Below are 57,671 nucleotides of genomic sequence, written 5' to 3'. Positions count from 1 at the left end.
GGCTCGAGGGCGGCGAACCGTTCGACGATCGCCGCCGCCGCGCCGGCCGGATCGTCGTGATCGCGCGCGGCCAGGCGCACCTGGAGCGACGCGTCGGCGATCTCGAGGAACGATGGGCACTGCCCGAGCACGGTGAGCGCGAAGGCGTCACGCAGCACGCCGGCGAACCACGGCTCCACCGCCGCGGCGTCGAGGCCGGCCGCGGTGAAGGCGTCGGCCATGGGGGAGAGGTCGGACAACGTCTCGTTGACGTCGAGCACGATCAGCTCAGGTCGCCGCACGCCGTCGCCGTTGCTGCTCACTGCCGTTGCCTCCGAGGTGGCGATCGGCATCAGCTCACCAACGTGACGACTCGTGCAAGCTCGTCGGCCTTCTGGTCGCGTTCGACCTCCAGGTCGTAATCGATCTGGAGATTGATCCAGAAGCGGTCATCGACTCCGAGTGCCTTCGAGAGTCGAAGGGCGCTGTCGATCGTGATCGACCGCTGGCCCCGCACGATCTCGCCGATCCGGGTCTGCGGCATCCCGGTGGCCTGAGCGAGGCGGTACTGCGAGATGCCCAGCGGCTCCAGGAACTCCGTCAGCAGGATCTCGCCCGGAGTGATCGGGTCGTGCGCCTTGGTGCTGCGTGCCATTGCTATGCCTCCACCATCAGTGGTAGTCGGTGATCTCAACGTTCTCGGGGCCGCTCGCTGTTCCAGACTCGCTCCGTCTCCGTGTTCTGGAAGGAGCGAATCACCCGGCAATACTAACGCCGCTCGATACTATCGACGAGCGTCACCTCTGCCGCGCTCACGCGTGGACGACGTCAGCCCGCACCGCGCGCGGTTCGGTCTGCGACCGCGACTCGGCGTGAGCGCCCGGTCGTGCGTCACCGCAGGGCAACCGCCCCCGCCCGCTCCATCATCACCTCGGCCACGATCGCCTGCGCCGCCCGCGCCCCCTGTGCGATCGCCTGACTCACCTGCGCCATCAGGTCGCTGACGTTGCCCGCCGCGAAGACGCCCGGCACCGCCGTGCGTCCCATCTCGTCGGCCACCACGAACGTGCCGACGCCCATCGGGTGCTCGCGCACCTCCACCCCGAGGCCGGTGAACGCATCAGCGCGCGGCGTGAGGCGGGTGGTGATCGCCACCGCGTCCACCTCGACGACCCTCGCGTCCGCTCCCTCGCCGATCCGGACCCCCTCCACCTGGCCGCCCATGCTCACCAGCTCGGCGATCGCTCCCTCGACGATCTCGACCCCGAGCGCCACCAGCTGCGCTCGCTCCTCCTCGGCCATCGCGGCCGCGCCCGCGAAGAGCACCACCCGATCGCTCCACTGCCGCCACAGCATCGCCCGATGGACGCCGTTCGGCCCGCCGCCGAGGATCCCGATGCGCTGGTCGCGCACCTCCCAGCCGTGGCAGAAGGGGCAGTGCAGCGCGCCGTGCCCCCACTGCTCGCGCACGCCGGGGATGTCCGGCAGCACGTCGACCAGTCCGGTCGCCATCACCAGGCGCCGTCCGCGCAGGGTGGAGCTGTCAGCGAGGCGGGCCTCGAAGCCGTCGTCGACGCGGACGACCTCGACCACGCGCCCGTCGACGATCTCGCCGCCGTAGCCGCGCACCTCGTCACGCCCGCGTGCCAGCAGGTCCGCCGGCGCCACGCCGTCATGCCCCAACAGCCCGTGGACGCCGTCCGCGGGCGCGTTGCGTGGCTCGCCGGCGTCGACCACGGCGGTCGTGAGGCGCGCTCGGGTGAGGGTCAGCGCTGCGCTCAAGCCCGCCGCTCCGCCGCCGACCACGATCACGTCGTACTGCTCCTGTGCTGACGCCTGGCTCACGGCTGTTCCCTCTCGACGGTCGACGCGGCTGCCTGCCGCATGCATCGAGCCTGGGGGAGTAGTGTCTGAAAGGCAAACATCTTTGCCGAATGGAAAACGCTGATGGACGACGCCACCGACCGCACCCTCGACGCCGTGGGCCCCCGCCTCAAGCACCTGCGCCAGCAACGCGGCGTCACGCTGAGCGACCTGGCCGCCAGCACAGGCATCTCGATCAGCACGCTCTCGCGACTCGAGTCCGGCGCGCGTCGTCCGACGCTCGAGCAGCTGCTGCCGCTGGCCCGCAACTACGGCGTGACGCTCGACGAGCTGGTGGACGCTCCACCCACCGGCGACCCCCGCGTCAACATGCGCCCGCTGGCCGGCACCGGCAAAGCCACCGTCATCCCGCTGTCGCGCCGCCCCGGCGGCATCCAGGCCTACAAGTTCATCCTCCCCGCCGGCCGCGACGACGTGACCCCCGAGCTGCGCACCCACGAGGGCTTCGACTGGGCCTTCGTGCTGAGCGGATGTCTACGCCTCGTGCTCGGCGAGCACGATCTCCTCCTCAGCCCCGGCGAGGCCGTCGAGTTCGACACCCGCACCCCGCACTGGTTCGGCGCCACCAGCGCCGGCCCCGTGGAGTACCTCAGCCTCTTCGGCACCCAGGGCGAACGCGCCCACGTGAGGACGACGCGCACCCGCGCGACGTGATCGCGCTCGGGCACGGTCGGCTACCGTGACCGCGACCTGACGTTCTCGAGGAAGTAGGCACCCCATGAAGCTCTCCACCCGCAACCAGCTCGCCGGCACCGTCGTCGAGATCACCACCGGCGAGGCGATGGCGGTGGTCAAGGTGAAGCTCAACGGCGGCGACATCCTCACCTCCTCGATCACCAAGGACGCCGTCGACGACCTCGGGCTCGAGGTCGGTTCGTCGGTCGTAGCGTTGGTGAAGTCGACGGAGGTTGCGCTCGGCGTGGAGTGAGCGGAAGCGTCAGATCGGCCTGGCCTCGACGCTGAAAGTCCTCCAACACGAAAAGGGCCTCCGCCTGCTCATGCAGGCGAGGGGCCCGCGGGCCCGTCAGAGGCGGCGTCGTGCTACCAAGCCCGCTGCAACCTGTGCGGCGCAGCGGGACGGCGCCGATCCTCTCGCCGCCTCATGTGAATATGACGGCAACCCCTGCGAGGGCAGCGACGAGCGCGAGTCCTCGCAAAAGATGTCCCGCTCGGGTGAACCGCCGGGGCTCCTGATCTCGCTCCACGAAGGTGAAGGACAGGACTTGCAGAAGTGCGCTGAGCAGCACGAAGTACGGCACCCATCGCTCTGACATGAACGCAGCCTATGGGGCCGGGCCACACCGCGAGGCGCAGGACCGCGCGCTTGCCCCTCCCGCCTCGAACCGGTGTCTGCGGGCGCCCCGTTGACCTCAGTCATCAAAGATGAAGCTCGCTGCCTCGGCCCGCGCAATGACGTCGAGAACTGCATTGCCGTTAGTCAGCAGGGGCTCAAGCAGAGACTGCATCGCAGTGAGGTCGGCCTGCTCGCCCACCGCGCAGAACATTCCTCCCTCGGAGTCCAGTTCCATTTGCTTCACTAAGTCGCCGCCGATGAACTCTGCAACGCCTTCCCAGAAGTAGCCGTTCGGCTCGTGGCCAGCCGCAGCAATGGCTGCGTCAGCAGGTAATTCGCCGCAATAGAAGGTGAGTGAGAACTCCCCTTCAATCTCCCGCACCTCTGAAAGAGTCATGGGCCAACAGTAGAGGCCAGAGACCCTCTCAAACTTGCACCTTTAACTACAGACCGTACGAGGTTCTAGATCGCGATGAGATACATGGGACACCCTTGGACGCACGGCACTTACTCGGTGCGTCCGCAGCGCAGCCATTCCCCTGATCGGTGCAGCAGTCCCTTCATCATGAAGTGTGGGCCCGGCCCGGCAAGATCACCGCATGACTGCTGACGACCAACACACTGAACTCGTGGCGGCATGGGAACTGCTGCGAGAGCTGATGGACGGGCTCCCCGGGCTAATCCGCTGGGACGGCGTGCAGCACATGGACGTGACTGACATGGCAGATCGTGTCCGAGGCCTCGCGTCCCATCTCAGTGGCGCAGTCGACCTGAGCATGGATCTCCGCTACGACTCCGCCCTGTCCTTAATCCGGACCTGCCTGGAGCAGGTCCTTGTCGACTGGCTCCTCTTCAGCGGGAGGACCTTCGTGCAGCGATTCCGCGGCATCGACGACGAGCGATGGGCCGCGTGGCAGGCCGCGAAGGACGCGGGCGAGGAGTGGACGAAGGACATCCGCAGTTGGAGTCGGACACGCAAGGGCGACGTCCGGATCGTGCGCGAGGGACTGAAGTCCGAGTCTGATGACGGCGGGCCGGGCCGCCAGATCAGCATCTACTACTTCCTGCTTGAGCAGTACTGGCCGAGCCTCGGTCCGCCGAGCGTCCAGAAGAACGACTGGGCGATCAGTGCGGATGAGCTGCGCCGCATGGCGCGCGAGAACCAAGACCTCTGGCACGTCTACCTAACATGGTCGTCCCTGCTGACCAACCTGCAGGAGAACGACCTCATCGACGACGTTGATGCCGGCCGACTCGCTGCTCACTACCGCTTCCTGAGCGGATACGCGCATCCGGTGGTTGATCACCGTCGCGAGGTCTACGGGAAGGATGCGCTGCTCGGCTGGCCGAGGTACGACCACTACAGCAGCGAGCTCGTGTTGCTTTACGCGATCACCCTGGGCATGTTGGAGGTGCGGAACTTTATCCGGACGCTCGACCAGCCTCCGACTCCCACCCTCGCGAACGCTGACGAGGTTGAGCAGATCCTGACGGCGGCCGAGTCGGCCACGTCGTACTTCTGGTTCCTTGGCGCGAACCCGCATGCCTACGACACGTGGAAGGCGCGCAATGAAGTCGCGTTCGGACTGATGAAGGACGGAGTCAAGGGCGTGCTGCCTGCCGAGCCGGCGCCGGACGAAGTCGCCTATCCGGCGGACCCGCTGCGACGACTCGTCGCACTCCACGGGAGCGCTCGGGAGATGATGACGGGACTGGCGTATGTCAGCCCGTGGCCGCGCCACGATGCTCGCTGGAGATGACTCTCGCGTACTAGGAACGGATCTCCTGCGGTCTCCTTGCGGTATTTGAGCCGGATCGGGCCCAACGGAAAGGGCCCCCGACGTTGCGTTTCCGCAGGTCAAGGGCCCTTTCGGCGCTACGACGTCTGTCAGATGTCGTAATACAGCTCGAACTCGTGCGGGTGCGGACGCAGCTGCACCGGCGCGATCTCGTTGGTGCGCTTGTAGTCGACCCAGGTCTCGATGAGGTCGGGGGTGAACACGTCGCCCACAGTGAGGAAGTCGTGGTCGGCCTCGAGGGCGTCGAGCACGGCACCGAGGCTGGTGGGCACCTGGGCGATCTCGGCCATCTCGTCCGGCGGGAGCTCGTAGATGTCCTTGTCGATCGGGGCGGCGGGCTCGATCTTGTTCTGGATGCCGTCGAGGCCGGCGAGCATCAGGGCCGAGAACGCGAGGTAGGGGTTCGCCGACGGGTCGGGGAAGCGGGTCTCGATGCGCTTGGCCTTGGGGTTGGTGCCCGTGATCGGGATGCGCACCGAGGCGGAGCGGTTGCGCGAGGAGTAGACCAGCGAGATCGGGGCCTCGTAGCCGGGCACCAGGCGGTGGTAGGAGTTCACGGTCGGGTTGGTGAACGCCAGCACGGCCGGGGCGTGCTTGAGGATGCCGCCGATGTACCAGCGGGCGAGGTCCGAGAGGCCGCCGTAGCCGGTCTCGTCGTAGAACAGCGGCGAGCCGTCCTTCCACAGCGACTGGTGCACGTGCATGCCCGAGCCGTTGTCGCCGAAGATCGGCTTCGGCATGAAGGTCACCGACTTGCCCTGCTGCCAGGCGGTGTTCTTGATGAGGTACTTGAACTTCATCACGTCGTCCGCGGCGCGCAGCAGCGTGTCGAAGCGGTAGTTGATCTCGGCCTGGCCGGCGGTGCCGACCTCGTGGTGCGCACGCTCGACCGAGAGGCCGCAGGCCTCGAGGTTCTTGACCATGTCGGCGCGCAGGTCCGAGTAGTGGTCGTAGGGCTCGACGGGGAAGTAGCCGCCCTTGAGGCGGGTCTTGTAGCCCAGGTTGTCCTCACCCTCCTTGCCCGAGTTCCACCAGCCCTCGACGGAGTCGATGTGGTAGAAGCCCTCGTTCACGCCGGTGGAGTAGCGGACGTTGTCGAAGATGTAGAACTCGGCCTCGGGCGCGAAGAACGCGGTGTCGGCGATGCCGGTGCTCGAGAGGTAGGCCAGCGCCTTCTTGGCGATGTTGCGCGGGTCGCGCGAGTAGGCCTCGCCCGTGATCGGGTCGTGGATGAAGAAGTTGACGTTCAGCGTCTTCGACTTGCGGAAGGGGTCGATGTACGCGGTCGTCGGGTCGGGGAACAGCGACATGTCCGACTCGTTGATGGCCTGGAAGCCACGGATCGAGGAGCCGTCGAAGCCCAGACCGTCGTCGAACACCGACTGGTCGAACGCGCCGGCCGGGACGGTGAAGTGCTGCATCACGCCGGGCAGATCGCAGAACCGGACGTCGACCATCTCGACGCCCTCGTCCTTGATGAACTTGAGCAGCTCTTCGCTGTTGTTGAACATTCGTCCTCCTCGGCTGCCCTCGCGGCCAGCCTGCTGTCATCCACTGACGTATCGGCGGGTCGACGACGCGACGGTGCGTCGTCCTCGCTGTGGCAACCTACCGAACAGGCAGTTTCTCGACCATCACCGGATTGTTTCGGCGATGTAACAAGATCCTGAGAGTTCGGCAGCCAGGCCCAGCGTGGACGACGCACCGCGGCGTCAGCAGGCGGCTCCCGGAGGCGTCCGGGGGAGCGGATCAGAGGATGTAGAGCATCTCCTGGTAGGTCGGCAGCGGCCACAGGTCGTCGGCCACGACGCCCTCGAGAGCGTCGGCGGCACCGCGCACGTCGGTCATCGCAGTGAGCACCGTGTCGCGCACGTAGAGCGCCTCCTCGATGCCCTCGTGGCTGTGAGCGCCCTCGATCGCCGCCTTCAGCGATGCGATCCCGCTCTTGAGTGCACCCAGCGGCGCCGACACGGCCTCGAGGGCGGAGGTGTCGGCGTCCACACCGGCGGCCTTGAGGGCGGCGACGTTCTGGGCGAGCTCGGTCTGGTAGCGGATCGCTGCCGGCAGCACGATGGTGGTGGCGATCTCCATCGTCAGGTTCGCCTCGACGCCCACGGTCATCAGGTACTGCTCGATCGCCACCTCGTAGCGGCTGTCGAGCTCGCGCTCGTTGAACACGCCGTAGGTGGTGAACAGCTCGACGGCCTCGGGCGTCGTCCACTCGGGGATGGCGTCGACCGTGGTGCGCAGGTTCTTCAGACCGCGCTGCTCGGCCTCGATCTGCCACTCCTCGGAGTAGCCGTTGCCGTTGAAGATCACCGCGCCGTGGTCGGCCACGATCGTCGAGAGCAGGTCCTGCACGGCGATGTTGAACTCCTCGCCGGCGGCCAGCTTGTCGTCGAGGTAGGTGGCGCAGAAGTCGAGCGCCTCGGCCACGATCGTGTTGATGATGACCATCGGCGCGGCCACGGTCTGCAGCGAGCCCGGCGCGCGGAACTCGAAGCGGTTGCCGGTGAACGCGAACGGGCTGGTGCGGTTGCGGTCGCCCGGGTCCTTGGTGAGGTCGGGCAGCGTGTCGACGCCGATGGTCAGCGTGCCCTTCTCCTTCGAGCGCGTCGCCCCACCCTTGGCGATCTGGTCGAAGACGTCGGCCAGCTGGTCGCCGAGGAAGATCGAGATGATCGCCGGCGGCGCCTCGTTCGCCCCCAGGCGGTGATCGTTGGACGCCGACGCGACCGACAGGCGCAGCAGACCGCCGTACTTGTGCACCGCGCGGATGATCGCGCCGCAGAACACCAGGAACTGCGCGTTGTCGTGCGGGGTGTCGCCCGGCAGCAGCAGGTTGCCCTGCGGGCCGTTGCCGAAGGAGAAGTTCACGTGCTTGCCCGAGCCGTTGACGCCGGCGAACGGCTTCTCGTGGAACAGGCACTCCATGCCGTGCTTCTTGGCGATGGTGCGGAAGGTCGACATCAGCAGCTGCTGGTGGTCGGAGGCCAGGTTCGCCCGCTCGAACATCGGCGCCACCTCGAACTGCGCCGGCGCGACCTCGTTGTGGCGCGTCTTCGCCGGGATGCCGAGCTTGAACAGCGCGCGCTCGGTGTCGTGCATGAAGCCCAGCACGCGCTCGGGGATCGCACCGAAGTAGTGGTCGTCGAACTCCTGGCCCTTCGGCGGCTTCGCGCCGAACAGCGTGCGACCAGCGTTGAGCAGGTCGGGGCGGGTCAGGAAGAAGTGGTTGTCGACCAGGAAGTACTCCTGCTCGGGGCCGCAGTAGGAGACCACGTTCTCGGGCTCGGCGTGCCCGAAGTGCTTGAGCACGCGGATCGCCTGCGTCGACATCGCCTGCTGGCTGCGCAGCAGCGGCGTCTTGTGGTCGAGCGCCTCGCCGGTCATCGACACGAACACCGTGGGGATGCACAGCGTGTTGCCGTTCGGGTTCTCCAGCACGTAGGCCGGCGACTGGATGTCCCAGCCGGTGTAGCCGCGCGCCTCGAAGGTGGCGCGCAGGCCGCCGTTCGGGAAGGAGGAGGCGTCCGGCTCGCCCTGGATCAGCGTCTTGCCCGCGAACTCCGCGATCGCCGTGCCGTCGCCCACCGGCTCCAGGAAGCTGTCGTGCTTCTCGGCGGTCAGGCCGGTCAGCGGGTAGAACACGTGCGCGTAGTGCGTCGCGCCCTTCTCCAGCGCCCAGTCCTTCATCGCCGACGCCACGGCGTCGGCCACGATCGGGTCGAGCGCGGTGCCCTTCTCGATGGTCGCCGCCACCGACTTGAACACCGACTTCGGCAGCCGGCGCTGCATCACCGAGAGGCTGAAGACGTTCTCGCCGAAGACCTCGCCCGGGGTCTCGGCGGGGTCGAAGGACGCCGCCGGCGGGACGTAGGCCTCGACATCCTGGATGGCGCCGAGTCGGACGATGTTCGCTGTCATAGGGGGAGCTCCTGACGAGAGGGTGGGTCGGGCCGCCCGAGCGACACCGCTGACGCTAGGGCCCGCGTGTTGCGGGGGAGGCCCCGCGCGTTTCGGGGGCGTTACGGGTTGCTGTGAGCCGCGCCTCCTCCCGGCCGAGGGGCGTCATCCACAGGCGGCGTCGGGTTAATTGACTCGAACAGGTGTTCGATGCATCATCTTCGTATGAGCTCCTCCGCAGTCGTCAACCAGGCATCGGCCGTGGTCGCCTGCGTGCGTGAGCTCGTCGGGCTGCCCAAGATCGAGATGTCGGGCGATGAGGCCCTCCAAGCGGCCTCGCTCATCACCTCGAGCCGGGCCCTCCTCGATGCCACCCTGCTCCAGATCGCCGAGCAGCTGGAGTACACCGACGCCGCCGTCGCGCACGGCTGGGCCTCCACGAAGGACCTCCTCACCCACCTCACCGGCGGCCACCGCGGCGAGGGCGGTGGCCTGCTCCGCGCGGTCGGGCAGCTCAACCACGTGCCGCAGGTCCGCGAAGCGCTCGAGCAGGGCCACATCACGCTGCCGCAGGCGCGCGCCATCGCCGGCAGCGTCGTCACCCTCCCGCGCGACCCCGAGCTCCGCGAGGCCGTGGCCGACGGCCTGCTCGGCCTGGCAGTGGACGACGCGCTCGACGCCACCGGCCTCACCAACGCGCTGGACGACGTCGTCCGCGCGGTCGACCCCGACGGCCACCTCGTCGACCTCGAGCGCGGCCGCGCCCGCGCCGAGCAGGGTGCGCACATCCAGCGCTACTTCTCCGTGCGCCCCGACGGTCGCGGCGGAGCCTGGTTCCGCGGCTTTGGCAGCTTCGAGGACGCCGAGCTCGTGCGCTCGGTGCTGCTCGCCCGCTCCGCGCCCATGCCCAGCGAGCCGGGCGCGTGCGTGCGTGGAGCCGGCCCGTTCGGCACCGCCACCATGCCGTGCGACGTGCCGGGCTGCGCCCACGACGGCCGCGACCCGCGCGATTCCGGCATGCGCATGTGGGACGCCCTCGTCGACGTCGCCCGCGCGGTCGCCGACCACCCCGGCACGCCCACCGACCACGGCACCCGCCCCACCGTCGTGGTCGTCATCGACGAGGCCGACCTCCGCCGCCGCGTCGCCGACGCCGAGCTGCGCACCCACTTCGAGTTCGGCACCGGCGCCCTCCCGCCCGAGGCCCGCACCCCCGACGCCCACTACCTCGACGGCACCCCGATCTCGGTGCACTCGGTACGCCGGCTGGCGTGCGACGCCGGGGTGCTGCCCGTCGTCCTCGGCAGCGAGGGGCAGCTCCTGGACGTCGGCCGCCGCCACCGGCTCGTCACGCCGGCGATCTGGTCGGCGCTCGTCGTCCGCGATCGGCACTGCGCCTTCACCGGCTGCACGAGGCCACCGTCGATGACCGAGGCCCACCACATCGAGCACTGGGCCGACGGAGGAGCCACCAGCCTCGACAACCTGGTGCTGCTGTGCCGCGTCCACCACCGCTTCGTCCATGCGAGCCCGTGGACGATCCGGATGGATCACGACACCGGGAAGCCCGTCGTCATCCCGCCGCCACAGCGCACGACGCTCTACCCGGGGCAGCATCCACCGCGCCGGGCCAGCGATCCACCATCGCGCGCCGCCTGACGCGGCGGCGCCCGGTGCCGACCCCTTCGCTAGCGTGGAGGGGTGATCGAGAACGTGTCGTGGGCACGGCGCATGGGTGCGCTGCTGGTCGACTGGATCCTGTGCACCCTGGCCGTGATCATCGTCGTCGGCTTCGACAGCTACACCGACCCCGGCTCACCGACGTCCTACGCCGTGCTGGTGCTCTTCGTCGTCGAGTCCGCGCTGCTCACCTGGCTGGCCGGTGGGTCGGCCGGCAAGCTGCTCACCGGCCTGTGCGTGGTGCCCGCCGACGGACACCTGCGCCGCCTGCCGTGGTGGAAGGCGTTCGGGCGTCAGATCCTCATCGCGCTGATCATCCCGCCGCTCGTCTTCCGCGCCGACGGCCGCGGCCTGCACGACATCTTCGCCGGCACCTCGACCGTCACCTTCAAGACGCTGCGCACGCTGATCAAGTAGCGGGCGGAGCGGCGACGGCGATCAGCGGCCGCGCAGCTGGCCGCGGTTGCCCTTCATCGACGTCGGCACCGGGCCGCGGGGGAGGGGGACCTTGGGGCGGGCGGCGTCGAGGGCGCGCAGGCGCTGACGGATCTCGGTGATCTCGGCCGGCTTCACCGCGCGCTTCATCTTGGTGAGGCTCTTGGTGAGCTTGTCGAGCGGCACCTGGCCCTCGTCGGTGCCGACCATGATCGTCGAGACCGGGTAGTCGCCGAGCACGCGCTCGTGCTTCTTGGTCTCGCTCACGAGCAGCGGCTTCACACGGTTGGCGTTGCCCTCGCCCACGAGCACGATGCCCGGAGGGCCGACGACGCGGTGGACCATGTCCTGCTGCTTGGTGAAGCCGACGACCTCCTCCACGATCCAGCCGCGGCGCAGCATCGTCAGCGCGCGGGCGCCGGCGCCGAGCTGGCCGTCGAGACGATTGAAGGCGGCCTTCTGAGCGCGTCGTCCGAAGACGATCATCAGGCCGAGCAGCGCGAGCAGGAAGGTGCCGATGCCGGTGAGGATGTTCTTGAAGATGCCCTCGCCCGGCAGCACGAAGTAGAACAGCGCGAAGCCGAGGCCGCCCGAGATCAGCGCGGCGCCGAGCATCCACCAGGTGATGGCCGGGTCGACCTCGCGAGACATCTTGTAGGTCTCGAGGATCTGACGACGACGGCTCATCGTGCGGGGATCGATCGGGGTGGTCGACATCGGTCGGCTCTCTCCTCAGGCGCGCAGGTGGTGCGGGTCGTGGCTCAGGCGGTGACGCCCGCGCGCTCCTCGCGCGCGGCCATCGCCTGACGATACAGACGCCCGGCGCGGTACGACGAACGCACGAGCGGGCCCGAGAGGACGCCGGCGAACCCGATCTCCTCGGCCTCGGCGGCGAGCTCGACGAACTCCTCGGGCTTCACCCAGCGCTCGACGGGGTGGTGACGCACCGACGGGCGCAGGTACTGGGTGATCGTGATGAGCTCGCAGCCGGCCTCGTGCAGGTCGCGCAGCGCCTGCGAGACCTCCTCGCGGGTCTCGCCCATGCCGAGGATGAGGTTCGACTTGGTGACCAGGCCGAAGGCCCGCGCCTGGGTGAGGACGTCGAGGGAGCGCTCGTAGCGGAACGCCGGACGGATGCGCTTGAAGATGCGCGGCACGGTCTCGACGTTGTGCGCGAGCACCTCGGGGCGCGACTCGAAGACCTCGCGCAGCAGGTCGGGGTCGCCGTTGAAGTCGGGGATGAGGTTCTCGACGCCGGTGCCGGGGTTGAGCTCGTGGATGGCGCGCACGGTCTCGGCGTAGAGCCAGGCGCCGCCGTCGGGCAGGTCGTCGCGGGCGACGCCGGTGATGGTGGCGTAGCGCAGCTCCATCTGCTGCACCGACTCGGCCACGCGGCGCGGCTCGTCACGGTCGAGCGGCTGCGGCTTGCCGGTGTCGATCTGGCAGAAGTCGCAGCGCCGGGTGCACTGATCGCCTCCGATGAGGAAGGTGGCCTCGCGGTCCTCCCAGCACTCGAAGATGTTGGGGCAGCCGGCCTCCTGACACACGGTGTGGAGGCCCTCGGACTTCACCAGCTTCTGCAGGGCGGTGTACTCAGGGCCCATCTTGGCCCGGGTCTTGATCCAGGACGGCTTCCGCTCGATCGGGGTCTCCGCGTTGCGGACCTCCAGACGGAGGAGTTTGCGTCCTTCGGGGGCGGGTGCGCTCACCCGATCAGCCTACTCCCGCCCGGTCATGGCCCCCGCACTCGCGCACGCCCCTCACCGCACGTCGCGGCGCCGGAACGACCAGGCGGCCGATGCGGCGAGCACGAGCAGGATGACACCGACCGTCAGCAGGCCCTCGACGTAGGTGATGGTCGAGAGTTGCCCGCACTCGCCGACGGTGAAGCAGTCCTCGTAGCGATAGGTCTCTGCGCTTCCGGACGCCAGGGCGTCGACGCTGAGGAGCGGGTTCCACGTGTCGTCACTGCCCAGTGTCGAGGGCACGATCGCGAGCAGCAGCGTCGTCCCCACGAGTACGCCGAGCGTGCCGACGGTCGAGCGCAGCAGCGCGGTGAGTGCGAACCCGAGAAGTGCTGCGAGCGAGGCGAACACCATGCCGCGCCCCACGGCCTGCAGCGTGCTCGACAGCGACGCGGTGGCGGCCGGCTCGCCCCGGCCTGCCGCCACGCCGTTGAGCACGGCCCAGTAGAGCCCGAGGACCACGCCCGCCGCGACCGCGGCGACCAGCACCAGCGCCGCGAGCTTGCCCGCCAGAAGCCGCAGGCGCCGCGGCTCCACCAGCAGCTGGTTGGCGATCGACCCGGTGGCGAAGTCGTGCCCGATCGAGGTGGCGGCCGCCAGCAGCGCGGTCAGGCCCAGCACGAGGACGACGAACAGCCCGCTGCCGTCGTCCTGCTCGTCGTCGACCGTCAGCGGCGAGCGCTCGTAGACGAAGTCGCCCGGGTCGAGCGAGTCCCGGCACAGCTCGACGAAGCTGGGAGCGTCGTCGACATCCGGATCGCCTTCGATGGCGAAATCGGCGGGCTGCTTCGTGCAGTCCTCCACGCTCTGCGCGAACTCGTCGCTCGCGAGGTACTCCGCGCGCTGTTGCTCCGCCTGCGCCCGTTCGGCCGCCGTGATCGGCCGTGTCTCGACCACGAGCACGGCGCAGGTGATCGCCGGCACCAGCACCGCCACCAGGAGCAGCCCCAGCACAGCGCGACGTCGACCGAGGCGCAGCAGCTCGACGCGCACCAGTCGCCCGAAGGTCGCGCGCTGATCGGGGTGGCCAGCACCGTCGCGGCGGGCCCGGTACGCCTGCTCGAGCGGGGCGCTCACTTCGCCGCCCCCAGCTCGGCGCCGCGGGTGAGCTCGAGGAACACCGACTCCAGGTCGCGGGCCAGCGGATCGAGGCGCCGCAGCCACACGCCGTCCTTGCCGAGGGTGCGGGTGATGCGGGCGGGGTCGGCCGCGCTCACCCGCAGCACCCCGCCGCCCTCGTGGACGACGCCCAGCCCCGCCGCGCTCAGAGCGGCGAGTGCGTGGTCGGCGTCCTCGGGCGCCACCTCGACGAGGTGGGCGTCGCTGTCGCCCAGCAGGTCGGCGACCGTGCCGGAGGCGAGCACCCGCCCGCGGCCCACGATCGTGGCCGCGGTGCAGACCTGCTCGATCTCGGCGAGCAGGTGCGAGCTGAGCAGCACGGTGACGCCGTTGGCGCCGAGGCCGCGGATCGTGTCGCGCACCTCGCGGATGCCCAACGGGTCGAGGCCGTTGGTGGGCTCGTCGAGGATAAGCAGGTCGGGCCGCTTGAGCAGGGTCGCGGCGATGGCGAGGCGCTGGCGCATGCCGAGGGAGTAGGTGCCGTAGCGGTCGTCGGCGCGCGAGTCGATCTGCACGGTCTCGAGGGCGGCGTCGACCTCGCTGCGCGGCACACCGAGCACGTCGCCGAGCAGGCGAAGGTTGAGCCGTCCGCTGAAGCCGGGCGTGAAGCGCGGCGACTCGACCACGGCGCCGACGCGGCCGATCACCGCGGGCAGCTCGTCGGGCACCGGGCGGCCGAACAGCCGCATCGTGCCACCGGTCGGCCGGCTCAGACCGAGCAGCAGGCGGATCGTGGTGGTCTTGCCCGATCCGTTCGGGCCGATGAGGCCGTGGACGCCGCCGCCGGCCGCCACGCGGAGGTCGAGGCCGTCGACGGCCACGTGGTGGCGGCGCCGGCTGCGGTACTCCTTGCGCAGGCCCGACGTCTCGATGGCGAGGTCCATGGGGGAGCCCTCTTTCTGCCGAAGGGGGCTGCCACTATGGCGCGCTACCGCGACCGCCCGCAGCACGATGGGCGGAGTGTCGGGTAAAGCCTCAGCGCGCGGGGTAGCTGAGCACCGCGATGCCGGGAGCCCCGACGGGCGCGGGGTTCTTGGCCGGGTCGGGGCGCGGTTCGTAGTCGGGCGTGGCCTCGTAGGGCTCCCACGCCAGCAGTCGCGCGAGGTGGCGGCGCACGGGGTCGAGCACCTCCGTCACGGGCACGTCGCGGCCGAGCTCGCGGCTCAGCGAGGTGACGCCGGCGTCCGCGATGCCGCACGGCACGAAGCGCTCGTACCAGCCGAGGTCGACGTCGCAGTTGAGCGAGAAGCCGTGCATCGTGACGCCGCGGCTGACACGGATGCCGATCGCGGCGATCTTGCGCTCGGGGCCGCGCTCGTCGGCGCGCAGCCACACGCCGCTGCGGCCCGGCACGCGGGCCGTCTCGACGCCGAGCTCGGCGCACACCGCGATCAGCGCCTCCTCGACCCGGCGCACGTAGTCGACGACCTTCACGTGGTCGGGCAGGCGCACGATCGGGTAGCCGACCAGCTGGCCGGCCCCGTGGAAGGTGATCTTGCCGCCGCGGTCGACGTCGACCACCGCCGCGCCGCCGGTGTCGGCCGGGCGCTCGTGCGGCAGCGTGCGCTTGCCGGCGGTGAACACCGGCGGGTGCTCGAGCAGCAGCACCGTGTCGGCCGGCGCGGCCGGGTCGGCGTCCGCCACCTCCGCGTGCACCTCGCGCTGCAGCTCCCAGGCCGCCAGGTAGTCGAGGGCCTGTGCTCCGAGGCCCACCTCGCGGAAGGACACGCTCCTGCTCATGTCTCGACCCTACTCCCGCCGACTGCCCGCGGCCCCGGCCCAGCCCTTGCACAGCCCTGTGGACGACGCCCGGCGCCCGCGGCCGATCGGTGCCACCGTGGACGCATGGCACTCGGACGGTCATCGGTCGCTCACCGAGCACGCGGCGGACGACGCCGCGCACGCCGGTCCCCGGCCCGCGCTCTGCTCGCGGTCGCGGTGGCGATCGGTGCGACCGGCATCGGTGCGGCGGGCGCGGCGGTGGTGGGCGGACGGCTGGCGGGGGAGCACGACGGTGGGCGGGCGTCGTCCACGAGGGCGGAGGCGGCGGCGCTCGACGTCCTCGCCGCCTGGGATGCGCAACGCGCCGGCTGCTGGGCACGCGGCGACCGCGCCTGCCTGCGCGGCCTCTACGTGGAGGGCTCGCCTGCCGGCCTCGCGGACGACGCAGCCCTCGCCGCGTGGCGCGCCCGTGGGCTGCGGGTGGAGGGGATGGGCTCGCAGGTGCTGGCGCTCGACGTGTGGCACCGGTCGCCCGAGCGGCTGCTCCTCGACGTCACCGACCGCACGGTCGGGGCGATGGCGGTGGACGCCGCCGGTCGCGCACGCGCGCTGCCCGCCGACCAGCCCTCGCGGCGCACGGTCGACCTGCGCCGCACCGACGGGCGCTGGCGCGTGCTCGCCGTGCGCGAGGCCCGGCCTTGATCGCTCGACTAGCCCTTGAGGCCGGTGGTGAGCACGGCGCGGACGTCGGGGTCGGCGAAGGTGAAGCCGAGGTCGAGCAGCGCGGCGGGGCGCAGGTTGAGCGAGTTGAGCAGCTCGGGTGAGAACTCGCCGGCCGCCACCTTGAGCACCGCCTTGGGGGCGCGGAAGAAGGCCGGCCGCTTCACCAGGCTGGCCAGGGTTTCGGTGAACTCGGCGTTCGTGGGCGTCTGCGGCGCGCAGAGGTTGAACGGGCCGGACGCCGTGGGGTGCTCGATGAGGAAGACGGTCGCCGAGATCCAGTCGCGCAGCGAGATGAGCGGGGCGTACTGCTTGCCGTCGCCCAGCTTGCCGCCGAGGCCGGCGAGGAACTGCAGACGCTGCTGCTTGAGCGGCGGGTTGGAGCGGTCCTGCACGGGCGCGGTGCGCAGCAGTGCCACCCGTGCGCCGGCCTCGCGGGCCGGCGCCGTGGCGGCCTCCCAGTCGCGCGAGACGGAGGTGAGCAGCGCGTCGCCGCGGGAGTCGGAGGCCTCGGTGAGCACCTCCGAGCCGTGGTCGCCGTAGTAGGCGACGCCCGAGGCGTTCACCAGTGCGGGCGCCTTGCCGGCAGCGGCTGCCGCGGCGATCGCCTTCGACACCGTCCCGCTGGTGGCCACGCGGCTGGCGCGCACGTCGTGGGCCCACTTCGAGGAGTGCACGTTGCCCACCAGCGGCGAGCCCCCGAGGTTCACCACCACGTCGGACGCCGCCACCGCGGCCTCGTCGATCTCACCCGCGTCGGGGTTCCACTGCAGCTCGCCCGCACCCGAGGGCGCGCGCCGCACCAGGCGCGTGACCGAGTGGCCGCGCTGGGCCAGGTCGGCGGTGAGGTGGGTGCCCAGGAAGCCGGAGGCGCCGGCGACGATCACGTTGAGGCTCACGCGATCAGCCTGCCAGCACGCTGGTGGCGGCGGCGAGCCTCAGCGGCCATCCACAGCCGAGACGCAGGTGGTGGTGCACCGGCGGGCTCGCGCGTTACCTTGCCGCTGACGTCCTGGTCCTGGGCGTCGTGATTCTCTCGGGAGGACCTCATGCATCTCATCACCCGCGCGCTGGCCGTGCTGGTCGCTCTGTCGCTCTCGGCGTCGCTCGGCGCCTGCGGCGGTGGCGAGGACGACGACGCCTCCGCCCCGATGTCGCCCGGTGCGCCGTCGGTCTCGGCGTCCTCTGCGGCGTCGGAGGCGACGGCTGCCGATGACCTCACCGTCGCGCCGCCGGGGGAGACGGCGGAGCAGTTCATCCGGCGGTGGTTCGCCCTGGTGAATCACGCCCAGCGAACTGGCGATGTCGAGGGCATGCTCGAGGTCAGCGGACCAGATTGCGACTCATGCCGCGGATTCGCCCGGGAGATGAAGTCGATCTACGCCGCAGGTGGAGAGGTCCGAGGAGGGGACGACGAGGTCATCTCGCTTAAATCCGAGAGCAAGACCCAGTGGGTCGTTCAACTGCGGGCGGAGCCTTCGGAGTTCGAACGTCGACGAGGCGCAGCAACTGAGTCCTTCCCTGGCGGCCCACATCGCTCCCGCATGTACCTGGTCGATCTCGACGGTCGCTGGATCGTCGGTGCCACAGAGAGCCTGACCTGATGCGTTCGGTCGTGGTTGGCGTGGTTTTCGCGCTAGCACTACCCCTGCTGGGTGGCGTCCTCGTTCCGCCCCCAGCGTCTGCCGCATGCGGGGCATCGGCCAATTTCTGGAGCGCGAAGGAGACCTGCACCTCGCGACCGGCTCAGGGCGGCGCCAAGAGTGCCGCGAATCGCTCTCCCCGAAAGAAGCGCGCGTTCGCTGGTAAGCCGGTGTGTGCGCTGCGTGTCGGCGGTGCCTGTGTACGGGGCGTTCCATGCACGGATGCAAGTGGTCAATCGGGCTCGTATGTCGTCATCGCCAGCGAGGGCGTGAAGCGTCCGGGCCGTGCCTGCGTCCCGGCACCCAGTCGTCCTGGCCAACCCGTCGCACCCGCGCCGCCCGCGGTGTCGGACGCGCTCGTGGCGCGAGTGATGCGCACGCTCGACTGGCAGGTGCCCGGCTTGGCCGTGCAGCCGCCCGGCGGCGCGACGCTCGTCAACCTCGCCACCAACGTCTTCGCGCGCGGCGAGCGGGTGCAGACCCTCACGACCCAGCTGCTCACGCGCCGGGTGACGATCGAGGCGCGAGCGGTGCGCTACGAGTGGTCCTTCGGTGACGGCGCCCGCCTGACCACGGCACAGCCCGGCCGTCCCTATCCGGCCCTCGACGTCACCCACCGCTATCCGGCGCCCGGTCGCTTCCGTCTGACGCTGGCGACCTCGTTCACCGGTCGCTTCCGCGTCGATGACGGCCCGTGGCGCCCGGTGCCGGGCGAGCTGCGCCTGGTGGCGCCGGCCCAGCCGCTGCGGGTGGTGGAGGCGCGGCCCCAGCTGCGCGGCGAGTAGCGGACGCGAAGAAGCACGCGACCCCCGACCGGAACCGGTCGGGGGTCGTCGTGTGAGCGGGTGAGGGTCAGACCTCGAACTGGCCCGCCTCGAGGCGCTTCTTCAGGTCGCGCAGGAAGCGGCCGGCGTCCGCGCCGTCCACGACACGGTGGTCGTAGGTGAGCGCGAAGTAGACCATGTGGCGCACGGCGATGGTCTCGCCGAGGTCGGCGTCGTCGATCACGACGGGACGCTTGACCACCGCACCGGGGCCGAGGATGGCGACCTGCGGCTGGTTGATGATCGGGGTGTCCCACAGGGCGCCGAAGCTGCCGAGGTTGGTGATCGTGAAGGTGCCGCCCGACAGCTCGTCGGGGCCGATCTTGTTGGTGCGGGTGCGCTCGGCGACGTCGGAGATCTTCTTGGCCAGACCCGAGATCGACAGATCGCCGGCGTCCTTGACGACCGGGGTCAGCAGACCCTTCTCGGTGTCGACGGCGAAGGCGACGTTCTCGCGGTCGTAGTAGGTGATCTCGCCCTTGTCGAGGTCCAGCGTGGCGTTGAGCGCCGGGTGGGCCTTGAGGGTGTCGATCGCGGCCTTGGTGAAGAACGGCAGGTAGGTGAGCTTCACGCCCTCGCGGGCCTGGAACTCCGCCTTCTTCGCCTCGCGCAGGCGGGCGATGTTGGTGACGTCGATCTCGACGACCTGGGTGAGCTGCGCGGAGACGTGCAGCGACTCCACCATGCGCTCGGCGATGATCTTGCGCAGGCGGGTGACCTTGACGGTCTGACCACGCAGCGGCGACGGCGCCACCGAGGTCGGCGCAGCAGCGGAGGACGACGCGGCCGGCGCGGCAGCCGGGGCGGCGGGAGCGCTCGCGGCGGACTCCTTGGCCTTGGCGGCGTCGAGGACGTCCTGCTTGCGGATGCGACCGCCCACGCCGGAGCCGTTGACGGTGGCGAGGTCGACGCCGTGCTGCGCGGCGAGCTTGCGCACGAGCGGCGTCACGTAGCCCGGGCCGTCGGCGTCGGACGACGTGCTCGCCGCGGGGGTGGGCGTCGCAGCCGGCGCGGCGGGAGCGGCCGGCGCAGGTGCGGGGGCGGCGGGGGCAGGAGCGGGCTCCGGCTCCGGCTGGGGCTCAGGAGCGGGCTCGGGCTCCGGGGCGGCTTCGGGCTCGGCGGGGGCGGCCGGAGCAGCCGGGGCGGCGGGCGCGGCGGCCGGGGTGCCGGAGCCGACGATGGCGAGCTCGGCGCCGACCTCGACGGTCTCGTCCTCGGCGGCCTTGATCTCGAGCAGCGTGCCGGCGACCGGCGAGGGGATCTCGGTGTCGACCTTGTCGGTGCTGACCTCGAGCAGGGGCTCGTCGACGGCGACCTCGTCGCCGACCTGCTTGAGCCAGCGGGTCACGGTGCCCTCGGTGACCGACTCGCCCAGGGCCGGCAGCGTGACGGCGGTGCCGCTCGCAGCGCCGCCGGAGGCGGCGGGAGCCTCGGCAGCAGGCGCCTCCTGAGCGGGCGCCGGCTCGGGCTCGGGCTCGGGCGCAGCCTCGGCGGCCGGGGCCTCGGCGGGGGCCTCCTCAGCGGGGGCCGCCGCGGCGGGAGCCTCACCACCGGCGGGGGCCTCGTCGGCCCCGCCGACGACGGCGAGCACAGCGCCGACCTCGACGGTGTCGTCCTCGTTGGCACGGATCTCGATGAGGGTGCCGGCCACGGGGGAGGGGATCTCGGTGTCGACCTTGTCGGTGCTGACCTCGAGCAGGGGCTCGTCGATCGCGATCTGGTCGCCGACCTGCTTCAGCCAACGGGTGACAGTGCCCTCGGTGACGGACTCACCGAGGGCGGGGAGAGTGACTTCGGTCGCCATGGGGTTCATCCTTGCACCCCGCCCACGCCGCATGGCAACGGCCCACCCGTGGTTAGGGCAAGATAAGTCCATGGCCTGGTGGGACCGGTTCCGTGGTGGCGGCAAGGTACGCATGAGTAACCCCGCGAAGGACGGCGCGCGCACCGGCTCGACGCGCGTGCGCGCCTCCGACAAGGCCGACGAGCAGCACCTGCACGCCTGGCTCGAGGGGCGCCACGGCGTCGAGGGTTTCGTCGAGCCGCGCACGGCGGTCAGCGAGGTCACTCTGCTGCTCGTCGCCCACGACGGCGCGTGGACACGTCGCCGCGTCCCGTCGGTGCAGTGGGCGCACGGCTTCTGCAACCGCCTGCAGATCCCGAGCTACGACGCCGCGGTCGTCGGCATCCCGCAGCGAATGCGCGACTACAACTCCCGCGTCAGGCAGGAGCAGAAGAAGCAGCGGCCGCCCGGCCTCTGACGACCTCCACGAGGGTGGCCACGCTGTAGCCGGTGGCGCCCGGCACGAGGTGGCCCTGCGCGCCGCCCTTGATGAACGTCGGGCCGGCGATGTCCATGTGGGCCCATGAGCGGCCGCCGGTGAAGGCCCGCAAGAACGCCGCGGCGAAGAGACCGCCGCCCCAGCGCACGCCGTCGTACTGGGCGATGTCGGCGATCTTGGACGAGCGGATCCGCTCCTCCATCGCCTCGGGGATCGGCATGGGCCAGGCGTCCTCGCCCGCGGCGGCAGCGGCGGCCAGCACCTCGGCCACCGCCTCGTCGCCGCCCATGACACCCGCCATGCGCTCGCCGAGGGCCATGACCATGGCGCCGGTGAGGGTGGCGACGTCGACGATGAGGTCGGGTTCGCGCTCGACGGCGCGACCGAGCGCGTCGGCCAGCACCAGTCGGCCCTCGGCGTCGGTGTTGATGATCTCGACCGTCTGCCCGTCGTAGGCGCGCATCACGTCGCCGGAGCGCATCGAGGCCTCGCCCACCATGTTCTCGGCGAGCGCCGCGAAGGTCGACACCTGCACGGGCAGGCCGAGGCGGGCGATCGCGAGGGTGGCCTGGACGACGCTGGCGGCGCCGGCCATGTCCTCCTTCATCGTGGCCATGCTCGACGACGGCTTGATCCACAGGCCGCCGGAGTCGAAGGTGATGCCCTTGCCCACGAGCGCCACGTGCGCCACCGGGTTCTTCGGCTTGTAGGTGAGCTCGACCAGGCGCGGGGGAGCAGCGGACCCGGAGCCCACGGCGAGCAGGCCGCCGCAGCCGAGCTCGGCGAGCTGCTGCTCGTCGAAGACCTCGACCTTGATCTTCGCCCCGCCCGACACCTGCTTGTTGGTGGCCTTCACGGCCGCCGCGATCGCGTCGGCGAACACCGGCGGGGTGAGGTCGCCCGGAGGGGTGTTGACCCAGTCGCGCGCGCCGATCACGGCGTCGACCACCGCGTTGGCGGGCTCGACCGCACCCGACACCTCCGCGCGGCGAGCCGCCGGCGTGAGGACGACGACCTCCGCGGGGTCGGTCGGCGTGCCCGGGCGCGACTTGTAGGTGGTGAATGTGTAGCCGCCGAGGCGCCACCCCTCCACGACCGCGCGCACCAGCTCGCCGGAGTCGGCCGGCAGGGCGATCGCCACGGACGCGGCGTTCGTGACCGCGCGTGCCGCCGCGCCGGCGGCCTTGCGCACCGAGGCCGGGCTCGCCTCGGCCCCGAGGCCCACGAGCACGAGGAGGGGCGAGGTGATGGTGCCGGCGGTGGGCACCTTGACGACCTCGCCGGCCGCCCCCGTGGCGCCGACCGTGCTGAGCAGCGGTCCGAGCTTGCGGCCGTAGGCCTTCACGACGTCCTCGGCGCCGGGTGCGAGGCGACCCTCGGAGAGCACTCCCACGACGACCGCCTCCGCCCGGGTCTTGGCGGGGCTGGCCGAGCGCAGGGTGAAGGTCGTCACCGGCGCAGGATAGCGACCGATACATTGGCCGCCATGGCCCCCACGCTCACCTCGCCCCTGCACGAGCGCCACGTCGCGCTCGGCGCCAAGTTCTCCGAGTTCGGCGGCTGGTCGATGCCGCTCGAGTACGCCACCGGCGTGGTCAAGGAGCACACGGCCGTGCGCGAGGGCGTCGGCATCTTCGACGTCAGCCACCTCGGCAAGACCGTCGTGCGCGGGCCCGGGGCCGCCGACCTGGTGAACGCCACGCTGAGCAACGACCTCGGCCGCATCGCTCCGGGCGGCGCGCAGTACAGCCTCGTCCTCGACGAGGCCACCGGCGGCATCGTGGACGACGTCTTCGTCTACCTCCACAGCCCCGAGCACGTGCTGCTGGTGCCGAACGCGGCCAACAACGCCGAGGTCGCCCGACGCCTCGCCGAGGCTGCCGCCGTGCAGCAGCCGGGCGTCCAGGTCACCGATGAGCACGCCGACCACGTCGTCCTCGCGGTGCAGGGCACGCTGAGCGACGAGGTGCTCACCGCCGCCGGATTCGGCATCGACCACGACTACCTCACCTTCGTCGAGGCGCCCTTCGAGGGCGAGCAGGTCGTCGTGTGCCGCACCGGCTACACCGGCGAGCGCGGCTACGAGCTCATCGCGCCCTCCTCGGTGGCCCTGGCCCTGTGGGACGCCCTGCTCGCTGCGGGCGAGCCCCACGGCATCACCCCGGCCGGCCTCGGCGCACGCGACACCCTGCGCACCGAGATGGGCTACTCCCTGCACGGGCAGGACATCTCCGCCGACGTCACCCCCAACGAGGCGCGCCTCGGCTGGGCGGTCGGCTGGTCGAAGCCCGCCTTCTGGGGGCGCGACGCCGTGGTGGCCGAGAAGGAGGCCGGTGCGAAGCGCAAGCTCGTCGGCCTGCTCGCGGCCGGGCGCGGCATCCCGCGCCCGCACATGAGCGTGCGCCTGACCCCCGACGTCCTGCTCGGCGAGGTCACCTCCGGCACCTTCTCGCCGACGTTGAAGAAGGGCATCGCGCTCGCGCTCGTCTCCACCTCGGTCGCCGACGGCGCCGAGGTGAGCGTCGACATCCGCGGCCGCAGCGAGGTCTTCACCGTCACCAAGCCCCCGTTCGTCCAGCCGTCCGTCAGGGAGTCCGCATGAACCTGCCCGAGCAGCCCTCCACCTTCCGCCCGGCCGCCGAGCCCGAGCAGCCCTGGCGCTGGCGCCTCGAGGACGCCTCCGGCGCCGAGGTGACCCTCACCGGCGAGGGCGCCGAGGCCTACGGCGACCGCACCTTCGCCAACCAGAGCGACGCCGAGTCGTGGATCGGCGAGACCTGGTCGCCGCTGCTCGACCTCGGGGTGGCCCAGGTGACGCTCTTCGAGGTCGACCGCCAGGTCTACGGGCCGATGTCGCTCAGCGCGTGAGCACGCGTGGGTTCCGGCAGGTCGACGTCTTCACGGCCGTCGCGACGCTGGGCAACCCGGTGGCCGTCGTCCACGATGCCGAGGGGCTCAGCGACGAGCAGATGCAGGCCTTCGCCCGCTGGACCAACCTCAGCGAGACGACCTTCCTGCTCGCCCCGGAGCACCCGGACGCCCACTACCGGCTGCGCATCTTCACCCCGGCGCGTGAGCTGCCCTTCGCCGGCCACCCCACCCTCGGCTCGGCGCACGCCTGGCTCGAGGCCGGTGGCCGGGCGGGCGCCGACGGCACCGTGGTGCAGGAGTGCGGGGTCGGCCTGGTGCGCCTGCGCGCGACGGACGGCCGGCTCGCCTTCGCCGCGCCGCCGCTGATCCGCGAGGGCGCGGTCGAGCCCGGGACCGCCGCGCAGGTCGTGGCCGGGCTGGGCATCGACGCCGCCGACGTGCTCGAGATGGCGTGGGCCGACAACGGACCGGGCTGGGTCGGCGTCCGCCTCGCGAGCGCCGAGCAGGTGCTCGCCCTCACGCCGTCGATCCGCGACCTTCCCGTGGACGTCGGGGTGATCGGCCCGCACGCCGACGACGCCGAGTGCGACGTGGAGGTGCGCGCCTTCGTGCCGCACGCGGCGGGCATCGGCGAGGACCCCGTCACCGGCTCGCTCAATGCCTCGCTGGCCCAGTGGCTGGCCGGGCGGGTGCTGCCGTCGTCCTACGTGGCGGCACAGGGCACCGTGCTGGGGCGCCGCGGGCGCGTGCACATCGACACCGACGACGACGGCGTGATCTGGGTCGGCGGCGACACGCTCTCGACGGTGGTCGGCACCGTCACGCTCTGAACCGGCCGACTACCCTGAGCACGTGCAGGCCTACAACGACCTCCTCCACCGCATCCACGACCACGACGTCGAGAAGGGCGACCGCACCGGCACCGGCACGCTGAGCGTCTTCGGCCACCAGATGCGCTTCGACCTCGCCGCGGGCTTCCCGCTCGTGACCACCAAGAAGGTGCACACCCGCTCGGTGTTCGGTGAGCTGCTGTGGTTCCTGCGCGGTGACACCAACGTGCGCTGGCTGCAGGAGCGCGGCATCAGCATCTGGGACGAGTGGGCCGACGAGGTGGGCGACCTCGGGCCGATCTACGGCTACCAGTGGCGCTCGTGGCCCGCGCCCGACGGGCGCCACATCGACCAGCTGCGCCAGGTCGTCGAGCAGATCCGCCGCGACCCCGACAGCCGCCGCCACATCGTCTCGGCGTGGAACGTCGCCGACATCGGCGACATGGCGCTCGCGCCCTGCCACACCATGTTCCAGTTCTACGTCGCCCCCGCCGACGACGGCGGCCCCGCGCGGCTCAGCTGCCAGCTCTACCAGCGCTCCGGCGACGTCTTCCTCGGCGTGCCGTTCAACATCGCCTCCTACGCCCTGCTCACCCACATGGTCGCCCAGGTGGTCGGCCTGCGGGTGGGCGACTTCGTGCACACCCTGGGCGATGCCCACCTCTACCTCAACCACCTCGAGCAGGCGCGCCTGCAGCTGACCCGCGACCACCGGCCGCTGCCCACGCTGCACCTGGATGCGAGCGTCACCGAGCTCGACGCCTTCGACCTCGAGCACATCACCATCGAGGGCTACGACCCCCACCCCGCCATCAAGGCGCCGATCGCGGTCTGAGGAGACGTCGATGAGCACCCCCGCGGGCCACCGCGTCACGATGGTCGCCGCCGTCGCCGAGAACGGCGTGATCGGCGCCGACGCCAACATCCCCTGGCACCTGCCGGAGGACTTCGCCCACTTCAAGGCCACCACGATCGGCCACGTCCTCGTGCTCGGACGCACCACCCACGAGGGCATCGGCAAGCCGCTGCCCGGTCGCGAGACGATCGTCATGACGCGCGACACCTCGTGGAGTGCGCCGGGGGTGCACGTCGTCCACTCGATCACCGACGCGCTCGCGAAGGCCGACGAGCTCATCGCCGCCGGTCTGCCCACCACCGAGGCGCAGGTGATGATCGGCGGGGGAGCGGCGATCTACGACGCCGCGATGCCCTACGCCGACGAGCAGGTGCTCTCCGAGGTGCCGCAGAGCCCCGAGGGCGACACCCACTACCCCGAGTTCTCGCGCCAGCGCTGGCGCGAGGTGCGCCGCACGCCCCGCGAGGGGTTCACGGTGGTGTGGTGGGAGCGCGTCTTCGCCTGCGGCACCACCGCGTAGTCCCCTTCGCGTCGCCCCCTCTGACAGGCTGGCGCCATGGATCTGCGCGTGTTCACCGAGCCCCAGCAGGGCGCCACCTACGACGACCTCCTCGCCGTCGCCCTGGAGTCCGAGCGCCTCGGCTTCGACGCCTTCTTCCGCAGCGACCACTACCTCCACATGAGCGGCGACGGCCTGCCCGGCCCCCCCGACGCGTGGACGACGCTCGCCGGCCTCGCCCGCGACACCTCGACGATCCGCCTCGGCACGATGATGACCAGCGCGACCTTCCGCCACCCCGGCGTCCTCGCGGTGCAGGTGGCGCAGGTCGACGCGATGAGCGGCGGGCGCGTCGAGCTGGGCATCGGTGCGGGCTGGTTCGTCCAGGAGCACACCGCCTACGGCATCCCCTTCCCCGAGACGGCCGGTGCCCGCTTCGACCGCTTCGAGGAGCAGCTCGAGGTCATCACCGGCCTGTGGACGACGCCCGTCGGCGACCGCTACGCCTTCGCCGGCCAGCACTACCGACTCGCCGACAGCCCCGCCCTGCCGAAGCCGACCCAGACGGGCGGCCACCGCGGCGGCGTCCCGCTGCTCATCGGCGGCCTCGGCAAGAAGCGCACGCCCGAGCTCGCCGCCGCCTACGCCGACGAGTTCAACCTGCCGTTCGTCGACGAGGACACCACCGCTGCGCAGTTCGCGCGCGTGCGCGCTGCCGCCGAGCGCATCGACCGCGACCCCGCCACCCTCACCTGGTCGAACGCGCTCGTGGTGTGCGTCGGCGCCGACGAGGCCGAGCTCGCGCGCCGCGCGGCCGCCATCGGGCGCGAGGTCGACGAGCTGCGCGCCAACGGCCTGGCCGGCACGCCCGCCGAGGTCGTCGACAAGGTCGGTCGCTACGCCGCGCTCGGCTCCCAGCGCCTCTACCTGCAGGTGCTCGACCTCGCCGACCTCGACCACCTGCGCCTGATCGCCGCCGAGGTGGCACCGCACGTCTGACGGCGGCGACGGACGATAGGCTGACGGTCATGACTTCCGCACCCTTCGGCACCCTGCTGACCGCCATGGTCACGCCGTTCCACCCGGACGGCTCGGTCGACCTGGACGGGGTGCAGAAGGTGGCGCGCCACCTCGTCGACCACGGCAACGACGGCCTGGTCGTCTCGGGCACCACCGGCGAGTCGGCCACCACCACCGGTGCCGAGGACGCCGAGACCCTCGCCGCGGTCAAGGACGCGGTGGGCGATCGCGCGAAGATCGTCGCCGGCGTGGGCACCAACGACACCCGCCACTCCGTCGAGCTCGCCCGCCAGGCCGAGAAGGTCGGCGCCGACGGCCTGCTGCTCGTCACCCCCTACTACAACAAGCCCAGCCAGGCCGGCGTCCTCGAGCACTTCCGCCAGGTCGTCACCGCCACCGACGTGCCCGTGATGCTCTACGACGTGCCCGGGCGCACCGCCACCCGCATCGCCCACGACACCTACGCCGCCGCCCGGCAGTGGGAGACGGTCATCTCGGTCAAGGACGCCACCGGCGACCTCTCCGGTGCCGCGCGTTTGGTCGACCTCGGCTACTCCGTCTACTCCGGCGACGACGTCAACACCCTCGGCTACCTCGCCTACGGCGCGGTGGGGCTCGTCTCGGTCGTGGCGCACGCGGCCGGCGACCGGTTGCGGGCGATGATCGAGGCCTTCCGATCCGGCGACCACGCCGAGGCCCTGCGCCTGCACACCTCGCTCGTCCCCGCGTTCGACGCGGTCATGGGGGTGCCCAACTACGGCGCCACCACCGCCAAGGCGGCGCTGCAGCTGCTCGGCGTCCTCGACAGTCGCGCCGTGCGCTCGCCGCTGCTCCAGCTGGACGACGACGAAGTCGCGGCCCTGCGCGCGGGTCTCGACGCGGCGGGACTCCTCTGATGACGCACTTCCACCCCGAGCTCAGCGAGCCCCCCGCCCTGACCCCCGGTGGTCTGCGGGTCACCCCGCTCGGCGGCCTCGGCGACATCGGGCGCAACATGACCGTCTTCGAGTACGACGGGCGCCTGCTCATCGTCGACTGCGGCGTGCTCTTCCCGGAGGACCACCAACCGGGCGTCGACCTGATCCTCCCCGACTTCTCCTCGATCCGCGATCGCCTCGACAAGATCGAGGCGCTGGTGCTGACCCACGGCCACGAGGACCACATCGGCGCCACGCCGTTCCTGCTGCGCGAGCGCGAGGACATCCCGCTCGTCGGCTCCGAGCTCACCCTCGCGCTCGTCAACTCCAAGCTCCGCGAGCACCGCCTGCGCCAGACGCCGTTCTACACGGTCAAGGAGGGCGAGAAGATCACCTTCGGCCCCTTCGAGCTGGAGTTCGTGGCGGTCAACCACTCCATCCCGGACGCGCTCGCCGTCGCCATCCGCACGCCGGCGGGCCTGGTGCTGCACACCGGCGACTTCAAGATGGACCAGCTGCCGCTCGACGGCCGCATCACCGACCTGCGCCACTTCGCCCGCCTGGGGGAGGAGGGGGTCGACCTCTTCCTCACCGACTCCACCAACTCCGACGTGCCCGGCTTCACCACGGCCGAGCGCAAGATCACCCCGGTGCTCGACCAGACCTTCCGCGAGTCCGACCAGCGCATCATCGTGGCCTGCTTCGCCTCGCACGTGCACCGCGTGCAGCAGGTGCTCGACACCGCGGTGGCCCACGGGCGCAAGGTCGCCTACGTCGGGCGCTCGATGGTGCGCAACATGCAGATCGCGCGCGAGCTCGGCTACCTCGAGGTGCCCGACGGCGTGCTGGTCGACGCCACGGAGCTCGCGCAGCTGGCCCCGCACAAGCAGGTGCTCATCTCCACCGGCTCGCAGGGCGAGCCGATGAGCGCGCTCTCGCGCATCGCCCAGCGCAGCCACAACTTCGTGCACCTCGAGGAGGGCGACACCGTCGTCCTCGCCTCGAGCCTGATCCCCGGCAACGAGAACGCCGTCTACCGCGTGATCAACGGGCTCTCCAAGCTCGGGGCGCGCGTCGTCCACAAGGGCAACGCGCTCGTGCACGTGAGCGGTCACGCCAGCGCCGGCGAGCTGCTCTACTGCTACAACATCGTCAAGCCGCGCAACGTGATGCCCGTGCACGGCGAGGTGCGCCACCTGCTCGCCAACGCCGAGCTCGCCAAGGCCACCGGGGTCGAGAGCGTCGTCTACGCCGAGGACGGCTTCGTCGTCGACCTCGTCGACGGCTACGCGCACGTGGTGGGCAAGGTCGACTGCGGCTACGTGTTCGTCGACGGCCAGTCGGTCGGCGACATCACCGAGGCCGACCTCAAGGACCGTCGCATCCTCGGCGAGGAGGGCTTCGTCTCGGTGATCATCGTGGTCGACTCCGTGAGCGGCAAGGTCTCGGCCGGCCCCGAGATCCAGGCCCGCGGCCACGCCTGGAGCGACGAGGACTTCGAGCCCATCCGCCAACCCATCCTGGACGCCGTCAACCGCGCCCTCAGCGAGGGCAGCACCGACACCTACCAGCTGCAGCAGGTCATCCGCCGCACGATCGGCCGCTGGGTGAGCAACGCGCACAAGCGCCGTCCCATGATCATCCCGGTGGTCGTCGAGGCCTGAGCCCCTCACGCCCGACGACGACAGCGCCCCGCCCCCTCGCGAGAGGGGACGGGGCGCTGTCGTCATCCAGACCTCAGCAGTGACTACTGGCGACCCTTCAAGGTGATCCGGATGCCGGCCCGGAAGGCCCGCACCTTGGCGTCGCCGTCGTAGCGGACGACGGCCGGCACGCGCCGCACGCCCTGGCGGTACAGCTTCGCCAGCTGCGGGTTGGCCGGCACCGCGAGGATGCCCTTCGACACGCGACCGGTGTAGAGCTTGCTGCCGATGCGCAGCAGCACGCGGCCGCTCGGGGTGGCGCCGCTGGCGACGCGGATGCGCACCTTCACCACACCGTCGCGGGCACCCGCGTTCGGGTTGACCACGGCCGGGCTGGCCGCCGGGGCGGGCGGCGTCGTGACCGCCTTCTGGCACACGCTCATCGTGATGTTGTCGATGTACCAGCCGTCGACGCCGCCACAGCCGTCCATGCCGAAGTCGAAGCGGAACTTCACCGTGTCGCCGGCCTTCGCGACCTCGCCGAGATCGATGACCGAGGTGCCCCACGAGCCGGTGGGCACGCCGCCGTCGGTGCCGGTGAAGGCGGTCTCGCCCGCCATCGGGTTGGTGTTGCCCTCGGCGACCGTGTCGAGCTGGCCGGCGGGAGCGTTGAACAGCCACGCGGTGTCGGGCAGCGCGGTGAAGGCGCCGCCGTTGACGCTGACCTTCACGTTGCCGCCGTCGAAGCTGACCTCGGTGGCCACGTAGTGGTCGAACGACAGGCGGGGGAGGCTGCCGGCAGGCACCGTCAGCGCCGGCGTGGCGACGCCGACCCGCGAGGAGTAGTCGTTCGGACCGCCGTCGCAGACGCCGAAGCTGGGCTTCTCGCCCTTGTCGGCGAAGTAGAGCACCGAGGCGCCGCCCTGGTGGGCCGCCCCGCCCTTGCTGTTGATCGGCAGCTCGGAGGTGACCTTCGGGTCGAAGTGGGCGTTGTCGGCCTCCACGTCGGTGACCCAGCCGGCCGGGATCTTGCCGCCCTCGAAGCCCTCAGAGAAGACCTTCTTGGTGGTGGTTCCCTCACCGCAGCCGATCGTGCCCTGGCGCAGCAGCAGGCGGAAGTTGCACTGCACCGGCTCGACGCGCAGCTCGGTGGCCTGGGCGACCTTCGCCACCGCCGAGCAGTCGGCGTCGGTGATGGCCGGCATGGTCGGTGCGTCCACGGCGCTGCCGCCGGTGGCGCTGGAGCCCAGCGTGACCTGCTTGAGCGAGGTGTTGCCGATCAGGTCGGTGCACGAGGACTGCAGACCGTCGGCCAGCTCGGCGAAGCCCGAGGTGGGGGTCAGGTAGGAGGTCTGCGTGCGCCAGAAGATGTTGGCCGCCTTGTCGAGACCGATCCCAGGCACGGTGACGCCGTTGTAGGTGCCGCCGTCGACCAGCAGCGCGTAGGCGTGGTTCACCACGCCCGAGTTGGAGTGGACGCCGCCGCTGTCGTCGGTGCTGCAGAAGTACTCCTCGTCCGACACCTTGCCCGGGTCGCCGTAGCAGGTCGGGTTCCACATGTCGCGGATCGCGCCGCCGAAGGCCGGGTCGTCCTCGCCCGAGAGCCAGCGGTAGCTGTCGTCGCGCGGGTCGGTGGCGGCGTCGTCCAAGGTGATGGGCAGCTCGGTGGCGGCGTCCTTGATGCGGGTGCCGTCGGCCTGGCTGACCATCGCGCCGTACAGCGTGGAGTTCGCGCTGACCGTGGAGACCCCGGCGGTGTTGTTGCCGAAGATGATGCCGGCGGCACCGGCGGACTCGGCGTTGTCGATCTTCACGGAGAAGGTGCAGCCGCCGCGGTCGACGTAGACGAACTTGCCGACCAGCGCGGCCGCGTTGGAGAACGGCGAGCAGCCGTCGGTGTCGGAGCCCTTCTCCTCGACCGCGTCCTTGCCGACGACGAGGGTGTTCTCGACGTGGGTGATGATCGGGCCGAAGGAGGCGGCCGCCGCGGTGCAGGAGCCGACCGGGGCGCCGACGACGACGGCGATGTCGCCGCGGGTGCCCTTCGAGCAGTTGCCGTCGGTGCGCTTGGTCTCCTCGTCGGGGGAGTTGAGGCGGTCGTTGAGCATGTCGACCGTCTCGCCCCAGATGTCGGAGTACGCCTCGTTCATCGCGCCCGGCTGCCACTGGTAGAGCAGGCCGGAGGTGTACTCGGTGTAGGCGTGGCCCCACTCGTGCGCGACGGTGTCGTCGGAGGAGACGCCGGAGCAGTAGTTGGTGGAGGTGCCGTTCCAGTTGGCGTTGGGGCAGGCGATGCTCGGGTCGTTGTTGACCGTGATCATCTTCGAGCCCTTGCCGTCGTAGGAATCACGACCGAAGGTGTTCTTGAACAGCCAGTAGGCCTCGCCGGTGCCGGCGACCTCGCTGGCCTGGTCGGTGTCGAGGCCGCCCGGGAACGCGTCGCCCTCCTTCCACACGGGGGTGTCGCCGATCGACTCCTCGTGCAGCTCGCGGTCGAGCGCGTGGGCGATCATCGAGAAGCGGTTGACCGGCTTGCCGGAGACCGCGTCGAGCACGGTGGTCTCGCGCAGCTGCTTGCCGTCGGTGACCTCGACGACCCAGGCGAGCAGGTTGTCGCCCTCGACGCCCTGGATGGCGCCGCGGCGGTAGATGCTCAGCTCGGCCTTGGTGGCCTCGACCTTGCCGGTGGCCTTCGCGGGGGCCTCGCCCTCGGCGCCGGCCGGGGCCTTGGTGGCCAGGCTGATCGCCTTGGCGATGGCGTCGTCCTTGCTGAGGCGCGGGGTGGTGGCGACGTCGACCTTCGGGGCCACGAAACCCGAGACCGCGCGCAGGCGGCCCTGGCGGTCGACCTGAGCGCGCAGCTTGGCGCCGAAGACGGGCAGACCGCGGTAGGTCTGGTCGACGTCCACGGTGTAGCCGGCGGGGTTGGCGACGGCCGGGCCGGCCGCGAGCTGGTCGGCGGTGGCGCCGAACGCGCCCGCGAACCTGTCGACGTAGCCGTCGACCTTGCTCTGCGCGCCGATGAGGCTGCGCGCGGCGCTCGTGGACGGGAACAGGTCGCCGCTGGCCTTGACGAAGGCGAGGCGGCCGGTGGCGGGCGAGTTCGTCGCCGTGACCGTGCCGTCGGCGGCGTCGCGCAGCTGCTCGACGATCGACGGGTCCTTGGGCGCTGCCTGGGCCGCCGTCGTGGCAGAGGTGACCGGCACCGCGACGATCGCCGCACCGATCAAGGAGAGGCCGACGCCCCTCCGCAGCTGGGTGGACAGGGTGAGTCGCACTATGGAAATTCTCCTCCGAGACATCCGTGCCGTCGGCGGCGTCCGAGAGTCGTCCGCTCCGGGCACGTGGAGGGAACCCTAGGAGGAACGGTAGGTGTCTGAGAAGAGGCTGAGCGAAAGTCGGGCGGAGCGGCGCGTGTTGTTCCTGGGGCCGCTGTGACTTCTGGGTAGTTTGTGAACCATGGCGACCCGTACGTCTTCCCCGCCGGGGTCGCGCAGCCGGACCTCCTCCTCTTCACGCTCCTCGGGCGCGAAGAAGACGACCAGCTCGCGTTCCCGGAGTACACCAGCGAAGAAGACCGCCGCGAAGAAGAGTGCTTCCTCGCGGCGGCCGGCTCCGCGCGCCGTGCGCAGCGGCACCGGACCGGTCGCGCGGGCGTTCATCGCCCTCGGTCGCGGCGTCGTGGCCCTGTGGCTCGCCCTGGCCCACGGCATCGGAGCGGTCGCGCGCGGCATCGGCCACGGCGCCCGAGAGATCGAGCCCGAGCAGCGCCGTGACGGCGCCGGGCTGCTGCTGTGGGCCGCGGGACTCATCGTCGCGGCGGCCGTGTGGTTCGTCGTCCCCGGCGGTGTGATGGACCTCGCCCGCACCGTCGTGACCGGCTCGGTCGGCAAGGTCGGCTGGTTCGTGCCGCTACTGCTCGTGCTCGGCGGCTGGCGGCTCATGCGCGACCCGGTCGGCAACGGCCCGGCCGGACGCCAGGTGGTCGGTTGGTCGGCCCTCGGGTTCGGCGTGCTGGGCGTCGTCCACATCGCCAACGGCAGCCCGCAGCCGGTGCAGGGCGACACCTCGCCGCTGCGCGACGGCGGCGGTGCGATCGGCTACGTCGTCTCCGCGCTGCTGCAGGACCTCCTGCGCACCGACCTCGTGGTCGTGCCGGTGCTGCTGCTCCTGGCCTTCTTCGGCCTGCTCGTCATCACCGCCACGCCGCTCTACCGCGTCCCCGACCGGCTGCGCGAGCTCGGCGACACCCTGCTGGGCCGTCAGGTCGGCGCGGACGACGACGCCACCCAGGCCTACCGCTTCGACGACACCTTCGAGCGCATGGGCGACCCCGCCTACGACTCGCCGGTGCTCACCGAGCCCGAGCCGAAGAAGAAGCGACGCCGCAAGGCCGCCCCGGAGGCGGTCGAGGAGTCGATGGAGCTGCTCGAGCCCATCGACGTCGCCCTCACCGACGACGCGGCACCCGAGGAGGAGATCGACCCCCTCGCCGGCAGCGACGCCCTCATCGGACGACGCCTGGACGCCGCCCGCGCCTCCACCCCCGCGGACGACGACGAGACCGAGGTCGAGCCCCCGCCCCACGCGGACCTCCCGCAGCGCGTCGAGCAGCTCGCGCTCTCCGGCGACATCGTCTACACGCTGCCCGACGCCAGCGTCCTCAAGCCCGGAGATCCGCACCGGGCACGCTCGAAGGCCAGCGACGACGTGGTGGCGCGCCTGCAGCAGGTGCTCGACGAGTTCAACGTCGACGCCGCGGTTACCGGCTACACCCGCGGACCGACCGTCACGCGCTACGAGATCGAGCTCGGCACCGGCGTGAAGGTCGAGAAGATCCTCGGCGTCCAGCGCAACATCTCCTACGCCGTGGGCTCGGAGGACGTGCGCATCCTCAGCCCCATCCCGGGCAAGTCGGCCGTCGGCGTCGAGATCCCGAACACCGACAAGGAGATCGTCTCCCTCGGCGACGTGCTGCGCTCGAACGTCGCCCGCAGCGACCACCACCCGCTCGTCTCCGGCCTGGGCAAGGACGTCGAGGGCGGCTTCGTGGTCGCGAACCTGGCGAAGATGCCGCACCTGCTGGTGGCCGGCGCCACCGGCTCGGGCAAGTCGAGCTTCATCAACTCGATGATCACCTCGGTGCTGATGCGCTCCACCCCCGATGAGGTGCGCATGATCATGGTCGACCCCAAGCGGGTCGAGCTCAACGCCTACGAGGGCGTGCCGCACCTCATCACGCCGATCATCACCAACCCGAAGAAGGCCGCCGAGGCCCTCGAGTGGGTGTGCCGCGAGATGGACATGCGCTACGACGATCTCGCCAACTTCGGCTTCCGCCACATCAACGACTTCAACAAGGCCGTGCGCGAGGGCCGCGTCGAGGTGCCGCCGGGCAGCGAGCGCACGCTGACGCCCTACCCGTACCTACTGGTCATCGTCGACGAGCTCGCCGACCTCATGATGGTCGCCCCGCGCGACGTCGAGAGCTCGATCGTGCGGATCACCCAGCTGGCCCGCGCCGCCGGCATCCACCTGGTGCTGGCCACCCAGCGGCCCTCGGTCGACGTCGTCACCGGCCTGATCAAGGCCAACGTGCCCTCGCGCCTGGCGTTCGCCACCTCCAGCCTGGCCGACAGCCGCGTCATCCTCGACACCCCCGGCGCCGAGAAGCTCGTGGGTCAGGGTGACGGCCTGTTCCTGCCGATGGGCGCCTCCAAGCCCATCCGCGTGCAGGGGTCGTGGGTCACCGAGGCCGAGATCCACCAGGTCGTCAAGCACTGCAAGACCCAGCTCGAGCCCAGCTACCGCGAGGACGTCACCGCCCCCGCCGGCGCCAGCAAGGTGCTGGACGACGACATCGGCGACGACATGGACCTCGTGGTGCAGGCCATCGAGCTCGTCGTGTCGACGCAGTTCGGCTCGACCTCGATGCTGCAGCGCAAGCTCCGAGTCGGTTTCGCCAAGGCGGGCCGGCTGATGGACATCCTCGAGAGCCGCGGCGTGGTCGGACCCAGCGAGGGGTCCAAGGCCCGCGACGTGCTCGTGAAGCCCGACGAGATCGACGCCGTGATCATGACCATCCAGGGGGAGGCGTGAGCCAGATGACCGACCACAGCGAGCCCGACGAGTCGCTCGACGCCGGCGCTGACGCCGTGGAGGTGCGCCGCAACGCGGGCCTCTCGGCCGGGGTGGGCGCCATGGCGGCCCTGCTGGCGATCGCCTTCGCCGCCCGGGCCTTCACCGGTGGCTCGGGACTCGACTGGCTGCTCCTCGCGCTCCTGCTCGTGATCACCGGGGTGCACCTGGCGTCGCTGGTCGACAGCCGGGCACCCCTGCTGGTGGCCGACGACCACGGAGTGCGCCTGCGCAGCGGGGCGCGGTGGCGCGGTATCGCGTGGCCCGAGATCGACTGCCTCGAGCACCTCCCGCGCCGCGGTCTGCTGCGCGACGGTCACCTGCTCGTCGACGGCTTCGACGACCAGCAGCTCATCGTGCCGCTCACCCTGGCCACCCGGGTGGTCGGTGCGACGCCCGCGACGCTGAGCGACGTGCTCGCCGGACTGGCGCGCGGTCGCGCCGACGTGGTCGAGGTCGTCCCCGAGATCGAGGAGGAGCCCGTCGCCACCGGCACGGTGCCGACGCTCTCGGACCTCTACCGTGACGACGAGCCGTCCGGCCCGCCCACCGTGGAGCGCCGCGGCATCGCCGCCCAGGTCGCCGCGGGCCTCAGCGGCGGCGCGGCGACCACGGCCGCCGACGACGAGTGGGCCGACCCGTGGACCGACGAGGAGGCCGAGACCGGCGAGATCGCGCAGGTCGAGCGGGCCGAGCCCGAGCCCGAGCTCGAGGACGACGGCCCCGAGCCCACCCGCCGTCTTGCCACCGCAGCCCGCGTGGAGGCCACGGCGAGCCCGCGCGTCGTCCTCGCCCCCGAGGCGACGCCGGCCCTCGACTCGAACCCGAACCCGATCTCCGACGGAACCGAGGGCACCGTGGTGCTCCACGACCTGGCGCTGCAGCCGGCAGCCGAGCCGGTGATCGGCCCCGACCTGGCGGCGGCCCGTGCGCGTCTGCGCCTGACGATCGACCAGCTCTCCGAGCGCACCCGCATCCGACCGCACGTGATCGAGGCGATCGAGGTCGACGACTTCGCGCCCTGCGGGGGCGACTTCTACGCCCGCGGCCACCTGCGCACCCTCGCCCGGGTGCTCGGGATCGACGCCGCGCCGCTGGTGGCCTCCTACGACGAGCACTACGCCCACGAGCCGGTCGACCCGCGCCGGGTGTTCGAGTCCGAGCTCGCCACCGGCACCTCCGGCTCGATCCGCGGCACCCGCGGCGGTCGGAACTGGTCGGTGCTCATCGCCTTCGTGATGGCCGCCGTGCTCGTGTGGTCGGTCGCGCGCCTGGTGATGGGCGACGCCACGCCGGTGGCCGAGAAGCCCTACGTGCTCAACCAGAGCGGGGGAGTGAGCGCCGCGCAGCCGGGTGCCGAGCCCGTGCGCCTGCGCCTCACGGCCGCCGGCGGCGGTGCCACGCTCGTGGTGCGCGACGGCGTGGGCAAGGTGGTCTTCGACGGTGCGCTGGCCTTCGGCCAGACCACCCAGCTGCGGCTGGTCCCACCCGTGCGGGTGCAGACCTCCGACGGATCGGTCACCTTCGCCTTCGGCAAGGACGACCCCGCGGCGCTGGGCGGCACCGGCACCGAGGTCGCGCGCACCCTGGTGCCTCGCTGAATCCCGCTGCGGGGGCGGGCGCGAGTAGGCTCGTGCGGTCATGACCAGCACCTCCTCCGACGCCCAGACCGTGCCCGCGCCCGTCTCAGTGGCCCTGCTCACCCTCGGCTGCGCCCGCAACGACGTGGACTCGGAGGAGCTCGCCGGCCGCCTGGCCGCCGACGGGTTCGAGCTGGTCGACGACCCCGAGCAGGCCGACACCGTGGTGGTGAACACCTGCGGGTTCGTCGACGCGGCGAAGAAGGACTCCATCGACACGCTGCTCGCTGCGGCGGACCTTAAGGAGACCGGGCGGCCGCAGGCCGTCGTGGCGGTGGGATGCCTCGCGGAGCGCTACGGCTCCGAGCTCGCCGACTCGCTGCCGGAGGCCGACGCCGTGCTCGGCTTCGACGACTACCAGGACATCTCCGGGCGGCTGCGCTCGATCCTCGCCGGTGAGCGCCCCCACCCGCACACCCCGCGCGATCGTCGTCTGCTGCTGCCGATCAGCCCCGCCGAGCGCCAGAGCGCGGCCAGCGCCGTGCGCACCGACGAGCGCGGCGTCGACGAGGTCGAGGTGTCGATCCCCGGGCGCTCCGCCATCCGCCGCCGGCTGGACGGCGGCCCGATGGCCCCGCTCAAGCTGGCCAGCGGCTGCGACCGGCGCTGCACCTTCTGCGCCATCCCCTCCTTCCGCGGCTCGTTCGTGAGTCGCCGGCCTTCCGACGTCCTCGCCGAGGCGCACTGGCTGGCCGACCAGGGCGTCAAGGAGCTCTTCCTCGTCTCGGAGAACTCCACCTCCTACGGCAAGGACCTCGGCGACCTCGGCCTCCTCGAGACCCTCCTGCCCGAGCTCGCGGCCGTCGACGGCATCGAGCGGGTGCGCGTCTCGTACCTCCAGCCCGCCGAGACCCGTCCCGGCCTGGTGCGCGCCATCGCCACGACCCCCGGTGTGGCGCCCTACTTCGACCTCTCCTTCCAGCACGCCTCGGCCACCGTGCTGCGCCGCATGCGCCGCTTCGGCGACCCCGAGAGCTTCCTCGGCCTGCTCGACCAGGTTCGCACGCTCGCGCCCCACGCCGGCGTCCGATCGAACGTCATCGTCGGCTTCCCTGGGGAGACCGAGGCCGAGTTCGAGACCCTGTGCGACTTCCTGGTGGCCGCGCGCCTCGACGTCACCGGCGTCTTCGGCTACTCCGACGAGGACGGCACCGAGGCGGCGTCCTACGACCACAAGCTGCCGGACGACGAGATCCGCGCCCGCGTGCAGCACCTCACCGACCTCGTCGACGAGCTCGGTGCGGCCCGCGCCGCCGAGCGCATCGGCAGCACGGTCGAGGTGCTGGTGGAGGACCTCGACCCGGACCAGCTCGGACCGGCGGATGCCGGCGAGGTGCGGGCCGTCGAGGGCCGCGCCGCCGAGCAGGGCCCCGAGGTCGACGGCTCGACCCGCCTGGTCGGACTCACCGCGATGCCGCGCATCGGCGACATCGTCACGGCCGCCGTCATCGACACCGACGGCGTGGACCTGATCGCCGAGCCCCTGGGGGAGGGAGCCCGATGAGCGCCGATCCGACCAGCACCGAGACGCCCGCCGCGCGTCCGAGCAACTGGAACCTGCCCAACGCCCTCACCACCCTGCGCATCCTGCTGGTGCCGGTCTATGGTTGGGCGCTGCTGCACGACGGCGGCGACTCGGTGGGGTGGCGCACCCTGGCCTGGTTCATCTTCTTCGTCGCCATGGCCACCGACAAGCTCGACGGCGACCTGGCCCGCAGTCGCAACCTCGTCACCGACTTCGGCAAGATCGCCGACCCCATCGCCGACAAGGCGATCACCGGCATGGCCTTCATCGGCCTGTCGATCATCATGGACACCTGGTGGATGTGGGCGATCAGCATCATCGTGCTCCTTCGCGAGTGGTCGGTCACCCTGCTCCGGCTCTCGGTGCTCAAGACCGTGGTGATCGCGGCGGCCGCGTCCGGCAAGTGGAAGACCGCCATCCAGGGCCTGGCGCTCGGGTTCCTCACGCTCCCGCTGCTCGAGGTCGACGGCTGGCTCGACGTGCCCGGCGAGATCACCTACGGGCTCGCGATCGTGCTGCTGCTGGTCGCGTTCGTGCTCACCCTGTACTCGGGCTACGAGTTCTTCCGCGACGTGTGGCGCCAGCGCGACACGCTGCGTCGCGGTGCCCCGGCATGATCTGAGCCGCCGCGCGGCGGTCGTTGTCACATCGTTATAGGGATTTTGCCAAGAGGTCTTGCCCGGCTCTCCGGGTGGCCTCGTAGGGTCTCGATGTTCGTTCGCGGGCCTCGTTCTCGGGCGTGCGGCGGCCCATGACCTCGTCGATCCACTCGGAAGATCCCTGATGCGTCCTGCGAACAGACTGCTCTGCGGTGCCCTCGGCACCGCCCTCTCCCTCTCCGGCCTCACGGCCCTCGCCGCTCCCGCGGCGCAGGCCGCGCCCGACGGCTCGGGCCTCGTCATCTCGGAGGTGTACGGCGCCGGTGGCAACAGCGGCGCGGTGTACAACGCCGACTTCGTCGAGCTGGCCAACCCCACCTCGAGCGCCGTGTCCCTCGACGGCCTCGCCCTGCACTACCGCTCGGCCGCTGGTGGCTCGGGAGGTGCGCCGCTCGCGCTGCGCGGCTCGGTGCCCGCCGGAGGCCACTACCTCGTGCAGATGAGTGCCGCGGGCACCACCGGCAAGGCCCTGCCGACGCCCGACGCCACGGCGTCCTACACGATGGCCGCCGCCGGTGGACAGGTCGCGCTGCAGCGCGGCACGACCGTCGTCACCGCGACCGGCGACATGGCCGGTGTCGACGGCATCGTCGACTTCTTCGGTGCTCCGGGCGCCGCGAGCTTCGAGAAGCGCCCCTCCGCCAGCGCGGCGACGGCCGCGAAGTCGCTCAACCGCACCGGAACCGCCGGCGCCGGCGACAGCGACGACAACGCCGCCGACTTCGTCCTCGCCGACCCGACGCCGACGGCCTCCGGCACCGGTGCCCCGGTCGACCCGCCGGTCGACCCGCCCGTGGAGCCGGGCACGCCCGTCGCGATCGCCGACATCCAGGGCAGCGGCACCACCAGCCCGCTGGTCGACAAGAGCGCCACGACCGAGGGTGTCGTCACCGCCGTGTACCCCACCGGCGGCTTCAACGGCTTCTACATCCAGACCGCCGGTGCCGACACCACCCCGGGTCGCTCCGACGGCCTGTTCGTGTTCACCGGAACCGCCGGCAGCAAGCTCGAGGGCCTCGCCGTCGGAGACTCCGTGCGTGTCGCGGGCACGGTGAAGGAGTTCGGTGGCCTCACTGAGCTCGACGTCGCCGCCGGCAGCGTCACCGAGATCGCCTCGCTCGGCGCCGTGGTGCCCAACACGGTGGTGCCCGGCACGGACTGCGCACTGCCCGGCACCGGCTGCGCAACGGCCGCGCAGATCGACGCCGCCCGCGAGGAGGTCGAGGGCGAGGCCTTCGCCCCCACCGCCGCCCTCACCGTCACCGACGTCTACGACGGCTCGGCCTCCAACCCGCCGAGCGCCCCCTCCGGCAACCACTTCGGCGAGATCGGCCTCGCCGTCGGCGACCAGCCGCTCATCACGCCCACCGACGTGATCGACGCCCAGGACACCGCCGCCATCGCCGCACGCAAGGCCTACAACGACGCGCACCGCATCATCCTGGACGACGGCTCCAGCACCACCTACTGGAACACCTCCAACACCGCGGCCGGCAAGGACTCCCCGCTGCCGTACGTCACGCGCGACCACCACGTGCGGGTGGGGGCGAAGGTCACCTTCGACGCCCCGGTGGTGCTCGACTACCGCTTCGGCTGGAAGCTGCAGCCCCAGCGCCAGGTGGTCGGCAAGCCGACCGGTCTGGTCACCTTCGAGCAGAACCGCCCGGCCGCCCCGGCCGCCGTCGGCGGTGCACTGAAGCTCGCCACCTTCAACGTGCTCAACTACTTCACGACCCTGGGCAAGGACGTCGCCGGCTGCACCTCCTACAAGGACCGCACCGGCACCCCGATCGCCGTGAACAGCTGCCCCGGCAACGGTCCGCGCGGCGCCTGGGACCAGGCGAACTTCGAGCGCCAGCAGGCCAAGATCGTCGCCGCCATCAGCACCATCGACGCCGATGTCGTCTCGGTCGAGGAGATCGAGAACAGCCTCGTCGTCGACGGTGCGGGCACGCCCCGTGACGAGGCGCTCGCCGCGCTCGTGGCGGCGCTGAACGTCAAGGCCGGCGCCGGCACCTGGGACTACGTGCGCTCGCCCGCCGAGGCCTCGGCGCCGGAGAACATCGGCTACCAGGACGTCATCCGCACCGGCTTCATCTACCGCACCGCCTCCGTCGAGGTCGACGGCGCCGCCCGGATGCTGTTCGGCGACCCGGCCTTCGACAACGCCCGTGAGCCCTTCGCGGCGATCTTCAAGCCGAAGGGCGGCGCCGACGCCAGCCGCTTCGCGGTGATCGTCAACCACTTCAAGTCCAAGGGATCCGGCACCGACGACGGCACCGGCCAGGGCAACGCCAACCCCGACCGCGTCAAGCAGGCCAACGCGCTCGCCGCCTTCGCCGCCGACGTGTCGGCCCAGCGCAAGGTCGACGCCGTCTTCCTCGCCGGTGACTTCAACGCCTACTCCAAGGAGGACCCGATCCAGGCCCTCGAGGCGGCGGGCTACCGCCAGCTCGGGGCCGAGGGCAAGTACTCCTACAGCTTCGACGGCCAGTCCGGCTCGCTCGACCACGTGCTCGCCAACCCGGCCGCGGCGAAGCTGGTGACCGGCGCGGACGTCTGGGAGATCAACGCCAACGAGACGCTGTACAACCAGTACTCGCGCTACAACTACACCGGCACCGACCTCTACGCGCCGGACCCGTTCGGCGCCTCCGACCACAACCCCGAGGTCGTCGGCATCAACCCGGTCGCTGCTCCGAGCACCGCCGACATCCAGGTTCTCGGCACGAACGACTTCCACGGTCGCCTGCTCGCCGACGGCGCGAACGCCGGCGGTGCGGCGGTGCTGGCCGGCGCGGTCGAGAAGCTGCGCGCACAGAACCCCAACACCGTGTTCGCGGCCGCCGGAGACCTGATCGGCGCCTCGACCTTCGAGTCCTTCGTGGCCAACGACGCGCCCACCATCGACGCGCTCAACGCCGCGGGCCTCGAGGTCTCCGCCGCGGGCAACCACGAGTTCGACCAGGGCTACGAGGACTTCGTGGGCCGGGTGCAGGACCGTGCGAAGTGGACGTACATCGGCGCCAACGTCGAGGAGCCGGCCGGTCGTGACGACCTCGCCGAGACCTGGACCAAGGACATCGGTGGCGTCACCGTGGGCTTCGTGGGTGCTGTCACCGAGGACCTCCCCACCCTGGTGAGCCCCGGGGGCATCCAGGGCGTCACGGTCACCGAGGTGGTCAAGGCCACCAACCAGGCCGCTGCCTCGCTGCGCGCCGGCGGCGCCGACGTCGTCGTCCTGCTCGTGCACGAGGGTGCTGCCGACACCAGCTGCACCTCGGCGCAGTTCACCGACCCCGGCACGACGTGGGGCAACATCGTGCAGAACGTCTCGCCCGACGTGGACGCGATCATCTCCGGTCACACCCACAAGGCCTACAACTGCGCGATCCCGGTGAAGAAGTGGGCTGACGACGGCCGCGCCGTCACGACGCGACCGGTCGTCTCGGCCGGCCAGTACGGCACCAACCTCAACAAGCTCACCTTCAAGGTCGACGTCGCCACCGGCCAGGTGAAGGCCGCCGACCAGGCGATCCTCAGCCTCACCGACGGCAGCTGGACGCCCGACCCGGCCGTGCAGAAGATCGTGGACGACGCCAAGGCGGCGGCCGAGGAGCTCGGCCGCCGCCTGCTCGGCAAGCTCGCCGGCCCGTTCAACCGGGCCAAGCTGGCCGACGGCACCACCGAGAACCGCGGTGGCGAGTCGACGCTGGGCAACCTGGTGGCCGAGGTGCAGCGCTGGGCCACCCGCAACCCGGAGTCGGGCTCGGCGCAGATCGCGTTCATGAACCCCGGTGGACTTCGCGCCGACCTCGCCGGCACGCTGCCGGCCGAGGGCGGCGATCGCACGCTCACCTACAAGCAGGCCGCCGTCGTGCAGCCCTTCGCCAACACCCTGGTCAACCTCAAGCTGACCGGCGCGCAGATCAAGACGGTGCTCGAGCAGCAGTGGCAGCGCACGAGCACGGGCACCGTGCCCTCGCGCCCGTTCCTGCGCCTCGGTGTCTCGAAGGGCTTCACCTACACCTACACCGAGGAGCCCGTCACCGTGGCGGGGGCGGCCACCACCCAGGGCACCGTCACCGGCATGTGGCTCGACGGCAAGCCGATCGACCCGGCCGCGACCTACTCGGTCACGGTCAACCAGTTCCTCTCCACCGGCGGCGATAACTTCTTCGAGTTCGCCAAGGGCGCCACGCCGGTCGACACCGGCAAGGTCGACCTGCAGGCGATGGTCGACTACATGGCGCAGTACGCCACGACCCCGCTCGCGGTGGACGCCGCCCAGCGCGCGGTGCGCGTGGAGTTCCCGGCCGACGCCCCGTCGTCCTACGACCCGGGTGCCCCCGTGCGCTTCACCGTCGGCTCGCTGGCGATGACCGCTCCGGGCGATGCCAAGGACACCTCGCTCGAGGTGCGCCTGGGTGAGCAGGTGCTGGGCACGGTCGCGGTCGACAACACCGTGGGCACCACGCCGTCCGACCAGAGCGGCACCGCCTCGGTGGACGTCGTCCTGCCGGCCTCGATCTCGGGCGGTGCCACCGAGCTCACGCTCGTCGGCACGACCACCGGCACCCGCGTCACCGTGCCGATCGCCGTCACCGAGAAGGCCGAGCCGAGCCCGCTGGTCAACACCGCGCTGCCGACCGTGGCCGGCACCGCCCGCGTCGGGGCGACGCTGGTGGCCCGCCCCGGCACCTGGGAGCCCGAGGCCACGGCCTACCGCTACCAGTGGCTGGTCGACGGACGCGTCATCGCCGGAGCCACCGGCGCGACGCTGCGAGTCACGCGGGCGATGCTGACCCACCGCCTGTCGGTGCGGGTCACGGCCTCGGCGGAGGGCAGCGCCTCGGCGACCGCGACGTCGCGGCCCACCGCCCCGGTGCAGCGTGGCCTCGCCACGGTGATCACGCGGGTCATCCCGGGCGGCAAGGTCGTCGCCGGTCGCACGAGGGTCAGCCTGGCCGTGCGCGTCGGCAACCCCGACGGCCTGCCCACCACCGGCCGCGTGCTGGTGCGCATCGGCACCAAGGTCTGGTCCGGTCGGCTGCAGGACGGTCGCGTCGTGGTGCCGCTCGGCGTGCTCCGCGTCGCGGGTCTGCGCGTGATCCACGTGCGCTACCTCGGCAACGACGTCGTCGGGCAGGGCACGGCGACCACGGCGGTGTCGGTTCAGCGCCGCTGAGCACCCCCACCGCCCGCCGCCTGGGGCCACGCCTCAGGCGGCGGGCGGTGATGCCGATCAGTCACCTGCGGGGCCATCGCGCCCGGAAGATCCACGCCTCCGGTAGCGTTGAGTCCACCACCCACGAACGGTGACACGGAGAGGAGCTCGAGATGGTGCTGTTCCGCCGCTCACTCGGCGACATCCTGCGCTCACGGCGCACCGAGCTCGGCCTCACCCTGCGCGAGGTGTCCGGCGCCGCGCGCGTCAGCCTCGGCTACATCTCCGAGATCGAGCGGGGCCAGAAGGAGGCCTCCTCGGAGCTCCTGGCATCGCTCTGCGACGCGCTCGAGATGCCGCTGTCCGACGTGCTCCGCGAGGTGGCCGACGCGGTGGCGCTGGAGGAGGCCGCCGCCGCGGTGCCCCTCACGCCGATCATCACGCGCCCGCGCGGCGACGTGGTCGCCTCCGCGGCCTGACACACGCACGAAGGCCCCGGCCGGATCGTCCGATCCGGTCGGGGCCTTCGTCGTCGTAGCTCAGCGACCAGCCATCTGCTCCAGCCGCGCGATGCGGTCGGCCATCGGCGGGTGCGTGGAGAACATCCGCTGCACGTCGCCCGCACGGAACGGGTTGGCGATCATCATGTGGCTGGCGTTCTGCAGCTGCGGGGTGGGCGCGAGCGGAGCGCGGGCGGTGCCGTGCTCCAGCTTGCGCAGCGCAGAGGCGAGAGCCAGCGGATCCCCGGTGAGGCGAGCGCCGTCCTCGTCGGCGTCGTACTCGCGGGTGCGGCTGATCGCCATCTGGATGACGCCCGCAGCGAAGGGCGCCAGCAGCGCGGTGAGGATGAGGACGGCCGGGTTGGGGCGGTCCTCGTCGTTGCCGCCGCCGAAGATCGAGGTGAAGGCGAGGAACTGCGCGACCGAGCTGATCACACCGGCGATGGCCGCCGCGATCGACCCGGTGAGGATGTCGCGGTTGTAGACGTGCATCAGCTCGTGGCCGAGCACGCCGCGCAGCTCGCGCTCGTCGAGCAGGGCCAAGATGCCCTCGGTGCAGCACACCGCCGCGTTGTCGGGGTTGCGGCCGGTGGCGAAGGCGTTGGGCGCCTGCGTGGGGGAGACGAACAGTCGCGGCATGGGCTGACCGGCGCGCTGCGACAGCTCACGCACGATGCGGTGCATGGCAGGCTGCTGCGCCTCGCTCACCGGGTAGGCGTGCATGGCCTTGATGGCGAGCTTGTCGGAGTTCCAGTAGCCGTAGGCGGTGGTGCCGACGCCGATCAGCGCGAAGATCCAGATGAAGGCCGAGCTGCCGGTGGCGCCGGCGATGAGGCCTCCGATGACCAGGAGCAGCGCGAAGATCGCGCCGAACAGGCCGGCGGTCTTCAAGCCGTTGTAGTGGCGGTGCATACCTGTGCAACGCGTGAGGGAGCCCTCCGCGTTCCGCGCCGGCCACGGACGAGATCGGCATCACGCGGAATCGCGCTCAGTCGCGGTAGGGCGAGCGCGGGGCACCGGGAGCGATGCGCAGCAGCTGGTCGGGGGTGACGTCGGCCGGGGTCGGCTGGCAGTGGGGGCACCAGTAGGTGGTGCGCACCTTGTCGGGCGGGCCGACCCGGCCGGCGAGCACGATCGTGCCGCACCGCTTGCAGGGCTGCCGGTTGCGCCGGAAGGCCCACAGGGGATCGCGCGGGTCGCCCGTGGTGACCGGCTCGCGCTGGCGCACCGCCGCCTGCAGCATCACCCGCACGCGATCGAGGAAGCGGCCCGGATCGGCGAGGTCCTCGACGCGTGCGAGCGGGCAGATGCCGGCGACGAAGCACGACTCGGCCAGCCAGATGGTGCCCATGCCGGCCACGACCCGCTGGTCGAGGAGGGCGTCGCCGAGCACGCGGTGCGGGTCGGCGGTGAGGCGGTGGATCGCCTCGGCCCGGTCGGCGGTCTCCCAGGGGCCGAGGAGGTCGGGGCCGAGGTGGCCGATGACGTCGTCCTCGGCGTCGGTGTCGAGCAGCTCGACGACGCCGAGGCGCAGGCCGACCATCGTGGCCGCGTCGGTGCGCAGCACGAGGCGGATGTCGGCGGGCGGTCCGGGCAGACGACCGCCGGGGCGCACGGTGCGCCAGCGGCCCTCCATGCGCAGGTGCGTGTGGATGGTCAGGCGACGAGCGTCGGGCATCTTGACCCGCGTGAGCAGGTGCTTGCCGTGGGTGCGGGTGCGCAGCACGGTGCCGCCGCGAAGGTCGGCGGTGGCCAGCTGCGGCACTCGGAAGTCGCTGGCGCGCAGCACGTGTCCGGCGAGCGCCCGGTCGAGTCGGTGGGCGGTGCGGCGCACCGCGTCGCCCTCAGGCACGCAACCTCAACCCCTTCGGCGTGGCGACGAATCCGGCGTTGGCGAGGGCCTCGCGCAAGGGGGTCGAGGTGCCCAGGAGCGCCTCGCCGTCGGCCTTCTCGACCGTGAGGCGCCCCAGCCCGCCGGTGCGCGCCGTCGTGGCGAGAGCCTCCGCGGCCGCCGCCAGGCGGTCCGCCTCGTCGCTCCAGGTGAGCACGGTGCGCCCGCCGCGCTCGAGGTAGAGGGCCGGCTCGCCGTCCACGAGGACGACGACCGCCCCCGCCTTGCGTCCGGGTCGGTGACCGCCCTCGGCGCCGCCCTGCACCTCGGTGAGCGTGGGTGGCCAGGGCAGGGCCGCGCCGTAGGGGTTGGCGGGGTCGGTGGCGGCGATCGCCACGCCCACCGGCTTGGTGCCGGGGGCCTCGTCGGAACCGGCACGGCTGAAGGTGCGCAGCCGGTCGACGGCACCGGCCGTGCCGAACTGTGCGGCGCCGAGCCCCTCGACGAAGTAGCCGCGGCGGGTGCGCCCGGACTCCTCGAAGGCGCTCAGCACGCGGTAGACGCCGGCGAACCCGCCGGGCACCCGCTCGCCCATCACCGCGCCTCGGGTGACGATGCCGTGGCGCTCGAGCAGCTGCTCGGCCTGCGCGTGGCCGCGGCGGGTGGGGTCGGCGTCCACCTCGGGCAGCAGCGACCAGCGGCCGGCGGTCTCGGGGGGACCGGCCATCAGCACGGCGCGACCGGCGCGGGGCGGACGACCGGGGCGGCTGGTGCGCGCGGGGCGCGCCGGGCCCCGACGGGTGGTGCGGTGGGCGGTGCGGCCGCCGCGCTGCAGGGCGCGCAGCGGCGTGAGGGTGTCGTTGGTGATGTGACCGCTCCAGACCAGTGCCCAGAGCGCAGCGGAGATCGCCTCGTCGGAGGGCACGTCGGGTCGCAGGTCGGGGTCGGTCGACTCGGCGATCACGGCGCGCACGACCTGGTCGGCCACCTGGCGGAAGAACCACGCTCCGCCGGGCGCGAGGACGTCGAGCACCCGCTGCTGCAGCGGGTCGTCGACGGCGCCGGGCACCGGCAGGGTGAGGTGCGCCTGGTCGGCCAGGTGCCGCGACACCCAGCCGTCGTTGCCGGGCAGCGCGCCGTGGCCGGCCCAGAGCACCTCGCCGGTGGCGGTGAGCTCGTCGAGCATCGAGGGCTCGTAGTCGCGCACCCGCGAGCTGAGGATCAGGGACTCGAGGCCGCTCGCGGGCACCACCGTGCCGGCGAGCTGCTCGATCACCTGCAGCACCCCGTCGACTCCGCGGCGGCCGCGACCGGTGTCGAGGCTCGTGCGCAGCTGGTGCCAGGCGACGGTGAAGCGGGCCAGCGCCGCCGGCTCGACCGGCTCGATCTCGCTGCGCAGGCGTGCCAGCGAGCGACGACGCAGACGACGCAGCACCTCGACGTCGCACCACTCCTCGCCCGCGCCGACGGGTCGGAACTCGCCGCTGACGACGCGACCGCGCGCCTCCAGGCGCTGCAGCGTCAGGCGGACGACGGCCACCCCGAGCCCGAGCCGGTCAGCGACTTCTTCGGGCAGGAATGGGCCGTGGGTGCGGGCGTAGCGGCCCACGAGGTCGGCGAGGGGGTCGTCGACCGGTTCGGTGAACGCCGAGGGCGTTCCCGGGGGCACCGGGACGCCGAGCCCGTCGCGCAGGCGGGCGACGTCCTCGACCCCGGCCCAGGCGTCGCGCGACCCGACCCGCACCGCGACCGCGCGGCGGGCGGCGACGAGGTCGTCGAGCCAGGTGGCGAGCGGGGCGTCGTCCACGCTGCGGGCGCGCAGCTCGTCGAGGTCGAGCGGGCCGAGCAGGCGCAGCAGGTCGGCGACGCCCTCGGCGTCGCGGGCGCGTCGTTCGGGCAGGGTGCGCTGCAGCTCGGCCTCGACCTCCACGAGCACCTCGGGGTCGAGCAGCTCGCGCAGCTCGGCGCGCCCCAGCAGCTCGGCCAGCAGGCCCTGGTCGAGGGTGAGGGCGGCCGCGCGGCGCTCGGCCAGCGGGGAGTCGCCCTCGTAGACGAACTGGGCGACGTAGCCGAACATCAGCGTGCGCGCGTAGGGCGAGGGCACGGTGGTCTCGACGTCGGTGAGCGCGACCTCGCGCTGCTGCACGCGCCGCAGGAGGTCGACGAGGCCGGGCAGGTCGTAGACGTCGTTGAGCACCTCGCGCACGGTCTCGAGCACGATCGGGAACGACGGGTAGCGCGAGGCCACCTCGAGCAGGGCGGCGGCGCGCTGGCGCTGCTGCCACAGCGGGGAGCGGCGTCCGGGATCGCGGCGGGGGAGCAGCAGGGCGCGGGCAGCGCACTCGCGGAAGCGCGCGGCGAAGAGTGCCGAGCCGCCGACCTCGCGGGTGACGACCTCCTCGATCTCGTCGGGCTCGAAGGCCACGAGGTCGGCACCCGGCGGCTCGGCGTCGGTGTCGGGGATGCGGATGACGATGCCGTCGTCGGAGGCCATGGCCTGGCCGTCGACGCCGAAGCGCTCGCGCAGCCGGGCGTTGATCGCCAGCGCCCACGGTGCGTGCACGGCGGTGCCGTAGGGGGAGTGCACGGCCAGGCGCCAGTCGCCGAGCTCGTCGCGGAAGCGCTCGACGAGCACGGTGGCGTCGCTCGGCAACACCTGGGTGGCCTCGGCCTGCTCGCGCAGGTAGGTGACGAGGTTGGTGCTCGCGTTGTGGTCGAGCCCGACCTCCTCGGCGCGCGCCCGCGCCTTGTCGTCGGGCAGCGCCGCGAGCTCGCGGGTGAAGGCGCCGATGGCGGCGCCGAGCTCGGTGGGGCGACCGGCGGTGTCGCCCTTCCAGAAGGGCAGGCGGCCGGGGACACCCGGAGCGGGGGTGACGATGACGCGGTCGTGGGTGATGTCCTCGATGCGCCAGCTGGTGGCGCCAAGGGCGAACACGTCGCCCACGCGGCTCTCGTAGACCATCTCCTCGGCGAGCTCGCCGACGCGGCGGTTGGTGCCCTCGCCGGCGAGGAAGACGCCGTAGAGGCCGCGGTCGGGGATCGTGCCGCCGCTCGTGACCGCCAGACGCTGGGCTCCCGGGCGGCCGGTGATGCGGCCGGTGACGCGGTCCCAGGTGATGCGCGGGCGCAGCTCGGCGAACTCGTCGCTGGGGTAGCGGCCGGCGAGGAGGTCGAGGACGGCGTCGTAGGCACCGCGCGGCAGGTGGGCGTAGGGGGCGCTGCGGCGGACGAGGTCGAAGAGCTCGTCGACGTCCCACTCCTCCAGCGCGCAGGCGGCGACCACCTGCTGGGCGAGGACGTCGAGCGGGTTGGCCGGCACCGAGAGGGCCTCGATGCCGCCGGTGCGCATGCGCTGCACCGCCACCGCGGCGGGCACGAGGTCGCCGCGGTGCTGGGGGAAGAAGATGCCGCGGGAGACCTCGCCGACCTGGTGGCCCGCGCGACCCACGCGCTGCAGCGCCGAGGCGACGCTGGGCGGCGAGGCGATCTGCAGGACGAGGTCGACCGCGCCCATGTCGATGCCGAGCTCGAGGCTGCTCGTGGCCACCACCGACGGCAGTCGCCCGGCCTTGAGGTCGTCCTCGACCTGGGCGCGCTGCTCCTTCGACACCGAGCCGTGGTGGGTGCGGGCCAGGATCGGCGACGCGCCCGCGCTCGCCCCCGACTGGGCCATCACCTGCGCCGGCGGCTCGACGTCGTCGGCACTCTGCTCGGCCGCGATCTCGTTGAGCCGGGCCGTGAGCCGCTCAGCCGTGCGGCGCCCGTTGGTGAACACGATGGTGGAGCGGTGCTCGCCGATCAGGTCGGCGACCCGCTGCTCGACGTGCGGCCAGATGCTCGGGCGCGGGGGTGGGGCGGTGGGGTCGAAGAGCTCCTCGCCGTCGAGGTCGTCGTCGACCTCGGCGTCGGCATCGTCGTCGTGGTCAGCCCGGTCGGCTCGGGCGGCAGTGGGCGCCGCGTTGAGCGCCGTCATGTCCTCCACCGGCACCTCGACGCGCAGGTCCCACTCCTTGTGGATGGGCGGCGCGACGACGTCGACCGGCGCAGCGCCTCCGAGGAAGCGCGCGACCTCCTCGGTGGGTCGCACGGTGGCCGACAGACCCACCCTCTGGGCGGGCCGGGCCAGGAGGGCGTCGAGCCGCTCGAGGCTGAGTGCCAGGTGCGCTCCGCGCTTGGTGCCGGCGACCGCGTGCACCTCGTCGACGATCACGGTCTCGATGCCGCGCAGGGTCTCGCGCGCCTGGCTGGTGAGCATGAGGAACAGCGACTCGGGGGTGGTGATGAGGACGTCGGGGGGCGCGCTGACCAGGCGTCGGCGCTCGGCCGCGGGGGTGTCGCCCGAGCGCGTGCCGACTCCGATCTCGGGCAGCGCGGGCAGCCCGAGGCGGGTGGCGGTGTGCCGGATGCCGATCAGGGGCGCGCGCAGGTTGCGCTCGACGTCGACCGCCAGCGCCTTGAGCGGTGAGACGTAGAGCAGCCGCGTGCGGTGGGTCTTCTCCTCGGGCGGGGGCGTGGACAGGAGCCGGTCGAGTCCGGCGAGGAAGGCGCTGAGGGTCTTGCCCGACCCGGTGGGTGCGACCACCAGGGTGTGCCGGCCCTGCTGGATCGATGCCCAGGCACCGGTCTGCGCCGGCGTCGGCTCGGCGAAGGCTGCGCGGAACCACTCCCGGGTGGGCTCGCTGAAGGAGGCGAGGGCGTCGGTCGTGGGCACCCGACCATCTTGACCTACGGCACCGACAGCGCCGGTCGTCCCGGTCGCGCCGTCCGGACCCTTCAGCCCCGTGTCATCGGCGGCGAGATGGTGCGGGCGGGTCCGCGCCGGTAGAGCAGCGGCGGGCGTCCGGTGCGGCCGTCGCCGGAGCCGATGGCGGCCGTGGGCGTGACGAACCCGTCGGTGCCGAGGACCTTGCGGCGGAAGTTGCCGAGGTCGGGCGGGGTGCCCCACACCGCTGCGTACACCCGGCGCAGCTCGGGCAGCGTGAACGGCTCGCTCACGAACTCCGTGGCCAGCGTCGTGTACTCCAGCTTCGCGCGCACCCGCTCGCGGGCGTCCAAGAGGATCTCGCGGTGGTCGAAGGCGAGCTCGGGGCTCTCGGGGCCGGCGTCGCCCTCGAGGAGGTCCTCGACCACCCACCAGCGAGCGTCGGCGGCATCGGTGCCGGCGGCCGGCTCCGGGAGGTCGGGGGCCAGCGCCACGTGCGCGATGGAGACCACGCGCATGCGGGGGTCGCGGTCGGGAGCGGAGTAGGTGCGCAGCTGCTCGAGGTGGCCGTCGAAGCGCTCGACGCCCGTCTCCTCGCGCAGCTCGCGCCACGCCGCGGTCTCGGCATCCTCGTCGACGCCGACGAACCCGCCCGGCAGCGCCCAGGAGCCGCGGAACGGCTCCTCGCCGCGCTCGACGAGCAGCACGACGAGGGCTCCCTCGCGCACGGTGAAGACCGCGAGGTCGACGGCCACCGCGAACGGCGGGTGCGTGCTCATCGGCTCTGCTCCACCACGACGCCGGCCGCGGCCATCGCCTCGAGGGCGGCGGCTGAGCTGTCGGGCGCCACGCCTGCGTGCAGGTCGGCCAGCAGTCGGACGTCGAAGCCCACCGCGCGGGCGTCGAGCGCGGTGGCGCGCACGCAGTGGTCGGTGGCGATGCCGACGACGTCCACCTGCTGCACACCGGCCTCGCGCAGCACGTCGGCCAGCGCGCGATCGTCGTCGGTGACGCCCTCGAAGGCCGAGTAGGCGGGTCGGCCCATGCCCTTGACCACGTGCACGGTCACCGCGGAGGTGTCGAGCTCGGGCGCGTAGTCGGATCCCGGCGCGCCCTGCACGCAGTGCACGGGCCACGTGGCGACGTAGTCGGGGTCGTGGCCCGGCTCGGCGAAGTGGCCGCCGTTGGTGCCCTCGGCGTGGTGCCAGTCGCGGGAGGCGGCGATCACGGCGTAGTCGGAGGCGTGGGCGGCGAGGTGGGTGCTGATCCGCTCGGCGACAGCGCGGCCGCCGGCGACGGCGAGCGAGCCGCCCTCGATGAAGTCGTTCTGCACATCGACGACGACCAGGGCGCGGGGAGTGCTGCTCATGGGTGGTGTCCTCTCGTGGTGCTGGATGGGCGGGATCAGGAGGTGGGGCCGGCGGTGCAGCTGAGGTGCGCGGGCCCGGCGGCGACCGTGCGGGCCCCGGCGGGCAGGCTCGCCAGCGCCGCGGCGGCGTGGGCGCGTACGTCGTCCAGCTTCGGGCTGTGGACGACGGACCCGCCGCGCACCAGCGGCACCTGGGCGGCGACCACGCCCGGCTCGGCACCGGGTCCGGTGCCGTCGGGGCCCTCGGTGCCGTCGTGCGGCTCCCACCACTCGGCCACGAGGAGCCCGGCGTCGTCGTAGCGGCGCCAGGCGCGCTTGCGTCCGCCCTGCGAGGCCTTGTCGTGCGACTTCTTCGCCACCGGCCGCAGCCCCGGCTGCCCGTCGGCCCCGTCGGCCCCGTCGTCGATGGCGACGAGCTTGTAGACCATGCTCGCCGTGGGGTGGCCCGACCCGGTGGCCACCCGGGTGCCGACGCCGTAGCCGTCGATGGGGGCGTCGGCCAGCGCGGTGATGACGAACTCGTCGAGGTCGCTGGTGACGACGATGCGGGTGCTCGTGGCGCCGAGGGAGTCGAGCAGGGCCCGGGCCTTGGTGGACTCCTCGGCGAGGTCGCCGGAGTCGATACGCACCGCGCCGAGGTCGGTGCCGGCCACCTCGACCGCGGTGCGGATGCCCTGCTCGATATCGTAGGTGTCGACGAGCAGCGTCGTTGCTGCTCCCAGCGCCTCGACCTGGCTGCGGAAGGCCTCGGCCTCGCTGCGGTGGGCGAGGGTGAAGGCGTGCGCCGCGGTGCCGGCGGTCGGGACGCCGTGGCGTCGCCCGGCGGCGAGGTTGCTGCTGGTGGCGAACCCGGCCAGGTAGGCGGCGCGGGCGGTGGCGACCGCGGCCTCCTCGTGGGTGCGTCGTCCGCCCATCTCGATGAGGGGCCGACCCGCGGCGGCGTCGACCATGCGCGCGGCCGCGCTCGCGATGGCGGTGTCGTGGTTGAGGATGCTGAGCACGAGCGTCTCGAGCAGCACGCACTCGCCGAGGCGCCCGCGCACGGTGAGCACCGGGCTGCCGGGGAAGTAGAGCTCGCCCTCGCGGTAGCCGTCGATGTCGCCGCTGAACCGGAAGTCGGCGAGCCAGGCGGCGGTCTGCTCGCCGATCACTCCCTCCGCCTGCAGCCAGGCGAGGTCCTCGGCGGGGAAGGTGAACGCCTCGACCGCCTCGAGCAGGCGACCCAGGCCGGCCAGCAGGCCGTAGCGGCGGCCCTCGGGCAGCCGGCGGGCGAAGGCCTCGAAGACGGCCGGGTGCTCGGCGTGGCCGTCGCGCACGAACGAGTCGAGCATGGTCAGCTCGTAGCGGTCGGTGAGCAGTCCGGTGGGTGTCATGGCGACTCCTCGGTTTATAGTCACTATGACTATAACACGGCCCCGCGGGGGCCAGTACCCTCCGAGCATGCCGGACGCCGCCGAGCACCCCGCCGAGCTCGCGGCCGACGAGCACGCGCGGCGCCTCGCGCGCGAGCACCGCACCCGGCGTCGTCCGATGGGGGCCTTCTACACCCCTGACGACCTGGTGGCCTGGGTGCTCGACCGTGCGCTGCCGACTCCGGCGAGCGGGGCGCGGGTGCTCGACCCGGCCTGCGGCACCGGTCACTTCCTGGTGGCCGCGGCCCGACGGGTGGGGGTGGCGGGCGTCCACGGCTCCGACCTCGACGCCGACGCGGTGGCGATCGCCCGCCGCCGGCTGAGCGCGCTCGATCCGACGGTGTCGCCGGAGCAGCTCGAGCAGCAGGTCGTCGTGGCCGACGGCCTCGAGCACTGGCGTGGACGACGCTTCGACGCCGTGGTCGGCAACCCGCCGTTCCTGGGGCAGCTGCGCCGTGACACCGGCGGGCGCGCGGAACCGGGGCGACGAGCTCTGGGGGCCTACACCGACACGAGCGCGGTCTTCCTCCACGCCGCCCTCGACCTCGTCGAGCCGGGCGGCACGGTGGCGCTGGTGCAGCCCCTCTCGCTGCTGGCCGCCCGCGACGCCGGGCCGGTGCGCGAGCGCGTGCTGGCCGCGGGCGCCCTCACCGACTTCTGGACGACGCCTCGCCCCGTGTTCGAGGGCACCGACGTGCTCTGCTGCGTACCGGTGGTGCGCGTCGGGTCACCGGTGGGCGAGGGGCTCGTGGCGGATCCGGACCGCTGGGGGCCGCTGGCGGCGGAGGCGTTCGGCATCCCGGCGGTCGATCTCCTCCCGCCCTCCGGCGCGGGTGCGGAGGATCGCCCGGGGGTGGTGGGCGACCTCGCCACCTGCTCGGCCGACTTCCGCGACCAGTACTACGGCCTGGCACCGCACGTGCGCGAGGCGGGACCGGATCCTCGGCCGGGCGACGGCACGGCCGTGCCGCTCGTCACGGTCGGACTCATCGATCCGGCCGAGTGCCGCTGGGGGGTCGCGGAGGCCCGCTTCGCACGCCGCTCCTGGCAGGCGCCCGTGGTCGACGTCGAGGCCCTCGCCGCGGCCGACCCGCGCCTCGGCGCCTGGGCGCGAGGGCGGCTGGTGCCCAAGCTGCTCGTGGCCGGCCAGGGACGTGTGCTGGAGGCCGTCGTCGACCGCGAGGGCGCGTGGCTGCCGTCGGTGCCGCTCGTGAGCGTCGTGCCGCACGGAGGGCCGGAGGTGCTGTGGCGGCTGCTGGCCCTCACGCTCGCCCCGCCGCTGGTGGCGCACGCCGCCGCCCGGCACCTGGGCGCCGGTCTCTCCGCGGGGGCGGTCAAGCTCAGCGCCCGCCAGGTCGCGGCACTGCCGCTGCCGGCCGACGACGAGGCGTGGGCCGCGGGCGCCGCGCTCGCCCGCCGCGCGCAGGAGGCGCCGGCCGAGCGTCGTCCACGGGCGCTGGAGGAGGTGGCGCGCACGATGACGACCGCCTACCTGCCGGACGCGGGAGCCGGTGGGTCGCCGGAGGCGGACGCCGCCCTCGCGTGGTGGCTGGAGCGGCGGGCCGCTCAGCGACCGTCGGCGACGCGCACCAGGCCGCCCAGCGTGCCCACGTAGGCGGCTCCGTCGCGTCCGATGCCGATCGCTGCGTAGTGGTTGTTGTAGAGCGAGTTGCTGCCCACGTAGCGGCTCCACAGGGCCTTGCCCGTGCGGATCGAGAACGCGGTGAGGTACCAGGCGTCGGGAGCCAGCTGCCCGGACGGCAGGGGAGCCCGCAGCGGCACCTCGGCGGCGGTGGGGTGGGTGTAGCCGTAGACGACGCCGGTGGCCAGCGAGGCCTTCGACACCGACGACGGGATGCGGGCGGTGGTGTTGTTCCACCGCACCCGGCAGCCGCCGCGGCGGTAGTCGACGTCGACGCGCACGAGGCCGGGCTCGGTGTCGGGCTGGCGCAGACCGAGGGCCTGCAGCTTGTAGCCGTAGTTGTTCTCGGCGATGAGACCGCCCGGCACCGAGATCAGGCTGTTCTCGTCGGCGCTGCGACCGGCGGCGAAGACGGGCTGGCGGCACAGGGCCCGTCCGGGCCCGGCCTTGCCGCGGCGGAAGACGAGCAGGTGCATCCGGGGCTCGGCGTTGTCGAGGATCGCGATCGAGCCGCCGCCCGGCGACGAGGCGCTGCCGATGAGGGTGGGCGTCGTGCCGCTGCCCTGCGACACGTGGCTCGGCTTGACCCGTGTGCCGCGGTCGTAGGTCTGACGCCACGTCGTCACCGGTCGCCCGGCGCGCACGTCGAACCGGTAGAGCGCGCGGTCGGAGACCACGAAGACGCCGCCGGACTCGTCGATGGCGAAGCTGTTCGCGATCACCTCGTCCTTCAGCGTCAGGAAGCGGACGGCACCGCGAGCGTCCGCGAAGCCCACGCGGCCGCTCTGCGTGACGAACCACAGCCGGCCCGCCCAGTCGGGCAGCACGCTCTGCACCGAGGAGCCTGCGGCTGCTCGCGACAGGTCGACATCGCGCTGCACGGTGTAGGCACCGTTCTCGAGGGCGAGCACGAGCACGTGCGCCTGCGAGGTCACGACCACCGGCCGGTCGCGCTGGTCGAGGTAGAAGTAGCCGCCCGAGAAGTTGGTCGTGTCGACGCTGCCGCGGTTCGGCAGCGGGTAGGAGGCGATCGTCGCCAGGGTCGTGGGGTCGATCAGGCGCACGGTCGGGCGCACGAGCCCGACGCACACGGTGACGATGCGCCCGCGCGAGTCGAAGGTCTGCGACGCGCACTCCTCCTGGCCGAACCACGTGCTCGTGACGGTCGTGTCGACCCCGCGCGGGCCGCGGCGGGCGTAGGCGTCGCTCTGGTAGGCGTCGTTGTGGATGTTGCTGTCGTCGTTGCGCGCCATGAACGGGTGACGCGGGATCCGCAGGCTCGGCAGGGGCGCCTCGCTCGATGGCGCACCGACGAAGGGCTCGGCTAGCAGTCCGCGCGGATCGTCGGGGATGGGCACCGCCCCCGTGCCGTCGGCGGCGCGGGCGGTGCCGCCGACGGCCGGGAGCAGGGCGAGGGC

General features: G+C 72.1%; 46 protein-coding genes (1 of these 46 running past the window's edge). 24 read left to right on the top strand and 22 right to left on the bottom strand.

What is annotated here, in order from left to right; all coding sequences use genetic code 11:
* The 3 genes from ACERUN_RS02960 to ACERUN_RS02950 all read right to left on the bottom strand — a co-directional run.
* Positions 1 to 302 carry the 5' end (the start) of a haloacid dehalogenase type II gene (locus tag ACERUN_RS02960; RefSeq protein WP_370288199.1) on the bottom strand. 397 nt of this gene lie to the left of the window's left edge, so only the first 302 of its 699 coding nucleotides appear in the window; the start codon lies at positions 300 to 302; its stop codon lies off the left edge, out of view.
* A 29-nt stretch (positions 303 to 331) separates the two neighbouring features.
* Positions 332 to 634 (bottom strand): HigA family addiction module antitoxin, encoded by a 303-nt coding sequence (locus ACERUN_RS02955; protein ID WP_370288198.1) that lies wholly within the window; start codon positions 632 to 634, stop codon positions 332 to 334.
* Positions 635 to 870: 236 nt separating this feature from the next.
* Positions 871 to 1,824 carry an NAD(P)/FAD-dependent oxidoreductase gene (locus ACERUN_RS02950; RefSeq protein ID WP_370288197.1) on the bottom strand — a complete coding sequence of 318 codons (954 nt, stop codon included), beginning with the start codon at positions 1,822 to 1,824 and terminating at the stop codon, positions 871 to 873.
* 102 nt (positions 1,825 to 1,926) lie between these two features.
* Between ACERUN_RS02950 and ACERUN_RS02945 the strand changes: the two genes are divergently transcribed.
* The gene (locus ACERUN_RS02945; RefSeq protein WP_370288196.1) at positions 1,927 to 2,517 is read left to right on the top strand and encodes a helix-turn-helix domain-containing protein; all 591 of its coding nucleotides are present in this window, start codon (positions 1,927 to 1,929) and stop codon (positions 2,515 to 2,517) included.
* Between the two features lie 64 nt (positions 2,518 to 2,581).
* Entirely contained in the window at positions 2,582 to 2,791 is a 210-nt protein-coding gene (locus ACERUN_RS02940) for a molybdopterin-binding protein (protein ID WP_370288195.1), read from the top strand.
* Between the two features lie 442 nt (positions 2,792 to 3,233).
* On the opposite strand, the gene ACERUN_RS02935 is transcribed toward ACERUN_RS02940, so the two are convergent.
* Positions 3,234 to 3,554, bottom strand: a complete 321-nt coding sequence (locus ACERUN_RS02935) for an Imm51 family immunity protein (RefSeq protein WP_370288194.1) — start codon at positions 3,552 to 3,554, stop codon at positions 3,234 to 3,236.
* 202 nt (positions 3,555 to 3,756) lie between these two features.
* Between ACERUN_RS02935 and ACERUN_RS02930 the strand changes: the two genes are divergently transcribed.
* Positions 3,757 to 4,917: a hypothetical protein gene (locus tag ACERUN_RS02930; RefSeq protein ID WP_370288193.1), complete on the top strand. Its 1,161-nt coding sequence runs from the start codon at positions 3,757 to 3,759 to the stop codon at positions 4,915 to 4,917.
* Between the two features lie 128 nt (positions 4,918 to 5,045).
* Here ACERUN_RS02930 and glnA read toward each other — a convergent pair whose 3' ends face one another.
* Together glnA and ACERUN_RS02920 are read right to left on the bottom strand one after the other, a co-directional pair.
* On the bottom strand, positions 5,046 to 6,467 hold the full coding sequence (gene glnA, locus ACERUN_RS02925; protein ID WP_370288192.1) for a type I glutamate--ammonia ligase: 1,422 nt from the start codon (positions 6,465 to 6,467) through the stop codon (positions 5,046 to 5,048).
* A gap of 238 nt (positions 6,468 to 6,705) precedes the next feature.
* Positions 6,706 to 8,883 carry a glutamine synthetase III gene (locus ACERUN_RS02920; protein WP_370288191.1) on the bottom strand — a complete coding sequence of 726 codons (2,178 nt, stop codon included), beginning with the start codon at positions 8,881 to 8,883 and terminating at the stop codon, positions 6,706 to 6,708.
* Positions 8,884 to 9,087: 204 nt separating this feature from the next.
* Between ACERUN_RS02920 and ACERUN_RS02915 the strand changes: the two genes are divergently transcribed.
* A complete protein-coding gene (locus ACERUN_RS02915; RefSeq protein ID WP_370288190.1) occupies positions 9,088 to 10,521 on the top strand; it encodes a DUF222 domain-containing protein in 1,434 nt (477 codons plus the stop codon).
* A gap of 42 nt (positions 10,522 to 10,563) precedes the next feature.
* Positions 10,564 to 10,959 carry an RDD family protein gene (locus ACERUN_RS02910; RefSeq protein ID WP_370288189.1) on the top strand — a complete coding sequence of 132 codons (396 nt, stop codon included), beginning with the start codon at positions 10,564 to 10,566 and terminating at the stop codon, positions 10,957 to 10,959.
* A 21-nt stretch (positions 10,960 to 10,980) separates the two neighbouring features.
* On the opposite strand, the gene ACERUN_RS02905 is transcribed toward ACERUN_RS02910, so the two are convergent.
* The 5 genes from ACERUN_RS02905 to lipB form a co-directional block, all read right to left on the bottom strand.
* Positions 10,981 to 11,694 carry a DUF4191 domain-containing protein gene (locus tag ACERUN_RS02905; RefSeq protein ID WP_370288188.1) on the bottom strand — a complete coding sequence of 238 codons (714 nt, stop codon included), beginning with the start codon at positions 11,692 to 11,694 and terminating at the stop codon, positions 10,981 to 10,983.
* A 44-nt stretch (positions 11,695 to 11,738) separates the two neighbouring features.
* Entirely contained in the window at positions 11,739 to 12,686 is a 948-nt protein-coding gene (gene lipA, locus ACERUN_RS02900; protein ID WP_370288187.1) for a lipoyl synthase, read from the bottom strand.
* Positions 12,687 to 12,737: 51 nt separating this feature from the next.
* Positions 12,738 to 13,799: an ABC transporter permease subunit gene (locus tag ACERUN_RS02895; RefSeq protein WP_370288186.1), complete on the bottom strand. Its 1,062-nt coding sequence runs from the start codon at positions 13,797 to 13,799 to the stop codon at positions 12,738 to 12,740.
* Positions 13,796 to 14,725 (bottom strand): ABC transporter ATP-binding protein, encoded by a 930-nt coding sequence (locus ACERUN_RS02890; protein ID WP_370288184.1) that lies wholly within the window; start codon positions 14,723 to 14,725, stop codon positions 13,796 to 13,798. Before ACERUN_RS02890 ends, ACERUN_RS02895 begins: the two co-directional genes overlap by 4 nt.
* 91 nt (positions 14,726 to 14,816) lie before the next feature.
* The gene (gene lipB / locus ACERUN_RS02885; protein ID WP_370288183.1) at positions 14,817 to 15,581 is read right to left on the bottom strand and encodes a lipoyl(octanoyl) transferase LipB; all 765 of its coding nucleotides are present in this window, start codon (positions 15,579 to 15,581) and stop codon (positions 14,817 to 14,819) included.
* A gap of 105 nt (positions 15,582 to 15,686) precedes the next feature.
* Here lipB and ACERUN_RS02880 point away from each other — a divergent pair, with 105 nt between their 5' ends.
* Entirely contained in the window at positions 15,687 to 16,265 is a 579-nt protein-coding gene (locus ACERUN_RS02880) for a hypothetical protein (RefSeq protein ID WP_370288182.1), read from the top strand.
* An 8-nt stretch (positions 16,266 to 16,273) separates the two neighbouring features.
* On the opposite strand, the gene ACERUN_RS02875 is transcribed toward ACERUN_RS02880, so the two are convergent.
* Positions 16,274 to 17,182 (bottom strand): TIGR01777 family oxidoreductase, encoded by a 909-nt coding sequence (locus tag ACERUN_RS02875; RefSeq protein ID WP_370288181.1) that lies wholly within the window; start codon positions 17,180 to 17,182, stop codon positions 16,274 to 16,276.
* A gap of 150 nt (positions 17,183 to 17,332) precedes the next feature.
* On the opposite strand from ACERUN_RS02875, the gene ACERUN_RS02870 reads away from it, so the two are divergent.
* Positions 17,333 to 17,887, top strand: coding sequence for a DUF6318 family protein (locus ACERUN_RS02870; RefSeq protein WP_370288180.1), 555 nt, complete (start codon positions 17,333 to 17,335; stop codon positions 17,885 to 17,887).
* 410 nt (positions 17,888 to 18,297) lie between these two features.
* Positions 18,298 to 18,711, top strand: coding sequence for a PKD domain-containing protein (locus ACERUN_RS02865; protein WP_370288179.1), 414 nt, complete (start codon positions 18,298 to 18,300; stop codon positions 18,709 to 18,711).
* 67 nt (positions 18,712 to 18,778) lie between these two features.
* Here ACERUN_RS02865 and sucB read toward each other — a convergent pair whose 3' ends face one another.
* On the bottom strand, positions 18,779 to 20,554 hold the full coding sequence (sucB, locus tag ACERUN_RS02860; protein WP_370288177.1) for a 2-oxoglutarate dehydrogenase, E2 component, dihydrolipoamide succinyltransferase: 1,776 nt from the start codon (positions 20,552 to 20,554) through the stop codon (positions 18,779 to 18,781).
* Between the two features lie 70 nt (positions 20,555 to 20,624).
* Between sucB and ACERUN_RS02855 the strand changes: the two genes are divergently transcribed.
* A complete protein-coding gene (locus ACERUN_RS02855; protein WP_370288175.1) occupies positions 20,625 to 21,011 on the top strand; it encodes a hypothetical protein in 387 nt (128 codons plus the stop codon).
* Here ACERUN_RS02855 and ACERUN_RS02850 read toward each other — a convergent pair.
* Entirely contained in the window at positions 20,971 to 22,485 is a 1,515-nt protein-coding gene (locus ACERUN_RS02850) for a leucyl aminopeptidase (RefSeq protein ID WP_370288174.1), read from the bottom strand. The genes ACERUN_RS02855 and ACERUN_RS02850 overlap by 41 nt on opposite strands.
* Positions 22,486 to 22,518: 33 nt before the next feature.
* On the opposite strand from ACERUN_RS02850, the gene gcvT reads away from it, so the two are divergent.
* Genes gcvT through ACERUN_RS02810 form a run of 8 tightly spaced genes read left to right on the top strand, consistent with a single transcriptional unit; the run spans position 22,519 to position 29,689 of the window.
* The gene (gene gcvT, locus ACERUN_RS02845) at positions 22,519 to 23,634 is read left to right on the top strand and encodes a glycine cleavage system aminomethyltransferase GcvT (protein WP_370288173.1); all 1,116 of its coding nucleotides are present in this window, start codon (positions 22,519 to 22,521) and stop codon (positions 23,632 to 23,634) included.
* On the top strand, positions 23,631 to 23,900 hold the full coding sequence (locus ACERUN_RS02840) for a hypothetical protein (RefSeq protein WP_370288172.1): 270 nt from the start codon (positions 23,631 to 23,633) through the stop codon (positions 23,898 to 23,900). Before gcvT ends, ACERUN_RS02840 begins: the two co-directional genes overlap by 4 nt.
* Entirely contained in the window at positions 23,897 to 24,733 is an 837-nt protein-coding gene (locus ACERUN_RS02835) for a PhzF family phenazine biosynthesis protein (protein WP_370288170.1), read from the top strand. The genes ACERUN_RS02840 and ACERUN_RS02835 overlap by 4 nt, the downstream gene beginning before the upstream one ends.
* 22 nt (positions 24,734 to 24,755) lie before the next feature.
* Entirely contained in the window at positions 24,756 to 25,568 is an 813-nt protein-coding gene (locus tag ACERUN_RS02830) for a thymidylate synthase (protein WP_370288169.1), read from the top strand.
* Positions 25,569 to 25,578: 10 nt separating this feature from the next.
* Positions 25,579 to 26,109: a dihydrofolate reductase gene (locus tag ACERUN_RS02825; protein WP_370288168.1), complete on the top strand. Its 531-nt coding sequence runs from the start codon at positions 25,579 to 25,581 to the stop codon at positions 26,107 to 26,109.
* Positions 26,110 to 26,145: 36 nt separating this feature from the next.
* Positions 26,146 to 27,087, top strand: a complete 942-nt coding sequence (locus ACERUN_RS02820) for an LLM class F420-dependent oxidoreductase (protein ID WP_370288166.1) — start codon at positions 26,146 to 26,148, stop codon at positions 27,085 to 27,087.
* Positions 27,088 to 27,116: 29 nt separating this feature from the next.
* Positions 27,117 to 28,004 carry a 4-hydroxy-tetrahydrodipicolinate synthase gene (dapA, locus tag ACERUN_RS02815; protein WP_370288165.1) on the top strand — a complete coding sequence of 296 codons (888 nt, stop codon included), beginning with the start codon at positions 27,117 to 27,119 and terminating at the stop codon, positions 28,002 to 28,004.
* Complete coding sequence (locus tag ACERUN_RS02810; RefSeq protein WP_370288164.1) at positions 28,004 to 29,689, top strand: ribonuclease J; 1,686 nt, start codon at positions 28,004 to 28,006, stop codon at positions 29,687 to 29,689. Before dapA ends, ACERUN_RS02810 begins: the two co-directional genes overlap by 1 nt.
* A gap of 83 nt (positions 29,690 to 29,772) precedes the next feature.
* Here ACERUN_RS02810 and ACERUN_RS02805 read toward each other — a convergent pair whose 3' ends face one another.
* A complete protein-coding gene (locus tag ACERUN_RS02805) occupies positions 29,773 to 32,946 on the bottom strand; it encodes a M4 family metallopeptidase (RefSeq protein WP_370288163.1) in 3,174 nt (1,057 codons plus the stop codon).
* A 181-nt stretch (positions 32,947 to 33,127) separates the two neighbouring features.
* On the opposite strand from ACERUN_RS02805, the gene ACERUN_RS02800 reads away from it, so the two are divergent.
* The 6 genes from ACERUN_RS02800 to ACERUN_RS02775 all read left to right on the top strand — a co-directional run bounded on the left by ACERUN_RS02800 (position 33,128) and on the right by ACERUN_RS02775 (position 45,276).
* Complete coding sequence (locus tag ACERUN_RS02800; protein WP_370288162.1) at positions 33,128 to 35,767, top strand: DNA translocase FtsK; 2,640 nt, start codon at positions 33,128 to 33,130, stop codon at positions 35,765 to 35,767.
* Between the two features lie 5 nt (positions 35,768 to 35,772).
* Positions 35,773 to 37,407 carry a helix-turn-helix domain-containing protein gene (locus ACERUN_RS02795; RefSeq protein WP_370288293.1) on the top strand — a complete coding sequence of 545 codons (1,635 nt, stop codon included), beginning with the start codon at positions 35,773 to 35,775 and terminating at the stop codon, positions 37,405 to 37,407.
* Positions 37,408 to 37,447: 40 nt separating this feature from the next.
* Positions 37,448 to 38,950 carry a 30S ribosomal protein S12 methylthiotransferase RimO gene (rimO, locus tag ACERUN_RS02790; RefSeq protein ID WP_370288160.1) on the top strand — a complete coding sequence of 501 codons (1,503 nt, stop codon included), beginning with the start codon at positions 37,448 to 37,450 and terminating at the stop codon, positions 38,948 to 38,950.
* On the top strand, positions 38,947 to 39,588 hold the full coding sequence (gene pgsA / locus ACERUN_RS02785; protein ID WP_370288159.1) for a CDP-diacylglycerol--glycerol-3-phosphate 3-phosphatidyltransferase: 642 nt from the start codon (positions 38,947 to 38,949) through the stop codon (positions 39,586 to 39,588). The genes rimO and pgsA overlap by 4 nt, the downstream gene beginning before the upstream one ends.
* A gap of 166 nt (positions 39,589 to 39,754) precedes the next feature.
* Complete coding sequence (locus ACERUN_RS02780) at positions 39,755 to 44,818, top strand: ExeM/NucH family extracellular endonuclease (protein ID WP_370288156.1); 5,064 nt, start codon at positions 39,755 to 39,757, stop codon at positions 44,816 to 44,818.
* A gap of 152 nt (positions 44,819 to 44,970) precedes the next feature.
* Positions 44,971 to 45,276, top strand: coding sequence for a helix-turn-helix domain-containing protein (locus ACERUN_RS02775; protein WP_370288155.1), 306 nt, complete (start codon positions 44,971 to 44,973; stop codon positions 45,274 to 45,276).
* Positions 45,277 to 45,336: 60 nt separating this feature from the next.
* Here ACERUN_RS02775 and htpX read toward each other — a convergent pair whose 3' ends face one another.
* From htpX to ACERUN_RS02745, 6 genes are all read right to left on the bottom strand, one after another.
* Positions 45,337 to 46,209 (bottom strand): zinc metalloprotease HtpX, encoded by an 873-nt coding sequence (gene htpX / locus ACERUN_RS02770; protein WP_370288152.1) that lies wholly within the window; start codon positions 46,207 to 46,209, stop codon positions 45,337 to 45,339.
* A 76-nt stretch (positions 46,210 to 46,285) separates the two neighbouring features.
* Positions 46,286 to 47,149 carry a DNA-formamidopyrimidine glycosylase family protein gene (locus ACERUN_RS02765; protein ID WP_370288151.1) on the bottom strand — a complete coding sequence of 288 codons (864 nt, stop codon included), beginning with the start codon at positions 47,147 to 47,149 and terminating at the stop codon, positions 46,286 to 46,288.
* Positions 47,142 to 51,839, bottom strand: a complete 4,698-nt coding sequence (locus ACERUN_RS02760; RefSeq protein WP_370288149.1) for an ATP-dependent helicase — start codon at positions 51,837 to 51,839, stop codon at positions 47,142 to 47,144. The genes ACERUN_RS02765 and ACERUN_RS02760 overlap by 8 nt, the downstream gene beginning before the upstream one ends.
* Before the next feature lie 62 nt (positions 51,840 to 51,901).
* Positions 51,902 to 52,609 carry an NUDIX domain-containing protein gene (locus ACERUN_RS02755; protein WP_370288147.1) on the bottom strand — a complete coding sequence of 236 codons (708 nt, stop codon included), beginning with the start codon at positions 52,607 to 52,609 and terminating at the stop codon, positions 51,902 to 51,904.
* A complete protein-coding gene (locus ACERUN_RS02750; RefSeq protein WP_370288146.1) occupies positions 52,606 to 53,199 on the bottom strand; it encodes an isochorismatase family protein in 594 nt (197 codons plus the stop codon). Before ACERUN_RS02750 ends, ACERUN_RS02755 begins: the two co-directional genes overlap by 4 nt.
* Positions 53,200 to 53,234: 35 nt before the next feature.
* Positions 53,235 to 54,572, bottom strand: coding sequence for a nicotinate phosphoribosyltransferase (locus tag ACERUN_RS02745; protein WP_370288145.1), 1,338 nt, complete (start codon positions 54,570 to 54,572; stop codon positions 53,235 to 53,237).
* A 67-nt stretch (positions 54,573 to 54,639) separates the two neighbouring features.
* On the opposite strand from ACERUN_RS02745, the gene ACERUN_RS02740 reads away from it, so the two are divergent.
* On the top strand, positions 54,640 to 56,226 hold the full coding sequence (locus ACERUN_RS02740; RefSeq protein ID WP_370288144.1) for a class I SAM-dependent DNA methyltransferase: 1,587 nt from the start codon (positions 54,640 to 54,642) through the stop codon (positions 56,224 to 56,226).
* On the opposite strand, the gene ACERUN_RS02735 is transcribed toward ACERUN_RS02740, so the two are convergent.
* Positions 56,178 to 57,671, bottom strand: a 1,494-nt coding sequence (locus ACERUN_RS02735; protein ID WP_370288143.1) for a hypothetical protein, incomplete at its 5' end; no start/stop codon positions are given. The genes ACERUN_RS02740 and ACERUN_RS02735 overlap by 49 nt on opposite strands.

The sequence above is a fragment of the Nocardioides sp. genome, from assembly GCF_964229035.1.
GTDB lineage: Bacteria > Actinomycetota > Actinomycetes > Propionibacteriales > Nocardioidaceae > Nocardioides.
The sequence above is the reverse complement of the archived record's forward strand: the minus strand, read 5'-3'. Positions and strand labels throughout refer to the sequence as shown.

Bases quoted from the DNA above. Each gene is read 5' to 3' on its own strand.
- ACERUN_RS02820 (WP_370288166.1), top strand. From the start codon at position 26,146: ATGGATCTGCGCGTGTTCACCGAGCCCCAGCAGGGCGCCACCTACGAC.
- rimO (WP_370288160.1), top strand. From the start codon at position 37,448: ATGACCAGCACCTCCTCCGACGCCCAGACCGTGCCCGCGCCCGTCTCA.
- glnA (WP_370288192.1), bottom strand. From the start codon at position 6,467: ATGTTCAACAACAGCGAAGAGCTGCTCAAGTTCATCAAGGACGAGGGC.
- ACERUN_RS02775 (WP_370288155.1), top strand. From the start codon at position 44,971: ATGGTGCTGTTCCGCCGCTCACTCGGCGACATCCTGCGCTCACGGCGC.
- ACERUN_RS02840 (WP_370288172.1), top strand. From the start codon at position 23,631: ATGAACCTGCCCGAGCAGCCCTCCACCTTCCGCCCGGCCGCCGAGCCC.
- sucB (WP_370288177.1), bottom strand. From the start codon at position 20,554: ATGGCGACCGAAGTCACTCTCCCCGCCCTCGGTGAGTCCGTCACCGAG.
- ACERUN_RS02920 (WP_370288191.1), bottom strand. From the start codon at position 8,883: ATGACAGCGAACATCGTCCGACTCGGCGCCATCCAGGATGTCGAGGCC.
- ACERUN_RS02880 (WP_370288182.1), top strand. From the start codon at position 15,687: ATGGCACTCGGACGGTCATCGGTCGCTCACCGAGCACGCGGCGGACGA.
- ACERUN_RS02940 (WP_370288195.1), top strand. From the start codon at position 2,582: ATGAAGCTCTCCACCCGCAACCAGCTCGCCGGCACCGTCGTCGAGATC.
- ACERUN_RS02915 (WP_370288190.1), top strand. From the start codon at position 9,088: ATGAGCTCCTCCGCAGTCGTCAACCAGGCATCGGCCGTGGTCGCCTGC.
- ACERUN_RS02890 (WP_370288184.1), bottom strand. From the start codon at position 14,725: ATGGACCTCGCCATCGAGACGTCGGGCCTGCGCAAGGAGTACCGCAGC.
- gcvT (WP_370288173.1), top strand. From the start codon at position 22,519: ATGGCCCCCACGCTCACCTCGCCCCTGCACGAGCGCCACGTCGCGCTC.
- htpX (WP_370288152.1), bottom strand. From the start codon at position 46,209: ATGCACCGCCACTACAACGGCTTGAAGACCGCCGGCCTGTTCGGCGCG.
- ACERUN_RS02780 (WP_370288156.1), top strand. From the start codon at position 39,755: ATGCGTCCTGCGAACAGACTGCTCTGCGGTGCCCTCGGCACCGCCCTC.
- ACERUN_RS02755 (WP_370288147.1), bottom strand. From the start codon at position 52,609: ATGAGCACGCACCCGCCGTTCGCGGTGGCCGTCGACCTCGCGGTCTTC.
- ACERUN_RS02740 (WP_370288144.1), top strand. From the start codon at position 54,640: ATGCCGGACGCCGCCGAGCACCCCGCCGAGCTCGCGGCCGACGAGCAC.
- ACERUN_RS02955 (WP_370288198.1), bottom strand. From the start codon at position 634: ATGGCACGCAGCACCAAGGCGCACGACCCGATCACTCCGGGCGAGATC.
- ACERUN_RS02800 (WP_370288162.1), top strand. From the start codon at position 33,128: ATGGCGACCCGTACGTCTTCCCCGCCGGGGTCGCGCAGCCGGACCTCC.
- ACERUN_RS02855 (WP_370288175.1), top strand. From the start codon at position 20,625: ATGGCCTGGTGGGACCGGTTCCGTGGTGGCGGCAAGGTACGCATGAGT.
- ACERUN_RS02825 (WP_370288168.1), top strand. From the start codon at position 25,579: ATGAGCACCCCCGCGGGCCACCGCGTCACGATGGTCGCCGCCGTCGCC.
- ACERUN_RS02945 (WP_370288196.1), top strand. From the start codon at position 1,927: ATGGACGACGCCACCGACCGCACCCTCGACGCCGTGGGCCCCCGCCTC.
- ACERUN_RS02745 (WP_370288145.1), bottom strand. From the start codon at position 54,572: ATGACACCCACCGGACTGCTCACCGACCGCTACGAGCTGACCATGCTC.
- ACERUN_RS02750 (WP_370288146.1), bottom strand. From the start codon at position 53,199: ATGAGCAGCACTCCCCGCGCCCTGGTCGTCGTCGATGTGCAGAACGAC.
- ACERUN_RS02810 (WP_370288164.1), top strand. From the start codon at position 28,004: ATGACGCACTTCCACCCCGAGCTCAGCGAGCCCCCCGCCCTGACCCCC.
- ACERUN_RS02935 (WP_370288194.1), bottom strand. From the start codon at position 3,554: ATGACTCTTTCAGAGGTGCGGGAGATTGAAGGGGAGTTCTCACTCACC.
- ACERUN_RS02870 (WP_370288180.1), top strand. From the start codon at position 17,333: ATGCATCTCATCACCCGCGCGCTGGCCGTGCTGGTCGCTCTGTCGCTC.
- ACERUN_RS02865 (WP_370288179.1), top strand. From the start codon at position 18,298: ATGCGCACGCTCGACTGGCAGGTGCCCGGCTTGGCCGTGCAGCCGCCC.
- pgsA (WP_370288159.1), top strand. From the start codon at position 38,947: ATGAGCGCCGATCCGACCAGCACCGAGACGCCCGCCGCGCGTCCGAGC.
- ACERUN_RS02795 (WP_370288293.1), top strand. From the start codon at position 35,773: ATGACCGACCACAGCGAGCCCGACGAGTCGCTCGACGCCGGCGCTGAC.
- dapA (WP_370288165.1), top strand. From the start codon at position 27,117: ATGACTTCCGCACCCTTCGGCACCCTGCTGACCGCCATGGTCACGCCG.
- ACERUN_RS02930 (WP_370288193.1), top strand. From the start codon at position 3,757: ATGACTGCTGACGACCAACACACTGAACTCGTGGCGGCATGGGAACTG.
- ACERUN_RS02905 (WP_370288188.1), bottom strand. From the start codon at position 11,694: ATGTCGACCACCCCGATCGATCCCCGCACGATGAGCCGTCGTCGTCAG.
- lipB (WP_370288183.1), bottom strand. From the start codon at position 15,581: ATGAGCAGGAGCGTGTCCTTCCGCGAGGTGGGCCTCGGAGCACAGGCC.